General features: G+C 71.6%; 55 protein-coding genes (1 of these 55 only partly in view). 24 read left to right on the forward strand and 31 right to left on the reverse strand.

Annotated elements, in window-relative coordinates:
• Nucleotides 1-91: 91 nt before the first annotated feature.
• From AB0L37_RS34850 to AB0L37_RS34860, 3 genes are read right to left on the reverse strand one after another with little or no spacing between them, the layout of a single operon-like run.
• The gene (locus AB0L37_RS34850) at nt 92-1,045 is read right to left on the reverse strand and encodes an N-acetylneuraminate synthase family protein (protein ID WP_365514890.1); all 954 of its coding nucleotides are present in this window, start codon (nt 1,043-1,045) and stop codon (nt 92-94) included.
• Nucleotides 1,046-1,059: 14 nt separating this feature from the next.
• Entirely contained in the window at nt 1,060-2,364 is a 1,305-nt protein-coding gene (locus AB0L37_RS34855) for an N-acylneuraminate cytidylyltransferase (RefSeq protein WP_365514893.1), read from the reverse strand.
• Nucleotides 2,365-2,417: 53 nt separating this feature from the next.
• Nucleotides 2,418-3,719, reverse strand: coding sequence for a DUF6716 putative glycosyltransferase (locus AB0L37_RS34860; protein ID WP_365514895.1), 1,302 nt, complete (start codon nt 3,717-3,719; stop codon nt 2,418-2,420).
• A 198-nt stretch (nt 3,720-3,917) separates the two neighbouring features.
• Between AB0L37_RS34860 and AB0L37_RS34865 the strand changes: the two genes are divergently transcribed.
• The 3 genes from AB0L37_RS34865 to AB0L37_RS34875 all read left to right on the forward strand — a co-directional run bounded on the left by AB0L37_RS34865 (nt 3,918) and on the right by AB0L37_RS34875 (nt 7,611).
• Complete coding sequence (locus AB0L37_RS34865) at nt 3,918-4,895, forward strand: glycosyltransferase family 2 protein (protein WP_365514898.1); 978 nt, start codon at nt 3,918-3,920, stop codon at nt 4,893-4,895.
• Nucleotides 4,892-6,229 (forward strand): polysialyltransferase family glycosyltransferase, encoded by a 1,338-nt coding sequence (locus tag AB0L37_RS34870; RefSeq protein ID WP_365514901.1) that lies wholly within the window; start codon nt 4,892-4,894, stop codon nt 6,227-6,229. The genes AB0L37_RS34865 and AB0L37_RS34870 overlap by 4 nt, the downstream gene beginning before the upstream one ends.
• Nucleotides 6,230-6,498: 269 nt before the next feature.
• Nucleotides 6,499-7,611 (forward strand): acyltransferase, encoded by a 1,113-nt coding sequence (locus tag AB0L37_RS34875; protein ID WP_365515039.1) that lies wholly within the window; start codon nt 6,499-6,501, stop codon nt 7,609-7,611.
• A 38-nt stretch (nt 7,612-7,649) separates the two neighbouring features.
• Here AB0L37_RS34875 and AB0L37_RS34880 read toward each other — a convergent pair whose 3' ends face one another.
• Nucleotides 7,650-8,393 carry a TetR/AcrR family transcriptional regulator C-terminal domain-containing protein gene (locus tag AB0L37_RS34880; RefSeq protein ID WP_365514903.1) on the reverse strand — a complete coding sequence of 248 codons (744 nt, stop codon included), beginning with the start codon at nt 8,391-8,393 and terminating at the stop codon, nt 7,650-7,652.
• Between the two features lie 72 nt (nt 8,394-8,465).
• On the opposite strand from AB0L37_RS34880, the gene AB0L37_RS34885 reads away from it, so the two are divergent.
• Entirely contained in the window at nt 8,466-9,932 is a 1,467-nt protein-coding gene (locus tag AB0L37_RS34885; protein WP_365514907.1) for an FAD-dependent monooxygenase, read from the forward strand.
• Nucleotides 9,933-10,099: 167 nt separating this feature from the next.
• Here the strand turns inward: AB0L37_RS34885 and leuE are convergent, their stop codons facing one another.
• Both leuE and AB0L37_RS34895 read right to left on the reverse strand, forming a co-directional pair.
• Nucleotides 10,100-10,765 carry a leucine efflux protein LeuE gene (gene leuE / locus AB0L37_RS34890; protein ID WP_365514910.1) on the reverse strand — a complete coding sequence of 222 codons (666 nt, stop codon included), beginning with the start codon at nt 10,763-10,765 and terminating at the stop codon, nt 10,100-10,102.
• 99 nt (nt 10,766-10,864) lie between these two features.
• Nucleotides 10,865-12,445, reverse strand: coding sequence for a methylmalonyl-CoA mutase family protein (locus AB0L37_RS34895; RefSeq protein WP_365514912.1), 1,581 nt, complete (start codon nt 12,443-12,445; stop codon nt 10,865-10,867).
• Nucleotides 12,446-12,678: 233 nt separating this feature from the next.
• Here AB0L37_RS34895 and AB0L37_RS34900 point away from each other — a divergent pair, with 233 nt between their 5' ends.
• Nucleotides 12,679-13,533: a L,D-transpeptidase family protein gene (locus tag AB0L37_RS34900; RefSeq protein WP_365514915.1), complete on the forward strand. Its 855-nt coding sequence runs from the start codon at nt 12,679-12,681 to the stop codon at nt 13,531-13,533.
• Nucleotides 13,534-13,756: 223 nt separating this feature from the next.
• On the opposite strand, the gene AB0L37_RS34905 is transcribed toward AB0L37_RS34900, so the two are convergent.
• The 6 genes from AB0L37_RS34905 to AB0L37_RS34930 all read right to left on the reverse strand — a co-directional run bounded on the left by AB0L37_RS34905 (nt 13,757) and on the right by AB0L37_RS34930 (nt 18,552).
• On the reverse strand, nt 13,757-14,908 hold the full coding sequence (locus tag AB0L37_RS34905; RefSeq protein ID WP_365514918.1) for a hypothetical protein: 1,152 nt from the start codon (nt 14,906-14,908) through the stop codon (nt 13,757-13,759).
• Nucleotides 14,908-15,606 carry an RNA polymerase sigma factor gene (locus tag AB0L37_RS34910; protein WP_365514921.1) on the reverse strand — a complete coding sequence of 233 codons (699 nt, stop codon included), beginning with the start codon at nt 15,604-15,606 and terminating at the stop codon, nt 14,908-14,910. The genes AB0L37_RS34905 and AB0L37_RS34910 overlap by 1 nt, the downstream gene beginning before the upstream one ends.
• A 286-nt stretch (nt 15,607-15,892) precedes the next feature.
• Nucleotides 15,893-16,552, reverse strand: coding sequence for a hypothetical protein (locus AB0L37_RS34915; protein WP_365514923.1), 660 nt, complete (start codon nt 16,550-16,552; stop codon nt 15,893-15,895).
• 34 nt (nt 16,553-16,586) lie between these two features.
• Nucleotides 16,587-17,207, reverse strand: coding sequence for an RNA polymerase sigma factor (locus AB0L37_RS34920; protein ID WP_365514926.1), 621 nt, complete (start codon nt 17,205-17,207; stop codon nt 16,587-16,589).
• Nucleotides 17,208-17,314: 107 nt separating this feature from the next.
• Nucleotides 17,315-18,175, reverse strand: a complete 861-nt coding sequence (locus tag AB0L37_RS34925; protein WP_365514929.1) for a hypothetical protein — start codon at nt 18,173-18,175, stop codon at nt 17,315-17,317.
• Complete coding sequence (locus AB0L37_RS34930) at nt 18,160-18,552, reverse strand: hypothetical protein (RefSeq protein WP_365514932.1); 393 nt, start codon at nt 18,550-18,552, stop codon at nt 18,160-18,162. Before AB0L37_RS34930 ends, AB0L37_RS34925 begins: the two co-directional genes overlap by 16 nt.
• Nucleotides 18,553-18,796: 244 nt before the next feature.
• On the opposite strand from AB0L37_RS34930, the gene AB0L37_RS34935 reads away from it, so the two are divergent.
• Complete coding sequence (locus AB0L37_RS34935) at nt 18,797-19,060, forward strand: hypothetical protein (protein WP_365514935.1); 264 nt, start codon at nt 18,797-18,799, stop codon at nt 19,058-19,060.
• Here the strand turns inward: AB0L37_RS34935 and AB0L37_RS34940 are convergent.
• A complete protein-coding gene (locus tag AB0L37_RS34940; RefSeq protein WP_365515042.1) occupies nt 19,053-21,182 on the reverse strand; it encodes a peptidoglycan recognition protein in 2,130 nt (709 codons plus the stop codon). The genes AB0L37_RS34935 and AB0L37_RS34940 overlap by 8 nt on opposite strands.
• A gap of 234 nt (nt 21,183-21,416) precedes the next feature.
• The gene (locus AB0L37_RS34945; RefSeq protein WP_365514937.1) at nt 21,417-21,767 is read right to left on the reverse strand and encodes a helix-turn-helix domain-containing protein; all 351 of its coding nucleotides are present in this window, start codon (nt 21,765-21,767) and stop codon (nt 21,417-21,419) included.
• An 89-nt stretch (nt 21,768-21,856) separates the two neighbouring features.
• On the opposite strand from AB0L37_RS34945, the gene AB0L37_RS34950 reads away from it, so the two are divergent.
• A complete protein-coding gene (locus tag AB0L37_RS34950) occupies nt 21,857-22,540 on the forward strand; it encodes an NAD(P)-binding domain-containing protein (RefSeq protein WP_365514940.1) in 684 nt (227 codons plus the stop codon).
• Here the strand turns inward: AB0L37_RS34950 and AB0L37_RS34955 are convergent.
• Entirely contained in the window at nt 22,537-22,944 is a 408-nt protein-coding gene (locus AB0L37_RS34955; RefSeq protein WP_365514943.1) for a hypothetical protein, read from the reverse strand. The genes AB0L37_RS34950 and AB0L37_RS34955 overlap by 4 nt on opposite strands.
• Nucleotides 22,945-23,300: 356 nt before the next feature.
• On the opposite strand from AB0L37_RS34955, the gene AB0L37_RS34960 reads away from it, so the two are divergent.
• Nucleotides 23,301-26,066, forward strand: a complete 2,766-nt coding sequence (locus tag AB0L37_RS34960) for an FG-GAP-like repeat-containing protein (RefSeq protein WP_365514946.1) — start codon at nt 23,301-23,303, stop codon at nt 26,064-26,066.
• A gap of 438 nt (nt 26,067-26,504) precedes the next feature.
• On the opposite strand, the gene AB0L37_RS34965 is transcribed toward AB0L37_RS34960, so the two are convergent.
• The 5 genes from AB0L37_RS34965 to AB0L37_RS34985 all read right to left on the reverse strand — a co-directional run bounded on the left by AB0L37_RS34965 (nt 26,505) and on the right by AB0L37_RS34985 (nt 30,928).
• Nucleotides 26,505-27,191 (reverse strand): hypothetical protein, encoded by a 687-nt coding sequence (locus tag AB0L37_RS34965; protein ID WP_365514948.1) that lies wholly within the window; start codon nt 27,189-27,191, stop codon nt 26,505-26,507.
• On the reverse strand, nt 27,188-27,745 hold the full coding sequence (locus AB0L37_RS34970; RefSeq protein WP_365514951.1) for a hypothetical protein: 558 nt from the start codon (nt 27,743-27,745) through the stop codon (nt 27,188-27,190). The genes AB0L37_RS34965 and AB0L37_RS34970 overlap by 4 nt, the downstream gene beginning before the upstream one ends.
• Nucleotides 27,746-27,838: 93 nt before the next feature.
• On the reverse strand, nt 27,839-28,351 hold the full coding sequence (locus AB0L37_RS34975; RefSeq protein WP_365514953.1) for a hypothetical protein: 513 nt from the start codon (nt 28,349-28,351) through the stop codon (nt 27,839-27,841).
• Nucleotides 28,352-28,443: 92 nt separating this feature from the next.
• Entirely contained in the window at nt 28,444-29,193 is a 750-nt protein-coding gene (locus tag AB0L37_RS34980) for a DUF4328 domain-containing protein (protein ID WP_365514956.1), read from the reverse strand.
• A 139-nt stretch (nt 29,194-29,332) separates the two neighbouring features.
• Nucleotides 29,333-30,928: a glycoside hydrolase family 20 protein gene (locus AB0L37_RS34985; protein WP_365514958.1), complete on the reverse strand. Its 1,596-nt coding sequence runs from the start codon at nt 30,926-30,928 to the stop codon at nt 29,333-29,335.
• 291 nt (nt 30,929-31,219) lie between these two features.
• Between AB0L37_RS34985 and AB0L37_RS34990 the strand changes: the two genes are divergently transcribed.
• The 5 genes from AB0L37_RS34990 (at nt 31,220) to AB0L37_RS35010 (ending at nt 35,360) form a co-directional block, all read left to right on the forward strand.
• Complete coding sequence (locus AB0L37_RS34990) at nt 31,220-31,777, forward strand: 2-oxo-4-hydroxy-4-carboxy-5-ureidoimidazoline decarboxylase (protein ID WP_365515045.1); 558 nt, start codon at nt 31,220-31,222, stop codon at nt 31,775-31,777.
• A 149-nt stretch (nt 31,778-31,926) separates the two neighbouring features.
• Nucleotides 31,927-32,307, forward strand: a complete 381-nt coding sequence (sdhC, locus tag AB0L37_RS34995) for a succinate dehydrogenase, cytochrome b556 subunit (RefSeq protein ID WP_365514961.1) — start codon at nt 31,927-31,929, stop codon at nt 32,305-32,307.
• 8 nt (nt 32,308-32,315) lie between these two features.
• Nucleotides 32,316-32,810, forward strand: coding sequence for a succinate dehydrogenase hydrophobic membrane anchor subunit (locus AB0L37_RS35000; protein WP_365514964.1), 495 nt, complete (start codon nt 32,316-32,318; stop codon nt 32,808-32,810).
• A 19-nt stretch (nt 32,811-32,829) separates the two neighbouring features.
• Nucleotides 32,830-34,584, forward strand: coding sequence for a succinate dehydrogenase flavoprotein subunit (gene sdhA, locus AB0L37_RS35005; RefSeq protein WP_365514967.1), 1,755 nt, complete (start codon nt 32,830-32,832; stop codon nt 34,582-34,584).
• Nucleotides 34,584-35,360, forward strand: coding sequence for a succinate dehydrogenase iron-sulfur subunit (locus AB0L37_RS35010; RefSeq protein ID WP_365514970.1), 777 nt, complete (start codon nt 34,584-34,586; stop codon nt 35,358-35,360). The genes sdhA and AB0L37_RS35010 overlap by 1 nt, the downstream gene beginning before the upstream one ends.
• Before the next feature lie 62 nt (nt 35,361-35,422).
• Here the strand turns inward: AB0L37_RS35010 and AB0L37_RS35015 are convergent, their stop codons facing one another.
• Nucleotides 35,423-35,869, reverse strand: a complete 447-nt coding sequence (locus AB0L37_RS35015; RefSeq protein ID WP_365515047.1) for an Lrp/AsnC family transcriptional regulator — start codon at nt 35,867-35,869, stop codon at nt 35,423-35,425.
• A 90-nt stretch (nt 35,870-35,959) separates the two neighbouring features.
• Here AB0L37_RS35015 and AB0L37_RS35020 point away from each other — a divergent pair, with 90 nt between their 5' ends.
• The 6 genes from AB0L37_RS35020 (at nt 35,960) to AB0L37_RS35045 (ending at nt 40,360) form a co-directional block, all read left to right on the forward strand.
• Entirely contained in the window at nt 35,960-36,889 is a 930-nt protein-coding gene (locus AB0L37_RS35020) for an SMP-30/gluconolactonase/LRE family protein (RefSeq protein ID WP_365514973.1), read from the forward strand.
• A 40-nt stretch (nt 36,890-36,929) separates the two neighbouring features.
• Entirely contained in the window at nt 36,930-37,340 is a 411-nt protein-coding gene (locus tag AB0L37_RS35025; protein WP_365514976.1) for a VOC family protein, read from the forward strand.
• A 100-nt stretch (nt 37,341-37,440) separates the two neighbouring features.
• Nucleotides 37,441-37,848 (forward strand): hypothetical protein, encoded by a 408-nt coding sequence (locus AB0L37_RS35030; protein ID WP_255974653.1) that lies wholly within the window; start codon nt 37,441-37,443, stop codon nt 37,846-37,848.
• Between the two features lie 26 nt (nt 37,849-37,874).
• The gene (locus tag AB0L37_RS35035) at nt 37,875-38,390 is read left to right on the forward strand and encodes a DCC1-like thiol-disulfide oxidoreductase family protein (protein ID WP_365514980.1); all 516 of its coding nucleotides are present in this window, start codon (nt 37,875-37,877) and stop codon (nt 38,388-38,390) included.
• A gap of 91 nt (nt 38,391-38,481) precedes the next feature.
• Entirely contained in the window at nt 38,482-39,123 is a 642-nt protein-coding gene (locus tag AB0L37_RS35040) for a TetR family transcriptional regulator (protein WP_365515050.1), read from the forward strand.
• Between the two features lie 61 nt (nt 39,124-39,184).
• Nucleotides 39,185-40,360: a serine hydrolase gene (locus tag AB0L37_RS35045; protein WP_365514983.1), complete on the forward strand. Its 1,176-nt coding sequence runs from the start codon at nt 39,185-39,187 to the stop codon at nt 40,358-40,360.
• A gap of 235 nt (nt 40,361-40,595) precedes the next feature.
• Here the strand turns inward: AB0L37_RS35045 and AB0L37_RS35050 are convergent, their stop codons facing one another.
• Nucleotides 40,596-43,007 (reverse strand): MMPL family transporter, encoded by a 2,412-nt coding sequence (locus AB0L37_RS35050; RefSeq protein WP_365515053.1) that lies wholly within the window; start codon nt 43,005-43,007, stop codon nt 40,596-40,598.
• A 169-nt stretch (nt 43,008-43,176) separates the two neighbouring features.
• Between AB0L37_RS35050 and AB0L37_RS35055 the strand changes: the two genes are divergently transcribed.
• Both AB0L37_RS35055 and AB0L37_RS35060 read left to right on the forward strand, forming a co-directional pair.
• Nucleotides 43,177-43,899 carry a response regulator transcription factor gene (locus tag AB0L37_RS35055; RefSeq protein ID WP_365514985.1) on the forward strand — a complete coding sequence of 241 codons (723 nt, stop codon included), beginning with the start codon at nt 43,177-43,179 and terminating at the stop codon, nt 43,897-43,899.
• 11 nt (nt 43,900-43,910) lie between these two features.
• Nucleotides 43,911-45,383 carry a HAMP domain-containing sensor histidine kinase gene (locus AB0L37_RS35060; RefSeq protein WP_365514988.1) on the forward strand — a complete coding sequence of 491 codons (1,473 nt, stop codon included), beginning with the start codon at nt 43,911-43,913 and terminating at the stop codon, nt 45,381-45,383.
• On the opposite strand, the gene AB0L37_RS35065 is transcribed toward AB0L37_RS35060, so the two are convergent.
• From AB0L37_RS35065 to AB0L37_RS35080, 4 genes are all read right to left on the reverse strand, one after another.
• Nucleotides 45,347-45,745 (reverse strand): ATP-binding protein, encoded by a 399-nt coding sequence (locus tag AB0L37_RS35065; RefSeq protein ID WP_365514991.1) that lies wholly within the window; start codon nt 45,743-45,745, stop codon nt 45,347-45,349. The genes AB0L37_RS35060 and AB0L37_RS35065 overlap by 37 nt on opposite strands.
• 76 nt (nt 45,746-45,821) lie before the next feature.
• Nucleotides 45,822-47,375: an ABC transporter substrate-binding protein gene (locus tag AB0L37_RS35070; RefSeq protein ID WP_365514993.1), complete on the reverse strand. Its 1,554-nt coding sequence runs from the start codon at nt 47,373-47,375 to the stop codon at nt 45,822-45,824.
• Between the two features lie 134 nt (nt 47,376-47,509).
• The gene (locus AB0L37_RS35075; protein WP_365514996.1) at nt 47,510-48,718 is read right to left on the reverse strand and encodes a metallophosphoesterase; all 1,209 of its coding nucleotides are present in this window, start codon (nt 48,716-48,718) and stop codon (nt 47,510-47,512) included.
• 9 nt (nt 48,719-48,727) lie between these two features.
• Complete coding sequence (locus AB0L37_RS35080; protein ID WP_365514999.1) at nt 48,728-48,970, reverse strand: hypothetical protein; 243 nt, start codon at nt 48,968-48,970, stop codon at nt 48,728-48,730.
• 109 nt (nt 48,971-49,079) lie between these two features.
• Here AB0L37_RS35080 and AB0L37_RS35085 point away from each other — a divergent pair, with 109 nt between their 5' ends.
• On the forward strand, nt 49,080-50,321 hold the full coding sequence (locus AB0L37_RS35085) for a serine hydrolase (RefSeq protein ID WP_365515001.1): 1,242 nt from the start codon (nt 49,080-49,082) through the stop codon (nt 50,319-50,321).
• Between the two features lie 15 nt (nt 50,322-50,336).
• On the opposite strand, the gene AB0L37_RS35090 is transcribed toward AB0L37_RS35085, so the two are convergent.
• From AB0L37_RS35090 to AB0L37_RS35105, 4 genes are read right to left on the reverse strand one after another with little or no spacing between them, the layout of a single operon-like run.
• Entirely contained in the window at nt 50,337-51,251 is a 915-nt protein-coding gene (locus AB0L37_RS35090) for a YihY/virulence factor BrkB family protein (RefSeq protein WP_365515004.1), read from the reverse strand.
• The gene (locus AB0L37_RS35095; RefSeq protein ID WP_365515006.1) at nt 51,239-51,706 is read right to left on the reverse strand and encodes a GtrA family protein; all 468 of its coding nucleotides are present in this window, start codon (nt 51,704-51,706) and stop codon (nt 51,239-51,241) included. Before AB0L37_RS35095 ends, AB0L37_RS35090 begins: the two co-directional genes overlap by 13 nt.
• Entirely contained in the window at nt 51,703-52,632 is a 930-nt protein-coding gene (locus tag AB0L37_RS35100; RefSeq protein WP_365515056.1) for a decaprenyl-phosphate phosphoribosyltransferase, read from the reverse strand. Before AB0L37_RS35100 ends, AB0L37_RS35095 begins: the two co-directional genes overlap by 4 nt.
• Before the next feature lie 35 nt (nt 52,633-52,667).
• On the reverse strand, nt 52,668-53,186 hold the full coding sequence (locus tag AB0L37_RS35105; protein WP_365515009.1) for a phosphatase PAP2 family protein: 519 nt from the start codon (nt 53,184-53,186) through the stop codon (nt 52,668-52,670).
• Between the two features lie 132 nt (nt 53,187-53,318).
• On the opposite strand from AB0L37_RS35105, the gene AB0L37_RS35110 reads away from it, so the two are divergent.
• Nucleotides 53,319-54,689 carry an FAD-binding oxidoreductase gene (locus tag AB0L37_RS35110; protein ID WP_365515012.1) on the forward strand — a complete coding sequence of 457 codons (1,371 nt, stop codon included), beginning with the start codon at nt 53,319-53,321 and terminating at the stop codon, nt 54,687-54,689.
• A 29-nt stretch (nt 54,690-54,718) separates the two neighbouring features.
• Complete coding sequence (locus AB0L37_RS35115) at nt 54,719-55,474, forward strand: decaprenylphospho-beta-D-erythro-pentofuranosid-2-ulose 2-reductase (protein ID WP_365515014.1); 756 nt, start codon at nt 54,719-54,721, stop codon at nt 55,472-55,474.
• Between the two features lie 105 nt (nt 55,475-55,579).
• On the opposite strand, the gene AB0L37_RS35120 is transcribed toward AB0L37_RS35115, so the two are convergent.
• Nucleotides 55,580-55,953: the 3' portion of a 2'-5' RNA ligase family protein gene (locus tag AB0L37_RS35120; RefSeq protein WP_365515017.1), read on the reverse strand. 235 nt of this gene lie beyond the right edge of the window; only the last 374 of its 609 coding nucleotides appear in the window; the start codon falls outside the window, past its right edge — the gene reads right to left on this strand; its stop codon occupies nt 55,580-55,582.

Raw genomic sequence — 55,953 nt, forward strand, 5'->3', positions numbered from 1 at the left:
AATCGACTTGCCCGAATGCCGGCCGCCGTCGGGGGGGCGGGCGGGGCGGCCGGGGGCACCCAAGTGCCCCGGACCGCCCGCGAGTTGTGGATCAGACGCCGACCGGCTCACCGGCGGCGACGGCGATCTCCGACTCGGCGACGACGCCCGCGACGCGGCGCAGCTTCTTCATCGGGCCGAGCTCGGACTCGTACACCTTCTTGACGCCGTCACCGAGGGACGCCTCGATGGTGCGGATGTCGCGGACGAGGCGGGTCAGGCCCTGCGGCTCGACGGAGGCGGCCTGGTCCGAGCCCCACATGGCGCGGTCGAGGGTGATGTGGCGCTCGACGAACACGGCGCCGAGGGCCACCGCGGCGAGGGTCGTCTGGAGGCCGGTCTCGTGGCCGGAGTAGCCGATCGGGACGTTCGGGTACTCGGCCTGGAGGGTGTTGATGACGCGGAGGTTGAGCTCCTCGGCGACCGACGGGTACGTCGACGTCGCGTGGCACATCAGGATGTTGTCCGAGCCGAGGACCTCGACCGCGTGGCGGATCTGCTTCGGCGTCGACATGCCGGTGGAGAGGATGATCGTGCGGCCGGTCGCACGCAGGGCGCGCAGCAGCTCGTCGTCGGTCAGCGACGCGGAGGCGACCTTGTGGGCCGGGACGTCGAACTTCTCCAGGAAGGCGACGGCCTCGGTGTCCCACGGGGAGGCGAACCAGTCGATGCCGCGCTTCTTGCAGTGCGCGTCGATCTGGCGGTACTCGTCCTCGCCGAACTCGACGCGGTGGCGGTAGTCGATGTACGTCATCCGGCCCCAGGGAGTGTCCCGCTCGATGTCCCACTGGTCGCGGGGGGTGCAGATCTCGGGGGTGCGCTTCTGGAACTTGACGGCGTCGCAGCCGGCCTCGGCGGCGACGTCGATCAGCTTGAACGCGTTCTCCAGGTCACCGTTGTGGTTGATGCCGATCTCGCCGGTGATGTACACGGGCCGGCCAGGACCGGCGACGCGCTCGGAACCGAACGTGCGCAGACGGGAGTTGAGGGTGGGGACAGCAGACATGAGAGATGCGTTCCTTACGTGGTTTCGAGGGTGTCGAGAGAGGGGCCGAGGATCCAGCTGGCGATCTCTCGGATCGCGCCTTCGCCACCGGGGACGGTGGTGACGGCGCGTGCGGCGCCGCGCACGATGTCGTGGGCGCTGGCGACCGCCACGGGCCAGCCGACGAGGGCCATGCACGGGAGGTCGTTGACGTCGTTGCCGGCGTAGAGCACGCGCTCAGGCGCGATGCCCTGCTCCTCGCACCACTGCTTCAGTGCGAGGTCCTTGCGGTCGATGCCGTGCAGGACCGGGATCTTGAGCTTCCTGGCCCGGGCGGCGACGACCGGGTTCACCTCCGTGGACAGGATCAGCATCGACAGGCCGCTCTTGCGGAGGGCCGCGACGCCGAGGCCGTCACCGCGGTGCACGGTGACGAACTCCCGTCCTTCGGAGTCGATCAGCACCTTGTCGTCGGTCTGGGTGCCGTCGAAGTCGAGGACGACCGCGTCGATGTCCTCGCGGGTGGGGAAGGCCCCCGCGAGCGACGCGTCGAAGAGGGGGGCCAGCGCGCGGGCGCGGGCCAGGTCGTGCGGGTCGTCGATCTCCAGGACCCGCGCGGGGTCGGTGCGCACGGGTTCGGTGCGGCCGAAGAAGCGGTGCTCGTGGCGGCGGAAGCCAGTGGCCTCCATCGCGTAGACGGCGCCGGTCTCCAGGAGGTCCTGGGGGCGGTCCTGGCGCATCTGGCGGAACGACTTGTCGTGGTTGACGCCGTAGCCGCCGCCACCGGTCTCCCGCTCGGTCAGGACGGCGACGCCGCCGCCCTCGGCCGCGGTGCGCTCGGCCGTCACGGGCTTCGGCTCGTCGGCCGTGTCGCGCCAGATGAACCCGTGGAAGGGCGCGACGGTCAGGGCGCTGTCCGCGCCGTTCTCGACGACGGCGGCGACCACCCCGTCGATGTCGTCGCGGACCAGGAACGGGCTGGTGCACTGCACGAGCAGGACCACGTCCACGGCGGCGCCCTGGAGCGCCTCGTGGGCGTCCATGGCGTGCAGCACGGCGGCCTCCGAGGAGGACTTGTCGCCGGCGATGGCGGCAGGCCTGACGACGACCTCGGCGCCGGCCTCACGGGCCACCGCGGCGATCGCCGCGTCGTCCGTGGAGACCACGACGTCGGTGACGTACCGGGTGGCGAGGCACTCGCGCACCGCGCGGGCCACGAGGGGCACGCCGCCGACCGGGGCGAGGTTCTTGGCCGGCACTCCCTTGGAGCCGCCGCGGGCGGGGATCACGGCGAGGACGCGGCGGACCGGGGTCGCCTGTCCCGCTTCCGGGTCGGTCATGTGCGGTTCTCCTTCGGGCAGTTCAGGGTGTGCGGGGCTCGTGAGGGCAGGGCTCACAGCTCCCCCATCCGCCGGATCACGGGGGCGACGCGCTGCACGCCGTGCCGGTAGGCGCCGCGCGCGGCGCGGCGGACGATCTGCCGTACGGCGCCCGGGTCCTTGTCGGCGGCGGGCGCGCCGGGCAGCGGGGAGCCGTCGGGCGCGAGGTGGTGGCGGGCGAGGACGCGCGGCAGGTAGCCGGGGGCGGTGGTGCGGCTGTAGTACGGGGCGAGGGGCGCGCGCTCGTCCTCCAGCAGCTCCGCGACCTTGGCGCGGGCCCCGTCGAAGGCGTGCGCGTACGACCCGTCGGCGGCGACGCCCTGCCGTGCCACCCACGCCGGGTCGGGCTCGGGCACCTCGCCCGCGTCCAACTGGTCCCAGGACCGAAGGCAGTTGGACCCGGTGAAGTGGTGGTTGCCGAGGGCTTCGCGGACCCCGAGGTCGGTGAGCAGCGCGGTGGGGATGCGCCGGTGCAGCGCTTCGAGCGCGGCCGTGGAGCTGACCGTGACGAGCAGGTCCGTACGGTCGAGGACCTCGCCCATGTTCCCGTAGACGAGACGGAAGTTGCCCGGGGCGTCGAGCCGCTGCGCGAGCTTCTGGTACGGGGTCTCCTCGATGTGCGTCGTGTGCTCGCCGGGCTTGCTGCGCAGCTTGAGCAGCACCTCGCGCCCGGGGTGCGACTCGGCGTGCCGGACAAGGCGGTTGAGGAGGTACATCCGGTCGGCCGGCGTCTCCGGCACGGACGGCTGCGCCGCGAAGGTGACGGTGTACGGGTCGTGCGCGGCCTCGTAGGGAGCGCCGCCGAGGAACGGCAGCGCGCACTCCGTGACCGCCGAGGCGTCGGCGCCCACGCCCTCGTACACGGCACGGAAACGCTCCGCGTCGTAGGCCGAGTTGGCGAGGACGACGTCCGCGCCGTGGCGAAGGAGCAGCCCGTCGGCGAGCTTCTCGTAGACGACGCCGACATAGCCGGTGACGACCACGGGGCGGTCCTTCGCCTCGCCCCAGGTGTGGGCGAGTCCGTGCAGGACGGCCTGGACGGCGCCGCCCACGAGGGCGAGGACGACCACGTCGTACGTCTCGGACCTCAGGACGCGCAGGAACTCGACGGCGGTGACCTCGCGGAGGCTGTCCGCGCGGACGCCGACCTCCTGGAGCTGGCGCGGGGTCGGGGTGGCGCGGCCGCGCAGCAGGTAGCCGTCGAGGACCGCACCGTCGGGAAGGAGCCGGGCCGCGGTGAGCGACCCCCATTTCCACCGGGTGTCGGAGTCCGCGAGGACGGCGACGCGTTGCTGCTTTTCGTTCCTTGCTGGCACGTCGACGAAGTTAGGAAGGCATTTCGAGCCGCGGCCCAACCGGAGCGCAACAAACGGTTAACAGCACACCGCCGAATGGCGAATCGGCCTCGGAAAGGCATGCCGGAAGGGGCGGTTCACGGTCCCGCCACACGTCGTTCACCTGAGATCAAGTTCCCGGCCAAGACGAATGCCGGGCCGCCGCCTAACGTCACGGACGTGGTCAAGCTCTCCGTCATCGTGCCGTTCTACAACGTGCAGCAATACGCGCCCGACACTCTGCGAAGTCTTCGCGCCAACGCGCGGGAGGACTTCGAATTCATTCTCGTCGACGACTGCTCCAAGGACGAGACCCCGGACATTCTCGCGCGCGCCGAGCGCGAGCTGCCCGGCGCGGTCGTGGTCAGACACGAGCGGAACGGAGGACTCGCGACCGCGCGCAACACCGGCCTGGACAGGGCACGCGGCGAATACCTGACCTTCCTGGACGGGGACGACTGGCTCGCCCCCGGCTACTACCCGCAGCTCCTGGCCGCCATCGAGGACCTGAACTGCGACTTCGTCCGCACCGACCACGTGCAGTGCACGGGGCGCGCCCGCTCGCCGCACCGCGTGCCGCACGGGCTGCGCGGCGTCGTCATGAACCCGCGCGACGCGATCCTGCCCGCGGACCGCTCGACGTCCGTCGACTACGCGTACGCGTGGGCCGGCATCTACCACCGGCGCCTGGCCGACGCGGGCCTGCTGCACTTCACCGACGGGCTGCGCACGGCGGAGGACCGGCCGTGGATCTGGCGGCTGCACCGCGAGGCGTCGTCCTTCGCGACGGTGGGGCTCCTCGGGGTCTTCTACCGGCGCGGAGTGGCCTCGTCGCTCACTCAGATCGGCGACGTGCGCCAGCTCGATTTCATTCGCGCATTCGACCAAGTCGTACGGGAAACAGCACAGGACCGGGACGCGGATCTGCTCCTGCCGAAAGCGGTGCGCACGTACTGCGCCATCATTTCCCACCACTTGGGATCCATTGAAAGGTTCGAACCACCCGTGGCGCGCAAATTGAAGTACCTCAGCTCGGCTGCGCTCAAGCGCATGCCGCAGCAGGTCCTCGACGAGGCTCTCGACTCGATGGACCTGGGGCGGGCCACCCGGCTGCGCCGGCTGCGCCGCCGCCCGGTGAGTGCGGAGGCCGCCGCGTGACCACCCGCATTCTGCTCGCCTCCACGCTGTACGGGACGGCGACGCTCGCGGCGGCCCTCGACGCCGAGCAGTTCGCCCCCGCGGACCGCACCATCCTGCTCGTCGCCAACAACGCTGCGACGCCCGAGACAGCGCCCGCCGTCGACGAGATGCCCGGCTTCGAGCGGCTGCGCGGACGCTTCGACGACGTCCTGTCGTGGAACGCGGCGATCGCCCCGTTCCACCCCGGCGGCTGGGCGCCGCGAGCGGACGATGTCCCCTTGTGGGAGCGCTACTTGAGGCTGCTGTGGGATCTCGGTGACGACGACGTCGAGCTGGCCGTCGAGTCCATCCAGGTCAATCCGGCGATGGCCGTCGCGCAGATCTTCACGGGCGCACCCGTCGACGTGTACGCGGACGGCCTGATGAGCTACGGCCCGACCCGCAACAAGATCGACCCGCTGGTCGGCACGCGGATCCGGCGCCTGCTCCACCTGGACCTGGTGCCCGGCCTCACGCCGCTGCTGCTCACGGAGTTCGGCGTCGAGCCCGAGATCGTACCGACGGACCTCTTCGTCAAGGTCCTCGCCGACGTCGGTGGCGACGCGGCCGACCCGCCGCAGGTCGACGGCGAACCGGCCCTGCTTCTGGGCCAGTACCTCTCCGCGCTCGGCATCCTCACCGCCGAGGAGGAAGAGGATCTGCACGTACGGATGATGCGCGGCGCCGTCGAACTCGGCCACCACACCGTCGTGTTCAAGCCGCACCCGACCGCGCCGGCCCGCTGGTCCCGTGCCCTTGAGCGTGAGGCGGAGCGGCTCGGCGTGGACCTGACGGTCCTGGACACCCCGGTCCTCGCCGAGGTCCTCTACCAGCGGATGCACCCCGCCCTGGTCGTCGGCTGCTTCTCCACGGCTCTCCTGACCGCGTCCGCGCTGTACGGGATCCCGGTGGCCCGCGTCGGAACCGACATACTCCTCGACCGGCTCACCCCTTACCAGAACAGCAACCGTGTGCCGGTCACGATCGTCGACGCGCTGCTGCCCGAACTGACCGACGCGGCGGGCGTCGCGTCGCAGGAACAGGGCTTGTCCGTCGTCGAGTTGACGCAGCTCCTGCGCACCGTCGGCTTCGCGATGCAGGCGAAGATCTACCCGCAGCTGCGCCCCGAGGCCGAGCGCTACCTCGCCGCCCACCTGGACGACCGTACGTGGCGCTACTTCAAGCGACGACGCCTGACCTCCTTGGCCCTCCCCGGCGCACTCCCCCCGCAGTTGTCCTTCATCCCGCGCAACGCGACGGTGCGCAGCATCGCCCGCAGGGCGCGTACGTTGCAACGGGCCGTGCGCCGGTAACAGGCGTGCCCGCACGGCACGTTCCCGCCCGACAACATGCCGCGGTACGCGCGCGCAGCGCGCCGGACGGCGTCGAAAGCGACGCACAGGTGAACGCGTAACGGCGGCCCGGCGAAAGCTCGTGCGGTGGCACTCAACGGGCTGTGCGTTCGCCTTAACGTGCTTTTCGAATCCTGTGGTCCGTACGTCGAGGGGTACCCGTGAGCAACATTGCCGAGGGCGTGCGCGGGAACCCCGATCCGGTTCTCCGCGCCGCACTCCCCCAGGACATGGCGGTCCCGTCGCCGACCGGACCCGCGCCTGGGCCCGGGCGCGGGCCGTCGCGGCTGAGGGCCCTGGACGGGCTGCGGCTGATCGCCGCCCTGATGGTGGCCGCGTACCACTACGGCGGCCGCGACGGAGACGTCACCAAGGCCTGGGGCAGCTCGCCGAAGACCCAGTTCCCGACGCTGCACGAATGGTTCGCCTACGGGCCGCTCGGCGTGCAGATCTTCTTCGTGATCAGCGGCTTCGTGATCTGCATGAGCGGCTGGGGGCGGCCGCTGCGCTCCTTCTTCGCGTCCCGCGTCGCACGCCTCATGCCCGCGTACTGGGCGGCCGTCGTCCTCGTGACAGCGGTCTTCGCGCTGCCGGCGGTCGCCTACCACGCGGTGTCGCCGAGCGACGCGCTCGTGAACCTCACGATGCTTCAGCAGCCCGTCGGCGCGGACCGGGTCCTCGGGGTGTGCTGGACGCTCTGGGCGGAGCTGCGCTTCTACGCGCTGTTCGCGCTCTGCGTCGTCCTGCCGGGGGCGAACCGGCGCCGCGTGGTGCTGTTCTGCGCGGTGTGGACGATGGCGGCCGTCATCGCCGACGCGTCCGGCGAGCCGTTCCTCGACCTCGTCCTGATGCCGGAGTACGCGCCGTTCTTCATCGGCGGCATCGGCCTCTACCTCGTCCACCGCAACCGCCGCGACGTACTGGCCTGGGGCACCGTCGCGGTCGGCTGGGCGCTCGGCCAGCACTACGCGGTGGCCGGGATGTGGCACGCCCCGAACCCTGCCTTTTTCTCGTACCGTTCGTCGTTCGGGATCGTCCTCGTCGTGACGCTCGGCTTCGTGGCGGTCGCGGCCATCGCGTGCGGTCTGCTGCACCGGGTGAACTGGCGCTGGCTGACCACGGCGGGCGCGCTCACCTACCCCTTCTACCTGGTGCACGAGCACCTGGGGTGGGTGGCGATCGGCTTCCTCCACCGGCGCATGGGCCTCCCGTCGTCGGTCACGTTCACCGCGACGCTCGGCCTCATGCTGCTGCTCGCCTGGGCGCTGAACCGTTACGTGGAGAAGCGCCTGACCCCGCTGCTGCGCAGGGGCCTCGACCGGCCGGTCCCCGCGCTGAAGTAGCCCTGGCGCCGCCGGCCCGGGTCGCACCTCGCGAGCGCTCAGCCGACCCCGTACCGCGCCCCGATCCCCGCCACGATCAGCGCGAGCCCCTCCTCGAACCGCTCGTCGTACGCCGCGAAGAGCTGGTCGCCCGCGGCGGCGGCGAGCGGGTAGTCGGCCAGCCGCTCCGCCCGTTCCGCCACGTCGACGGGCTGGCTCCCGTCGCCGGCGGGCTGCCGCATGCTCTGCTCCTCCGTGACGAAGCCCAGCGTGTACATGTACGCCGTCGAGCTCGCCCAGGCCGCCTGCTCCGGGGTGAATCCGGCGTCGACGAGCAGGCGCAGGTTCGCCTCCAGCTCGGGGCCGTGATCGGTGCCGGTGAACCGTGATCCGCTGAAGACCTTCGCGCCGTCGCGGTAGCTCAGGAGCGCGGCGCGCAGGTGGCGGTTGCCCCGCACCAGCCACTCCTGCCAGCCGACGGAGGACTCGGGCTCGTAGCGGACCTCGCCGCCCACCTCCGTCATCCGCCGGAACATCACGGTCGCCATCTCGTCGAGCAGCGCCTGCTTGTTCTTGAAGTGCCAGTACAGGGCGGGCGCCTGCACGTTCAGCTCCTTGGCGATGGCGCGCAGCGTCAGACCTTCGAGGCCTACGTCGTTCAGCAGGTCGAGGGCGGTGTCGGCGACGTGCGTCTTGTCGAGCTTCGGCTTCGGCGCGCTCTGTTTCGTCACGCCCTGCTTCGTCACGCTCTGTTTCGGCGCGCTCCGCTTCGTCACGTCTTTCGGGTTCTTCTGGTCAGCCACGCTTGACAGTTTAACGCCGTTAAGGCCATGCTCGATCCAGGAGAACTTAACGACGTTAAGGAGAGGGTGACCATGGCGGCACATGCTGCGATGACGACGACGGACGTACTGGTGGTCGGCGCGGGCCCGACGGGCCTGGTGGCGGCGATCGACCTGGCGCGGCGCGGGGTGCCTGCGCTGCTGGTCGAGCGGACCGAGGCCCTGTTCCCGGGCTCGCGCGGCAAGGGGCTCCAGCCGCGCACGCAGGAGGTCCTGGACGACCTCGGGGTGCTGGACGCGATCCACGCGGCCGGCTCCCGGTACCCGAAGATGCGGGTCTGGGAGGGCGACGAGCCGGGCGAGGAGTGGGACATGATGGAGCGCTCCGAGCCGAGCGAGCAAGTCCCTTACTCGGAGGGGTGGTTGATACCGCAGGCCCGTACGCAGGAGGTGCTGTACGCGCGGCTGCGGGAGCTGGGCGGCGAGATCCGCTTCGGCGCCGCCCTGGCCGGCCTGGAGCAGGACGCGGACGGGGTGACGGCGACGTTCGAGGACGGCTCGCAGGTGCGGGCGCGGTACGCGGTGGCGGCGGACGGCGGGCGCTCCACGGTGCGGCGGGCGCTCGGCATCGGCATGACCGGCGAGACCGTCGACCCCAAGCCGATGCTGGTGGCGGACGTGCGGGTGACGCCGGACGCGCCGATCCCGGACACGCACTGGCACGTGTGGCCGAAGGCGGCGGACGGCGGGGTGGCGTTCTGCCCACTGCCGCTGGTCTCCGAGGAGGGGCGCGTCTACCAGCTGGCCGCGCAGTACGCGGACGAGACGGCGGTGCCTGACACGTCACCGGCGGCGGTCGCCGAGCTCCTGGCGACCCGCACCGTGCTGGAGGAGGAGCACATCGCACAGGTGCTGTGGGCCTCCGACTTCCGGGCGCGGGCGGCGATGGCGGACCGCTTCCGCGAGGGCCGGGTCTTCCTCGCGGGCGACGCGGCGCACGTCCACTCCCCCGCGGGCGGCCAGGGGCTGAACACGAGCGTGCAGGACGCGTACAACCTGAGCTGGAAGCTGGCGGCGGTCCTGTCCGGCGCTCCGGCCTCGCTCCTGGACACGTACGAGGAGGAGCGGATGCCGGTCGCGGCGGGCATCCTCGGCATCAGCACCCGCATCCACCGCGAGGGCGCGGCCGGCCGGAACACGCGGCGCGGTGAGGAGGTCAAGCAGCTCGGCATCGGCTACCGCGACGGAGCCCTCACCCGAGAGACCCGCACGGCCCTGCCCGACGACGCCCTGCACGCGGGCGACCGCGCCCCGGACGGCCACCGCGGCGGCCACCGCCTCTTCGACCTCTTCCAGGGCCCGCACTGGACGCTGCTCGCGGTGGACACGCACACCGAACTCCCGCGCTTCGACGACACCTTGATACGCACGGCCCACATCCCGGCGTACGAGGCCTACGGCACGGGAGTCTTCCTGGTCCGGCCGGACGGATACGTGGCGTGGGCCGGGGAGAGCGCGGAGGGGGTGGAGGCGTACGTGAAGGAGATCGGGGTCGTCTGAGAGGGCGGGCTTGGTCACGAGGTCGTTGGCCCCGTTCGAGGACGTCACTTCCATGACCGGCCGGAAGACATGAGGGGCGTGGCTCCCGCGTCGTGGACGCCACGATGAGCCAGGACGTCCCGTTGAGGATCTCCACCCGGTGCCCGGGCAGTTCCCCGCCGATCCCCCTACGCGCTGGCCAGCGTCAGTTTCACGGCGAAGCCGAGGAACAGGACACCGGCCGCCGAGGTCGCGCCGGCCGACAGCCGCTTGCGGCGCCGGAAGGCGGCCGCCAGCTTCGTGCCGCTGAAGATCAGGGCCGACAGGTACAGCACGCTGGCGAGCTGTGCGAAGAAGCCGAGGACCACGAAGGAGACGGCGGGATACGCGTACGTCGGGTCGACGAACTGCACGAAGAAGGCGATGAAGAACAGGATCGCCTTGGGGTTGAGGAGGCTGATCACGAAGGCCCGGCGGAAGGGCCGCTCCTGGGCCTCGACGGCCGCGGTGGCCGTGTCCGGCGCGGCCTCGGCGGCGAGGCGCTCGCGCCGGGTGCGCCACATCGACCACGCGGCGCGCAGCATCCCGATCGCGAGCCAGGTCAGATAGCCGGCGCCGGCGTACTTCACGATCCCGAAGAGGACGGCGTTGGCCTGGAGGAGGGAGGCGACACCGGCGGCGGACAGGGTCATCAGGACGGTGTCCCCGCACCACACACCCGCGGCGGCCTTGTAGCCGGTGCGTACGCCGCGGCGGGCGGCGACGGATATGACGTACAGCGAGTTCGGCCCCGGGAGGAGAACGATGAGGACGAGACCCGCGAGATAGGTCGGAAGATCGATGACACCCAGCATGTCGGGAGTGTCGCACGGGCCCCCGGAGCGTCGTCCAGAGGTCCGGATATCGGAAACCGGACCTCCGGACGACGAGGGCGATGAGGGCGCCGACGCGGGTCAGAACGCGTCGGACGGGACGTACGTGCCCCACACCTCGCGCAGCGCGTTGCAGACCTCGCCGACGGTGGCGCGGGCGCGCAGGGCGTCCTTCATGGGGTAGAGGACGTTGTCCTCGCCCTCGGCGGCCTTCTTCAGGGCGGCGAGTGCGGTGTCGACGGCCTCCTGGTCGCGCTCGGCACGGAGCTTGGCGAGGCGTTCGGCCTGCTGGGCCTCGATGGCGGGGTCGACGCGGAGCGGCTCGTAGGGCTCCTCGGTGTCGAGCTGGTAGCGGTTGACGCCGACCACGACGCGCTCGCCGGAGTCGGTCTCCTGCGCGATGCGGTAGGCGGAGCGCTCGATCTCGGACTTCTGGAAGCCGTGCTCGATCGCGTTGACCGCGCCGCCCAGGTCCTCGACCTTGCCCATGAGTTCGAGGGCGGCGGCCTCCACGTCGTCGGTCATCTTCTCGACGACGTAGGACCCGGCGAAGGGGTCGACGGTGGCGGTGACGTCGGTCTCGTAGGCGAGGACCTGCTGGGTGCGCAGCGCGAGGCGGGCGGACTTGTCCGTCGGCAGGGCGATGGCCTCGTCGAAGGAGTTGGTGTGCAGCGACTGGGTGCCGCCGAGGACGGCGCCGAGGCCCTGGATCGCGACGCGGACCAGGTTCACCTCGGGCTGCTGGGCGGTGAGCTGGACACCGGCGGTCTGGGTGTGGAAGCGGAGCATCAGCGACTTGGGGTTCTTCGCGCCGAACTCCTCCTTCATCACCCGCGCCCAGATCCGGCGCGCGGCACGGAACTTGGCGACCTCTTCGAGGATGGTGGTGCGCGCGACGAAGAAGAAGGACAGGCGGGGGGCGAAGTCGTCGACGTCCATGCCGGCGGCGACCGCGGTGCGGACGTACTCGATGCCGTCGGCGAGGGTGAAGGCGATCTCCTGCGCGGGAGAGGCCCCGGCCTCGGCCATGTGGTAGCCGGAGATCGAGATCGTGTTCCACTTCGGGATCTCGGCCTTGCAGTACTTGAAGATGTCCGCGATCAGCCGGAGGGAGGGCTTGGGCGGGAAGATGTAGGTGCCGCGGGCGATGTACTCCTTGAGCACGTCGTTCTGGATCGTGCCCGTCAGCTTGTCGGCGGCGACGCCCTGCTCCTCGCCGACCAGTTGGTACATCAGGAGCAGGAGGGCGGCCGGGGCGTTGATCGTCATCGACGTGGAGACCTTGTCCAGCGGGATCCCGCCGAACAGGACCCGCATGTCCTCGACCGAGTCGATGGCGACACCGACCTTGCCGACCTCGCCGGAGGCGATCGGGGCGTCGGAGTCGTGGCCCATCTGGGTCGGCAGGTCGAAGGCGACGGACAGGCCCATCGTGCCGTTGGCGATGAGCTGCTTGTAGCGGGCGTTGGACTCGGTGGCCGTACCGAAGCCGGCGTACTGGCGCATCGTCCACGGGCGCCCCGTGTACATGGAGGGGTAGACGCCGCGGGTGAACGGATACCCGCCCGGCTCGCCCAGCTTCTGATCCGGGTCCCAGCCCTCCAGAGCCGACGGGCCGTAGACCGGCTCGATGGGCAGTCCGGACTCGGATTCGCGCGCCATGGTTGTGCCTCCAGCGATGACTTGCCGATTGCTTGCCGATTACCTGTCAGTAATTGCCGACCCTCGCGACGGACTGTAGCGGCGGGCGTGCGGCCAGTGGAGAGGCCCACGCTGGGACCTTGCTCACAGACTTCCCGTGGTTTCCGGGCCGGTCACACCGGAGTTCGCAACCATCTCGGCGCGGGCAGCATCTGTGGTGACAGGAGAGAGCGGCGCGGCGGGCGGGGGAGCTCATGCGGACATCTGTCATACGGAGATCGGTTGCCGTCGTCGGGGCGCTCGTCCTCGCCGGCGGGTGCACGGCGCAGGCGGTGGAGGGCGGGAGCAGTCCGTCCCCGGCCTCAGCGCCGCCGTCGTCCTCATCCCCCTCGACGCCTTCGACGCCCTCGGCCCATCCCTCGGCATCGGCTGCCGACGACGCCAAGCCGTCCGGGCCGTCCGAACCGTCCACGCCGCCGAAGGTCCTGCTCGCCCCCGGTGACAAGGGCGAGCAGGTGCGTGAGTTGCAGGCGCGGCTGCGGCAGGTGGCGTGGCTGTTCGACGGGCCGACGGGGACGTACGGCGACTCGACCACCAAGGCGGTCAAGGGATTTCAGGGCAAGCGCGGGCTGCCGGGCACCGGGAGGACCGACACCGTCACCTGGCAGCGGCTGCTGAAGATGACGCACGAGCCGACCAGGTGGGAGCTGTACGCGTCCGGCGGGCAGCCCGCCGCGAAGCCGGATCCGCGCTGTATGACGGGCCGCGTCCTGTGCATCAGCAAGGACAGCCGGACGCTGACGTGGATGGTGGACGGCAAGCGGCTGATGACGGTGGACGTGCGGTTCGGGTCGCAGTACACGCCGACCCGCGAAGGCGTCTTCCAGGTGTACTTCAAGTCCCGCCACCACGTCTCGACGATCTACCACACGCCCATGCCGTACGCGATGTTCTTCAGCGGCGGCCAGGCGGTGCACTACTCGTCGGACTTCGCCGCGCGCGGTTACGCGGGTGCCTCGCACGGCTGTGTGAACGTACGGGACGAGGGGAAGATCGCGAGCCTGTTCGCGCAGGTGCGGAACGGCGACAAGGTCGTCATCTACTGGTGACCGGGATGAGCGGCGTGGGTGGGATCGGGGGAACGTATCCCACCCACGCCAGTGGCACGGAGCCGAAGGTACGGGGGGAACCCCGGCTCGTGCGCGGCCGATGACCAGTCGGCTCATTCAGTACTGCGTCACCGGCTCCAAAAACGTCACACCTGTCGGGCGACAGAAATCAGGGGTGGCGTCGAGGGTGACGTCGAGGGCCGCATCCGTGCAGGCCAGAGCCCTACGACGCAGAGGTCGAGGGGGAGGCGGACGGCGTGGCCGTCGGCAGCTCCGGGGAGGCGCTGTAGGAGCGCGTGGGGGTGGGGGCGGCGGGGCGGACCAGGCCGAAGCCGACGTTCTGGTCGGAGCGGCCGCCGCCTCGGCCGTTGTCGTCGTCCTCGTCGCCGTCCTGCCCGCCGGTCTTGCCGCCGGAGCCGGAGCCCGAGTCGCCGCCCTTCGAGTCCGGGCTCGCCTCCGACCCGGAGTCGGACTGGCCGAGGGTGCGGTCGCAGAACCGGTCGAGGTCGGCGGTGCTCCGGCCGGCCTTGTTCGCCGAGTCCTGGAGGCGGCGGCGCTCGTCCGAACTGAGGTTGCCGCCCCGGTACTTGAGGCACGCCTCGACCAGCCGGCGGCGCAGCGGCGCCGCGCCGGTGTCGCCCTCGCTCGCCCGGGGGTCGGCGGAGGCCGAGGGCCCGCTGCCGTGCGCGTCGTCGCCGCCGCCTCCGCCACCGCCCGCGTCCGGGGAGCCCGAGGCGTCGTCGGGGCGCTCGGAGCCGTCGGTCTCGGGCTTGTCGCCGCCGGTCGCGCCCGGCGAGGGCGAGGCGAGGGGCTGGTCGGGGCTGGCGGCGGACACGGACGTGGCGGGCGCGGGTTCGTCCCGCCCGCCGAACGGCGAGGGCAGTACCCCGGTCCCCGCGGCGACGGCCACGCCGCCCACCATGCACGCGGCGACGACGGCGGCGAGCCCGAACCGGACGGGGCGGCCCCAGCGCGGCCCGCGGGCGGGTGCGGCGGGAGCGCCCGCCCGGTGACGCCGGTGCCGTCCGGAGCCGGCCGCGCCGTCGACCGTTCCTCCGACCGCGCCGTCGACGGCGGACACCGCCCGCGCGTCGCGGAATGCCTTCAACGCGGCGTCCTCGCCGGGGAGTTCACCGTCGGCGCCGGCCCGCAGCGCCGTGAGCGAGTCGAGAGCGGCGACGAGCCGCTCGGCCTCCCGCAGGTCTTCGTCGGCGTACCGGGAACCGGCGGATGCGGAATCCGCGGCGGCGGAATGCGCTGAAGCGGAGGCGGGTTCGGCGTGCGCGGCGTTCTCGACGACGGCCTTCAGGGGCTCCCCACGCAGCAGACGCTCCGCCGCCTCTCGGTCCAGCCACTTGTAGTGCTCGTCGGCCATCACATGTCCTTCTGCGTCCGCGCACGCGAATGCGTCACACCGGCGGACGTCACCGTACGGGTGTCCGGCTGTCTCGGGTGCGGTACGGCACCGAGCGAACCGGAGGTGTTCGAGGGGGTCGCGGAACCCGCGGACGAGGTCCCGGAGGGGTCCGCGCCGAGCAGTTCGGCGAGCCGCTTGAGGCCGCGGTGCGCGGCCGTGCGCACGGCGCCGGGCCGCTTGCCGAGGGTCAGCGCGGCGCTCTTCGCGTCGAGCCCGACGACCACGCGCAGCACGACGGCCTCGGCCTGGTCCTGCGGGAGCTGGGCGATGAGCGCCATGGTGTCGCCGGTGGCGAGGGACTCCATCGCCTCGCCGGCGGTGTCGGACAGGGCGGGTTTGCCGGTGAGTTCGGTCTCGTCTCCGCCTATGGCGGGCCGGCGTCCCCGCATGCGTATGTGGTCGAGGGCGCGGTTGCGGGCGATCCGGGCGGCCCAGCCGCGGAAGCGGTCCGCGTCGCCCTCGAACCGGTCGAGGTCGCGGGCGATCTGCAGCCACGCCTCCGACGCGACGTCCTCGGCATCGGGCTCGCCGACGAGTGTGCGTACGTATCCGAGCAACCGCGGGTGCACGGCGCGGTACACAGTACGGAACGCGGTCTCGTCCCCGTCCTGCGCCGCAAGCACCGCGGCGGTCAGCTCCGCGTCGTCCCCCAGCACTTCCCGTCCCTGCCGTCCCTGCCCTGTCGGCGTTGTGCGCCCCCGGCGCGAATCAGCACGCTACGGCCTGAATCGCCCCTCGTCCATGTTTGTACAACGGGCAACAACAGGGTGACACAGCGCGGTGTGACAGAAAACGCACCCGCGGCGCTGAAGAGAGTACGGGCCGCTCGCGACCCGTACGCGCGGCGGCCGGGGTCTCTCCTGTGGGGGGTGGCGACCTCGGCCGTCCCGCTTTTCAGGGCCTCAAGTCTCAGACCCGCAGGGCCGGTCCGGCGCCCGGGCCTCAGTTGCGGCCGTGCCCCTCGCCGGCACTGCCCGCGCCCTGCGCGCCCGCCGCACCGCCCGCGCCGGCCGCGCCGTCCGCCGCCCGCGACCGCTGAGCCCCGGGCGAACTCGCCACGCCGGCCGCCGCGCAAGCTGAAGCGGCCCGCTCCGCCCGGCTCAGGCCGCGTCCGTCCTCGTACGACGCGCACCGCGCCTCCTCGTCCCCGGCCTGCTCCTCGTCCCCGGCCTGCTCCGGGTGGCCGGGCGCGACGCTGCCGCGCAGCACGGCCGGGGCCGTCGGGTCCGAGGTGGGCGACGGGCTCACGCTCCGGCTCGGCCGGGGCTTCTCGGGCTCGTCGACGGAGGAGAGACCGCTGCCGATGCCCGCGACGGCGACGCCGCCCACGGTGACGCTCGCCACCAGCGTGCCCGCGGCCGTCCGCAGCGACCAGCGCGCCCGGCGCCGGTGCGGCCGCCAGTCGTCGCGGCGCCGGGTCGGCGCGCGCAGGGCGCCGGTGTCGCGCGCGGCACGGAACGCGGCGAGGGCCTGCCGTTCACCGTCACCGAAGCCCCCGGGCCGGCCCTGCGTGCCTGCTGAGCGGACGGCAGCGGCGAGCAGTTCGCCGATGTCCGGGTCGACGGGGGCAGGGTCGACCGGCGGCGAGGGGTTGTCAGTCATCTCGAGTCCCCCAGCGTTCGCAGCCCGCTATCCGTCACACCGGGCCCTGTTCCGGGCCCTCTTCCGCACCGTCGCCGGGACGCTCGACGTCGAGCTGCCGGGCGAGCCGCTTCAGCCCCCGGTGCGCGGCCGTGCGCACGGCGCCGGGCCGCTTGCCGAGGACGCGTGCGGCGCTCGGCCCGTCGAGTCCGACGACGACGCGCAGCAGTACGGCCTCGCCCTGGTCGCGCGGGAGTTCGGCGATGAGGGCGAGGGCCCGCCGGGTGGAGAGGGTCTCGAAGGCCTGCTCGGCGGTGTTGTGCGCGGCGGGCAGTTCGAGGACGTCCTGTTCCAGTACGGCCGGGCGCGGGCGCACTTTCTGACGGCGCAGCAGATCGAGCGCGCGGTGCCGTGCGATGGTCGCCGTCCAGCCCCGGAACCCGGCGCCGTCGCCCCGGAAACGCCCCAGGTCACGGGCGATCTCCAGCCATGCGTCGGCGGCGACGTCCTCGGCCTCGTCGCCGACGAGCCCGCGCAGATAGCCGAGCAGCCCCGGCTGGACGAGCCGGTACGCCACGGCGAAGGCGGCCTCGTCGCCCTCCTGGGCCCGCGCCACGGCTGCGCCCAGCTCCTCGTCGTACGCCTGCGTACGACGAGGTTCCCCTCCCTGGCCCAACCGCTTTCCTCTTCAGTGCGTTTCAGTTCGCCTTCGGCGTGCCCCCATGGTGATCAGCGCCGGCCTCCACAGAAACGTCACAGGGGCCGCGCCGGACGGCGGGCGCCTCAGACCTCGAACACCGAGCCGTCGCCCCGCGGGACCTCGACGACCTGCGACGGATCGGGCCGACGGACCGTCAGCGGTGCGTCGTACGCGGAGAAGTCGATGTCGATGCGCATGGTGCCGGACGTCCCGTTCAGGGAGCGCAGATACGGGTCGCCGTCGGCCTCGACGTACGCGGTGCCGGTCCCGTCGTCGGCGCCGTCCTTCGGCGGCAGCAGCGGCACCATCCGCGTCCCGTCGCGGCGTACGACGGGCCGGGCGCGGGTGCCCTCGGCCTCCCCGGTCATGCCCTGGGCGAGGGTCCTGCCGAGGGTGCACTGCTTGCCGACGGCCTGCGCGCCCTTCGGACCGTCGGGGGCCTTCACGTACTTGCCGCGGATCCGAACCACGAACTCCCGCATGCGCGCGGCGACTTCGGGCCCGCGGGCCTCGGCCTTGACCTGGAGTGCGGCGAGGGCGGAGTCCGGGTACTTCAGATACGCGTCGCCCTCGCCCTCTTCCTTGTCCGCTACGAGATAGATGACATCGGCGGTCACGCCCGCGCCGTCGTCGACGGTGCCGGCGCAATTGCCGTCGTGGTCCATCCGGATGTCGGTACGTACGTGCTTCGCGCCCTGCCGGACCTCCGCCTTCATCCGTACGGATTCGGCGTCCGCGAGGAGCGCGCCGGCCTTCTTCAACAGCCGTTCTCCGCGCACCTGGTCGGCCGGTTTCGGCGCCGCGTCGTCGGCGACGGGCCGCGCGCTCTCGGCGGCCGGTGCGGCAAGCGCCCGTATCTCCGGCGCGGGTTCGACCGGCCGGAAGGCGGCGCCCCCGGCGGCGAGAGCGACGACGAGGACGCCGGTGATCACAGGGCGGCGCATGCGCGGCTCCGCCTTCCCGGCAGCGTCAGATAGAAGGTCTGAAGCGACTCCTCGGAGCCGACCTCGTAGCGGTTGACGACCTTCCCGAGCGGGCTCCACACCCGCCCGTCCGGCATCCGTACGCCGACCTCCTGCCCGAAGTACGCGCGCTGCGACTCGTCCAGGTCCACCCACTCGGCGCCGGCCCGCCGGGCGAGCACCTCCCCCACGTACGCGCCGAGCCCGAACAGCACGGCGTCGACGCGCGCCCGCTCCGCACCGCCCTTGCGCAGTCCGTCGACGAGGAAGTCAACGACGCGGAGGCTCGCGACGGAGTAGTCCAGCGGCAGCCGGGCCGACGCGACCCGCGCGACGAAGCCCGCCGCGTGTCCTCGCATGTCAGCGGCCCGTTTCTCACCCTCACGCATGGTGTTGCACCCCTTGGTCCGGTCACGGGGAAGCCCGGTCCCGGTTTCTTCCCGCACTCCCCCAGCGGGCGCGTCACCTCAACCGTCACGGGTTGCGCACATGTCGCTTCTCACACGAGTAAACGCCGTCGGCCGTACAACCATCGGCCGCTCTCGACTGTCGGCACGACCTGGCCGATGCCCGGCCCCGGCCTCTCGCCTACGATCCGCATCCATGCCGGAGCACGAGCAGAACCGAGGTCGGACCGTCATCGAGGTCGCGTACGGCACAGGCTACGACGCGCGCCGCGGAGCCGTGCGCGGAGCCATGTCCCGCGAGGCGGCGTCAGCGCTGGATGCCGCCGGTGACCCGTACGCCGTGGTGCTGCGTGAACCGGGCCGGCCGGAGGCGGTCGTCGTGCATGTCGCCCGCGCCGCCCACTTCGTGGGGATCTGGGCGTACGACGCGCACCGCCGCCGGTTGGCGCGGCCTACTTGATGTAGACGAGGCCGTCCGTGGTGACCGTCGGGCGGCCGCTGGTGCCGACCACGACGATCTTCACCTTGTGCGTGGCGCTGCTCGACCAGGTCTTGGTCCAGATCGCCTGCCGGTACAGGGTCGTCGACGACTTCAGGTCGACGGTGCCGACCTTCACGCCGTCCACGTAGACGTACGCCTGCCCGGAGCTCGACGCCCGCGAGACGACCCAGGACGCGGAGCGCCCGGTGAAGGTCCAGGTGAGGCTCGCGCCCTTGGAGCCGCTGGAGTAGGACCTGCCGCCGAGGTAGCTGGAGCTCGAACGGGCCGTCCAGCCACCGGACTTGACCGCCGACGTCTCCTGCTGGATCACGGGGGTGAAGGCGGGGGACGACGTGCGGTAGTTGCCCGCGAAGTCGTAGGCGCGCATCGACCAGGTGGTGGCCGTGCCGGAGGCCGCCGTGCGATTCGAGCCGGTGGTCGTCGGGCCGAACGTGGCCGTGGTGGGCGCGAGGAGCTTCACCTCGCGCAGCGCCTTGTCGTCGGCGGCCTTCCAGCCGAGCGTGACGGGCACGGCGGTGGCGTTCACCGTGCCGGTGCGCAGGGAGATCCTCGGGGTGGTGGAGAAGGTCGGCGCGGTCGTCTCCGCGACGACGTTCAGCGCGGCCGTGGTCGTCGCCTTGCCCGACTGGTGCACGGCCCGCACGGCGACGGTGTGGCTGCCGAGCGCGAGGGTGGCGGCGGCGGACGTGGCGCTGCCGGAGGCGGTGGCGGCGACGCTGCCGTCGACGAGAAGCTCGTACTTCGAGATCAGGGACGCCGGGGTGGTCGCCGACCAGTGCACGGTGACGGCGCCCTTGGTGTAGTACGTCGTCCCGGACTTGCCGGCGCCGTCGACGGTGGTCGTCTTCAGGCCCTGCACGGGACCTGCGGCCCAGGCGCGGACGGTCGGGAGCTGGGAATAGAGGGAGCTGCCCGGGCACTGCGTGTTGAAGCCGTCGCGGTGGGCGGAGATCCGGTCGAAGGTGTACTTCGTGCCGGCGGTGAAGCTCTTGCCGAAGTAGTTGGTCTGGGTCGCGCCCGCGTTCAGCTCGACGGTGCCGGATGGGTCGGCGCCGTACTGGCCGAGCTTCCAGGCGGCGACGCGGGCGATCGAGGTGAGCGCGGCGTTCGTCGCGCTGTTGGAGACGTAGTTGCCGAGGACGGCGATCCCGGCGGACTCCCGGTTCCAGCCGTACGTGTGAGCGCCGAGCACCGGCAGGTCGGTGCCGCCCTTGCGGCCCTCGAAGACGGTGCCGCACTTGTCGACGAGGAAGTTGTAGCCGATGTCGTTCCAGCCCTCGACCTGTACGTGGTACGCGTAGATGCCGCGCACGATCGACGCCGAGTCGGCGCACGAGTAGTCGTTGGCGCCGTCGGTGTGGTGGACGAAGACGGCCTTGACGTCCGCGTTGTACTCCGGCGGATCCTGGACCAGGGACTCGTCGGCGCCCCATCCGGCGCGGGAGGTGATGGGCGGCTCGGGGGCGGTGGAGGCGGGGGCGGTCGGCACGGTGGCGGTGGCCGAGAGGGTCGGGGTGGGGGTCTCGTCGACGGTGAACGCGGCGGCGTCCATGCCTTCGGACGCCTCGGCCGAGGGGGCGGGCCGCCGCGCCTCTGCGTCGGTCACGACACCCGGGTCGACGAGGTTGACCTCAAGTCCCTTGGGCAGGGCGGCAGTTGTCCCGTCCGCGTGGGCGACCTGAACCTGCACTCCGTCGGAGGGCCCCACGTACAGCGGCTCGGACGCGCCGCGCGCGCCCTGCTCCGGCTTCTCCAGCGGATCGGTGTCGAGCTCCAGGTCGTGCCAGGCGCTCCACTCCCCCGTCTCCAGGCTGTGCGTGCGCACCTGCGCGGTGCCGTCGAGCTGCTTGCTCGCCCCGGTCCAGGAGACGCCGAGCAGCGAGAACTCCTTGGTGTCCTTGCGCGGCAGCTCGCGGCGCCCGCTCGTGATGACCGGCAGCGTGAGGTCGTAGACCTTCACGGGCCGCTTGTCCTGGAGGGCCGCGGCGGCGTCGTGGGAGGGGTTCGCGACGGCGTAGGCGGTCACGCCGCCCCCGCCGAGGACCACGGCCCCGAGGGTGATCCACGCCCTCCGCCGCAGGCTCATCGATCTGTACGCATGGGACACACGAGGACTCACGTTGTCGTCACTCACTCCGGGTTCGGGCCCAACGGGCTATGGCGCACCGCCACTTGTAGCTCACCCGTCGCACGGATAGCCACTTGGATCAGCGCACGCGACCCCGGAATCGTCACCGTCAAGCGGGGGCAAACCGGATGTTCGCCTCGCCGCAATCCGTGATTCACGCAAGCACCGCCCGCGCCCGGCGCACCCTCAATCGGCTTCCTGCTCCTGGGCGGCCATGAGCTCGTCCCCGTACGCGAAGGCCCACGCTCCGACAGCGTCGATCGGAGCGAGCAACGTCCGCCCCAGGGGAGTGAGTCGGTACTCGACGCGCGGCGGCGCACCCGGATGCGCCTGCCGCTCCACCAGCCCGTTGGACTGGAGGCGCCGCAGCGTCTCGGTGAGGACCTTGGAGCTGATCCCCCCGATCCGCGACCGCAGTTCGACAGGCCGCATGGGCCCGTCGCGCAGGGCCCAGAGCACGACGGCGTTCCAGGTGTTGGACAACAGATCGAAGGCCAGGCGGGCGCGGCAGTCGGCGAGGAAGGCGTCGGTCGTCACGTACCAAATGGTGCCCGACGGGCCCTCTAGCGTCGTTGCGAACGGTCCGGACACCTCCGGTCCGGACACGTCCTGGGAGGGATCGCGTGATGAGAATCGGCGTACTGGGCACGGGCAACATGGCGGACGCGCTCGCCACCCACTGGGTGCGGGCCGGGAACGAGGTTGTCGTCGGAGGGCGGGACACGGGCAAGGCGGAGGCGCTGGCGAAGCGCCTGGGCGGCGGCGCGAAGGCTGCCGCCCTGCGCGAGGCGGCCGAGTTCGGTCAAGTGGTCCTTGCCGCCCTGCCGTTCGGCGTGGGGGCGGCCCTGGCGCGGGAACTACGGGAGGCCCTCGCCGGCAAGGCGCTGATCGACTGCTCCAACCCCGTCGGCCCGGGCTTCCGGCTCCTGACGCAGAACGGGCCCTCCGCCGCACAGCAACTGGCAGCAGCAGCCCCGGAATCCCACGTGATCAAGGCGTTCAACCTCTGCCACGAGGACGTGTGGCGCATGACGCCACCCGTCTTCGACGGACGGCCCCTCGCGGTCCCGGTCTGCGGAGACGACGAGACGGCCCTCGCGCTCGTCCACGAACTGGTGCGACAGACCGGCTGCGAGCCGGTGCCCGGCGGCGGCCTCGACCGAGCCGGCCTCCTGGAGGCGACCGCCGCGCTCTTCATCGGCCTCTGGGTCGGCGAGGGCGCCGACGCCCAGGCGATCGCGCCCCCGCTGGCTTTCGCCACGGGCCCGGGCCCCGGGGAGTCGGCGGAGACCGGTCGGGCCCTTCGCTAGAAGTTCACGGCACCGGCCACGAGGACCGTCCATTCATTGGGCAGCCCTGCCGTACGCCAGTGGAACTCGTCCCCGTCTATCGAGCTGCCCCACCTCAGCAGCCCTCCCGGTTCCGGGAACACGGGGTAGCCGCCGAGCATGTCGTCCTGCGCCATGTCCCCGGCACTGGAGAGATCCGCTCTCTCCCTCTCGACGAATATCGCTTCGCGTCCTGGGGCCGGCGACGTCACACAGAGGAACTGCCCGATCTCCAGCCGCGGACAGTATTCCGCCAAAGTGACGTAGTCGTCGGGCAGTTCAGCCCCCAACCCGTCGAAGACCACGCGCCAGTCGATCCGCCGCGGAACCTCGATCCGCCGCGCACCCAGCCCCGGCAGCACGGCCTCCAGGGCCTGGATACTCAACAGCCGCCGCCACCGCGAGCCCGTCGGCGGCACGCTCGGCGCCCACATCGAAGCGGCGGAGGCCCGCCACAACACCCACTGCACGGAGTGGTGCGCGCTGCCCGCAGTGCACGACGGGCACGACGATGCCGTACGCGTCCCGTTACGACTGCCACTCACGCGGCGGCGATCAGGGCTGTCGGGAGGCGCTGATCCGCGAGGAGCGCCTCCACCCCAGAACGCCCCGAGACTTCAGTGACGTACGGCACATCTGTGCAACCAGTGACGTTCTTCGATGGTCCTTCGCTGAATAGAACATCTATGTCTGCCCGCGATACACGCGGGGTTTTTGTGAACTTCATCAAGGGGTGGGGCATTTGAGCCCGCGACACTCGCGTGGCAAGGGGCAGGACGCGCCCGTTTCGCACGCGTACAAGCCGCTGAGTCTCAAGCGGAGAGCATGGATCACGGTCGGCGCCGTCGTCCTCGGCGGTGCCGGTGTGACGGCGTACGCCATGGCGGGCGAGGAGACGCCCGCGGCGGACGCGCCCGTGCAGGCGCGCGGCTCCGAGGTGCACTCGGTGGAGCTGTCCGCGGCCGGAACCGGCAAGCGCGCGCTGTCGCAGCGGTCGACCGACGACTTCTCCCTGGTCGGTCTGACCTGGGACAAGCAGACCGCGGAGCTGGACGGCACGGCGCAGGTGCGGGTCCGCAGCAGTGAGACCGGCGCCTGGTCCGGCTGGCAGACGGTCGAGGCCGAGTCGCACCTGCCCGACCCGGGCACCGCCGACGCCAAGAGCGATGTCGTCGGCATGTCCGAGTCCCGCTGGGTCGGCCCGTCGGACGGTGTCGAGGCGCGCGTGGTCGCGGCCGACGGCTCCGCGTCCGCGCTGCCCAAGGGGCTCAGCCTGACGATGGTCGACCCGGGTGTCACGAAGAAGGAGGCCGCGCAGCAGAACGCCGCGCAGGACTACACCTCCCAGATATCCGCGCAGAACGCCGCGTTCAGCATCGACGAGTCGCCGTCCGCGAGCGCGAGTCCCACCGCCTCCGCGAGCGCGAGTGCGACCGCCACGGCGTCGGCCTCCGCGTCCGACACCGCGAGCCCGACCGGCTCCGCCACGTCGACCGCCGCCCCGACGCCGAGCGACTCCGCGACCGTGAAGCCCCCGGCCCCCGCGTCGACCGTCGCCAAGCCGCCGATGATCATGCGCTCGGAGTGGAAGCCGGACACGTCGAAGGCGGTCAACTACAGCCCGCCGGAGTACATCGACAAGATCCAGGCCGCGTTCGTCCACCACACGGTGGACACGAACAACTACAGCTGCTCGCAGTCGGCGGCCATCGTCAGGGCCGACTACCTGTACCACGTGACCCCCCGGCCGGCGGAGCACTACGACGGCTGGAAGGACATCGGCTACAACTTCCTCGTCGACAAGTGCGGCCAGATCTTCGAGGGCCGTGAGGGCGGCGTCGACGAGCCGGTGCTCGGCGCCCACACGTACGGCTTCAACTCGTACTCGACGGGCATCGCGATCCTCGGCAACTACGTGGACAACAAGCCGTCGCGCGCGGCCCTGGAGTCCGTGGCCCGCGTCGCCGCCTACAAGCTCGGCCAGTACGGCGTCAGCCCGACCGGCTCCGTGACCCTGGTCGCCAAGGCCGACACCGGCAAGTACACCAACGGCCAGAGCGCCACGCTCAAGACGATCGCCGGTCACCTGGACGCCTTCGCGACGGAGTGCCCCGGCACCCAGGTCGAGGACCGTCTCGGCACCATCCGCACGTACGCCGCGGGCGCGGGTGCCAGTTCCGCGATCCCGTCCTCGGACGTGAACAAGGACGGCCTCGGCGACGTCGTGTCCGGCATGCCGAAGGGTTCCAGCGGCGGTCAGATCGTGGTCGTGCCGGGCGGTACGGCCGGTCCCGACTCCGCGAAGAAGAAGCTGATCTCGCAGTCGAGCACCGGCGTCCCGGGCGCGGGCGAGAGCGGCGACGAGTTCGGCGCGGCCACCGCGACCGGCGACATCAACGGTGACGGCTACGCCGACATCGTCGTCGGCCAGCCCGGCGAGGACGACACGTCCGGACACACGGACCGCGGCGCGTACACGATTCTGTACGGCCCGAACTTCACCACCGGCGAGGGCGTGAACCTCGACGGCAGCTACGACCTGACGAACGCCCGCTTCGGCTCGGCCGTGGCCGTCGGCGACTTCAACGCGGACGGCAAGGCCGACGTGTTCGCCGCCTCCTCCGGCCTCGGCGGCACGTGGAGCGCCCGCTACGGCGACGGCTGGGACACCGACTCGATGATCACCACCGGTGAGTCCACCCTGGCCTACGAGGACGCCACGTCCGGCGACTTCAACGACGACGGCTACGCGGACGTCGCCCTCAACTACCGCGACGGCACCGGCGTCGGCCGCGTGGTCTGGTACAAGGGCGGCGAGGGCGGCCTGCGCAAGGCGGCCACGCTCGCGGTCAAGGGCGGCCGCTCCATCGCCGCCGGCGACATCAACGGCAACGGCGTCGACGACATCGTCATCGGCCAGCCCTACACCGCCGAGTCCGGCGCCCACTCCGGCGGCCAGGTCACCGCGGTCTACGGCGTCGCCGGCACGGGCCTGTCGACCGGTGTCTCGACCATCAGCCAGTCCACGTCGGGCGTGCCCGGCGCCTCCGAGTCCGGCGACGCGATGGGCTCGTCCGTCGCGATCGGCGACTACAACGCCGACGGCTACGGGGATGTCCTCACGGGCGCCCCGAACGAGGACATCACCCGCACCTCGAACCGCTCCAACGCCGGTACGTCACTGCTCCTCAAGGGCACCTCGGCCGGCCTGACCGGCACCGGCGCCCTCGCGGTCTCGCAGGACGAGGCCGGTGTCCCCGGCTCGACCGAGACCAACGACAACCTCGGTTCGGCGGCGGCTCTCGTCGACGTCCAGGGCTTCGGGCGGGCGAGCCTCGTGCTCGGCGTCGCCGGTGAGGACGCGGGCAACGGCACGCTCCTGTACGTCCCGACGTCGGACCCGGCGACCGGCGCGTACAAGTGGAGCCTGTCGCTCTCCAAGTACTACGGCCTGACCCAGTTCGGCACGAAGACGGGCGCCCGCCTCGGCACCAACCTGGCGCCGTAGCACGCTCATTGCGACCAGCAGGGGCCGTGGGGGCCGCTCAGTCCCCCACGGCCCCTTCGCGTTGCCGGACGTCCTGCAATCCGAGGTTCACATCAGCTGCGCGAGCGCGATGACGACGAGCGCCCACCAGCGGCGCGGATCGGGTTCGCCACCCGAAGGCTCGCCCCCGAAGGCTCGCCACTTGAAAGCCCGCCACCCGAAGGACTGTCGTCTGCGGCATGCGTGTCGGCCTGGTGATCGGCCATGCGATCGGCCTCCTCGAAGGGCCGCGGCGCGGCCGGGTCCCTCACATCGCTTCCCCACTGCTCCCGTACGCCCCATTTGCGCCGCCGCTTGCGCCGCCGCCCCCGCGTGGGTTACTCACTACACCCCACGGGCCCCCGGCCCCGACCGCAGGAGGGGGCGGCCGGGTCCGGGCCCGTGGCCGGCCCGAAGCACCTACACGGCCAGGCCGTTCGGCTCGCTCGGCTCGTACGAGACGGCCACCGCGCCGCCGCCGGGCAGCCCGTCGGCGCTGAGCGCGAGGCGGACGACCGGGCAGTCCTCCGCCTGGTTGGTCCGCCGCGGCTCGCAGTCGTTCAGGGTGCTGCGGCTCTCGCCGGGGCAGGCGGCGCTCTCCGGGACGTCGATCGCCAGGTACAGGTCGCCGTCGTGCGTGAAGCGGTACGTGCCGTCGGCGGCCGGCTCGGCGGGCTTCGCGTCGGGGCCGGTCACGACCCGCACCGCGAGGGCCGTGGCGTGCGCCCTGCGGCCCTTGCCGTGCGGCCCGTACACATCGACGGCGGCGCGCAGCGCACTCAGTTCGAGGGGCGTGCGGCCCGGGTCGAAGGCCGCGGAGACGGTGAAGCGCTCCGGTTCCCGGGTGCGCGGGCCGGGCCCGAAGTAGCCGTACGCGCTGATGACGAGCCGCGGCGTCTTCCCCGGGCCCGGCGCCGAACGGCCCGGCGCCCCCTCGCCGCACCCGTCCGGCACAGGGCGGCCCTCGGCGCGCAACAGCGGTGCCCAGTAAGCCGGTTGAGGACCGAAAGGTTCCGCGGGCCGGGCAAGGCCCAGCGCCACGGCCGCCGCGCAGAGCCCCACCGCGGTCCAGGCCCGCCACGACGGCCGACCCGTCGCGTACGTCATCCTCTGCTCCTGGCCCGCCGCGACACGACGGCGCGCAGCACCCGGCGCCCTTCCGTCGACACGTCGAGAGCGCGCCGCAGACCGCCCGCGCCGCCACCCGCGAGCAGCTCCAACACCCTTGTCTGGCGCCGGAGTTCGGCCGCGACGAGGGGCGACATGGCGTCCGTACGGCCTTCCCGGCGCGCGGCGACACCGGACGCGCCGTCCTCGACCGTGTCCAGCATCCGGTGCACCTGGAGCGCGGCCACCGAGCACGCGTCGGCCCAGCTGCGCCACTCCTCGGCGGGGGCGCGGTCGGGTGCGGCGCCCAGCATCCGGCGTACCAGCTCGGCGGCCTCGCCGTCGCCCGCGGCGCCTTCGAGGGTGCCCCGGGCCGCGGCGAGCCGCTCGGCCCACGCGGCACCGTCCTCGGCGAGGCTCGTCCACAGCGGGCGCAGCACCTCGTCGTCGGCGGCGTCTGCCCCGAGCAACGGCACGCACCGGTCGAGGCAGCCGAGCCCGCTCGCGGCGAGCACCCGTTCGTCGGCCTGCGCGATCAGTTCCACCAGGCTCATTGGACGTACGCCTCCCGGACCCGGACCCGACAATTCCCCTTGGGGACTCCGGGACTTACAGCGCCGCGGCCGCCGGGAACGTCACAGACGCCGTCACCGGGAGGCGACGCCGAGCCGGTCGAGGAACCGGAAGAACAGCTCCTCCGCCGACGGCTGCGCGTCCGCCCCGAGCACGTCGAGGATCGGCTGCCGCGCCACCGTGAGACCGCCCTCCGCCGCCCAGGAGACGGCGTGCTCCGCCGCGTCGTCGGGCGGCAGGAAGTAGTCCTCCAGGGAGAGTTCGTCCCCGCCGATGTACTGGGCCATCGCGGCCCGCCCCAGGCACGTCGTCCACGCGCCGCTCTGCGGCGCCGCCGCCTCGACGACGGCGCACCGGCTGTCCATGACGTACGCGAAGAGCGCGGGCGCACCGGTCTCCCCGGCCAGGGAGTTCATGCTCCCGACGTCCGGCGTCGGCTCACCGCCGCCACCCGGGCACTCCCACACCTGCCAGTCGCCGGCCCGCTCCTCCAGGAGCGCCATCTCGTCCCTGACCCCGCCCAGCGACTCGAGTTCCTTCAGCGGACGTCCGCTTCTGGCCACCACGTAATAACCCCAGTAGCCCATGCCCGTGCCCCCGTCCCCTGTACTGCACTGTTCGATGCGACTCGAGCCGAATACACCACAGGCATACGGGACTTCGCCACCGGAAACGCAAACTAGGCGTCGCCTGCACGCATCGTGGGACGGCCCAGGACCCGCAGGTTCTGGAGGCGGGTCATCGCCCGCACGAACAGGATCGCGGCGACGGCGCTCAGGATGTCGACGGTGTCGCTGAAGATCAGCGTGCCCGTCGCCGTCTTGATCTCGCCGATGGCCTCGGCACTGTCGTAATTTCTGTTCGCCGACCAGCGCAGGAGCAGGTTGAGCAGCCACAGGAACCACCACAGGTCGATCGTCCCGACCCGCGCCTCCTTGCGGGAGAAATCGAACCCGTCGGCGCTCGCCCGCCAGATGTCGTGCGCGATCCGGCGCGGGAACCAGAGGTTCACCACCGGCACCAGGAACCCGAAGATCGCCCAGGGCCGCGCCAAGCGCTGCCCGAGCGGCTCGATGACCTGCGCGTTGTCCCGCACCCGCAGGAACCAGGCGATGAAGCCGATCGCCGCGGCGACCACCGTCAGCAGCTGGGCGCGCCCCGCGAGCGTGTACAGGTCGTCGATCCGCTCCATGTCGGATTCGCTGAACCCGGAGAAGTCACCGGCCGCCAGATCCGCCGCGAACCGGTACTCGCCGATGCCCGTCACCACCGCGGCCAGATCGGCCACGATCACCAGGCACAGCAGCACGACCGCGGCGGTCGCGAACCCGTTCGGCGACCGCAGCGCCGAGAACCGGGCCGCCGGATCGTACGACGACGACGCATGCGCCTGCGCGCACCCCGCGCACAGGCCGCCTGCGGCCTGCACCTGATTCTTCCCGCATGTTCCGCACAGCACAGCTGCGCCCCTCCCCAGGGAAACACCGCGGACGTTCCGGCCCCCCGGCCGCGCGGCCTGCGGAACATAAGGCTCCACAGGCCGTGCTGTCCACCCCCGTATCCGCAGGTCAGCCGCTCAACTTCGCCGCCAGCTCCACGAACTGCCCCCACGTCAGCTCCGGCTTGTCCGGATCCCACAGCTTCTGCACCGTCGCCCGCAGCGGCATCCGGATGCCCTGCGCGACCTGTGCCTGGGTCTGGGCCTGCGCCAGATCGCACCAGACGGCGAAGGTCCCGCCGAGGATCTGGCCGTCGTACTTCGCGGGCACGGGCGTGGTCCCGCGCACGACGAGCGGCGTCCAGTTCTCGTAGATCCGCTGCCCGGTCGGGTAGACGAAGGTGTTCGGCTGGCCGAGCACGTAGTACAGGTACTCGTCGTTGTAGTTCGTCAGCTTCCGCCCGGCGCTCAGATACGAGACGGGCTCCCTGGCCCCGATCTCCTTGCCGGTCCAGTACGCGACCTCGATGTCCTTGTCCGCCTCGACGACACCGCCGGTGAAGAACCCGTCGTTCCAGGCCTTCAGCTTCCGGTCGTACGGGGCCATGGTCTTCGCCCGGTCGTTCAGCCACCCCTCGGCGAGGTCCTTCACCCGTGCGTTCGCCCCGTACTTCGCCCGCGCCGCGGCGGCGAGCTGCGGGTACGACGCCTCCGGGTTCGTCTTCATCAGCGCCCGGTACTCGTCGGCGCCCAGATGCCAGTACGCGCCCTTGAACAGCTGCGCGTACTCCTTCAGCAGATCGTCGACGATCTTCGCGGCCCCCGGCTTCGAGATGTCGACGGCCCCCCGCGCGGGCACCCCGCCCGCGTCGCGCAGCTGAAGGTCCGGGTGGGCCTGGATGACGGCGCCGAGGTGCCCGGGGGAGTCGATCTCCGGCACGACGGTGACATGCCGCTCCGCGGCCAGCGACAGGATCTCCCGCACCTGCGCCTTGCTGAGGTGCTCGGGCGACACGATCTCCGGATGCGTGTCGGAGGCGATGCGGAACGCCTGGTCGTCGGAGAAGTGCAGCCCGATCTGGTTGAACTTCAGGTCCCCGATCTCCCGGATCCGGTCCTTGATCCAGCCGGCCGTGAAGTGCTTGCGGGCGATGTCGAGGTTGAACCCGCGCTGCGCCTTGGCCGGTTCGTCGTCGACCACGCCCTCGGGTGCGGTCGCCCCGCCGTGCACCTCCTGCTTGAGCGTGCGCGTCCCGTAGAAGACCCCGGCGTCGCTCGGCCCGACGATCCGCACCCGCCCGCCCCGCACGGTCATCCGGTACGACTCCGCGCCCCCGGACCCGCCCAGCGCCAGCTCCACGTCCCCGGGCCCGGCGTCCGCGCCCTCCCCCTCGTATGTCAGCCCCAACTCGTCGGCGACCAGCCGCCCCTCCTCGGCCAGCGCCGCGTCCCGCACGACGACCTTCCCCCCGTCCGGCTTCCAGCCGGGCCCGCGCGCCGGGGTGAAGTCCCGTACGGACGGGATCGTGCGCGGGCGCGAGGACAGCGGATACGACCGGGTCGGCGACGGCGCGGCCGACGACGCCGTCGACTTCCCGTCGGACGGCGCCTGCCCGGCGGACCCGCCACCGTCGTCGGGCCACAACGCGGCAGTGAGCACCACGGCCCCGGCGGCCACGACGGCAGCAGCACCGAGCAGAACCTTCCGCTCCTTCTCCACCTGCACATCAACTCCCTAAAGGGGCGCGAGGCTGTATCAATCTGCGGCTCCGCCGCGGGGCGCGAGCAACAACAACGAGCCCGCACCCGCCCACGAAACAACACCCGCAACGGCGAGAACGCGAACCGTCCACGCGGCGCCGCCAAACTCTCCCGTCCGAGTGAAATTCGCGCATCCGTCGGACACCCGCAATCACCCCTCGCTAGCGTTACGGCCAACATCCCTCATCCCGCCCCGCCGCCGGAGGCACCCCTGCGCGCGCCGCACCGCCCCCCTCACGTACCCGGCCGCCTGCCCATACCGGCGCAGGCCACACCGCACGGGGGCCTCATCCACTTCAACGCGCTGCCGCAGGACACCGCCGAGGACGCCCTGCTGAGCTGCTGCGGCAGCCGCGCCTGGGCGCACCGGCTCGCCGCGCACCGCCCCTACCCGGATCTCGACGCGCTGCTCGCCGCGGCCGACGAGGCGGCGTACGACCTGGGCCCCGGCGATGTCACCCAGGCCCTGGCCTGCGAAGAACTCCCGCTGCCGCAGGGCGCGGCCGCCTACACGGCCGCCCACACCGCGCTGGCCGCGGCCCACTCCGCGTACGAGGACCGCTTCGGGCACGCCTTTGTGATCTGCCTCGACGCCGTCGCCCCCGGCGAGGCCCTCGACCACCTGCTCGCGGGGCTGCGCGACCGCCTCGGCAACGACAGGGAAGAGGAGCGGATCGTCGCCGCGGAGGAACTGCGGCGACTCGCCCGGGGCCGGATCGCGCGACTTGTCCGCAATCTCCCGAACGCCCGGACCGGGAGCCCGGACACGACAGGGCAGCAAAGCGCCACCAATAGCCCGTACGTGCCTGTTTGATTGCCTGTTTGATCACACCGGAGGCCCCCGGGCAAGCGAGCCGACAACTCGTCGATACGATGACGAGCGGCCGGTGGACCGTACCCGGCCGGGCCCGACCGACACCGAAGCCGGCGCGGCCCTAGTCCCCGCTCCCGGAGGGTTCTTCCGTGCCGGCTGGAACGCTGTACCGCGGCCGGGAAGGCATGTGGTCGTGGGTGGCTCATCGAGTCACCGGTGTCCTCATCTTCTTCTTCCTGTTCGTACACGTGCTGGACACCGCTCTCGTCCGCGTCTCCCCGGAGACGTACGACGAGGTCATCGCCACCTACAAGACGCCGATCGTCGCGCTCCTGGAATACGGCCTCGTCGCCGCCATCCTCTTCCACGCGCTCAACGGCCTGCGTGTCATCGCCGTCGACTTCTGGTCGAAGGGCCCGCGCTACCAGAAGCAGATGCTCTGGACCGTCGTGGGCATCTGGGTCGTCCTGATGGTCGGGGCCCTGTACCCCGTCCTCGGCCACGCCGTCCGTGAACTCTTCGGGAGCTGAGGCCAGACATGTCTGACACCACCCTCACCAAGGACTCCGGCTCCTCCGGCGTCGGCCCCGTCGAGGGCGCCCCGCTCTACGACGTCGACAACCCGGCCCCGTACATCGAGGCGCCGCGCAAGCGGACCTCGAAGACCGGCAAGGGCAGCCGCGGCAACTTCGAGATGGCCGCGTGGCTCTTCATGCGCCTGTCCGGTGTCGTCCTGGTCGTTCTCGTCCTCGGCCACCTGCTGATCCAGCTCGTCCTCGACGGCGGCGTCTCCAAGATCGGCTTCGCGTTCGTCGCGGGCCGCTGGGCGTCCCCGTTCTGGCAGGGCTGGGACCTGCTGATGCTGTGGCTCGCGATGCTGCACGGCTCCAACGGCCTGCGCACGGTCATCAACGACTACGCAGAGCGCCCCCAGACCCGCCTGTGGCTGAAGGGCCTGCTGTACGCCGCGACGGTCTTCACCGTCCTGCTGGGCACGCTGGTGATCTTCACCTTCGACCCGAACATCCGTTAAAGCCGAGGCGAGCGAACCCGTGAAGATTCACAAGTACGACACCGTCATCGTCGGCGCCGGCGGCGCGGGCATGCGCGCGGCCATCGAGTCGACCAAGCGCAGCCGCACCGCGGTGCTGACCAAGCTCTACCCCACCCGCTCCCACACGGGCGCCGCGCAGGGCGGCATGGCCGCCGCGCTGGCCAACGTGGAAGAGGACAACTGGGAGTGGCACACCTTCGACACGATCAAGGGCGGCGACTACCTGGTCGACCAGGACGCCGCCGAGATCCTGGCGAAGGAGGCCATCGACTCGGTCCTCGACCTGGAGAAGATGGGCCTGCCGTTCAACCGCACCCCGGACGGCACCATCGACCAGCGCCGCTTCGGCGGTCACTCCCGTAACCACGGCGAGGCCCCGGTCCGCCGGTCCTGCTACGCCGCGGACCGCACCGGCCACATGATCCTCCAGACGCTGTACCAGAACTGCGTCAAGGAGGGCGTGGAGTTCTTCAACGAGTTCTACGTCCTCGACCAGCTCATCGTCGAGGAGGACGGCGTCAAGAAGTCGGCGGGCGTCGTCGCGTACGAGCTCGCGACCGGCGAGATCCACGTCTTCCAGGCGAAGTCGGTCATCTACGCGTCCGGCGGCACCGGCAAGTTCTTCAAGGTGACGTCGAACGCGCACACCCTGACCGGCGACGGCCAGGCCGCCTGCTACCGGCGCGGGATCCCGCTGGAGGACATGGAGTTCTTCCAGTTCCACCCGACCGGCATCTGGCGCATGGGCATCCTCCTGACGGAGGGCGCCCGCGGTGAGGGCGGCATCCTCCGCAACAAGGACGGCGAGCGCTTCATGGAGAAGTACGCGCCGGTCATGAAGGACCTCGCGTCCCGTGACGTCGTGTCCCGCTCCATCTACACGGAGATCCGTGAGGGCCGCGGCTGCGGTCCCGAGGGCGACCACGTCTACCTCGACCTCACGCACCTGCCGCCGGAGCAGCTCGACGCCAAGCTCCCGGACATCACCGAGTTCGCGCGGACGTACCTCGGCATCGAGCCCTACACGGACCCGATCCCGATCCAGCCGACCGCGCACTACGCCATGGGCGGCATCCCGACGAACGTCGAGGGTGAGGTCCTGGCGGACAACACCACCGTCGTCCCCGGCCTGTACGCCGCCGGTGAGGTCGCGTGCGTGTCCGTGCACGGCGCCAACCGCCTCGGCACCAACTCGCTGCTCGACATCAACGTCTTCGGCAAGCGCGCCGGCATCGCCGCCGCGGAGTACTCCCACAAGGCCGACTTCGTCGAGCTGCCGGAGAACCCCGCGTCGCTGGTCGAGGAGACCGTCGAGCGCCTGCGGAACTCGACGGGCACGGAGCGCGTCGCGGTCCTGCGCAACGAGTTGCAGGAGTGCATGGACGCCAACGTGATGGTGTTCCGCACCGAGCAGACGATCAAGACGGCCGTCGAGAAGATCGCCGAACTGCGCGAGCGCTACAAGAACGTGTCCATCCAGGACAAGGGCAAGCGCTTCAACACCGACCTCCTCGAGGCCATCGAGCTGGGCAACCTGCTCGACCTCGCCGAGGTCATGGCGACCTCGGCGCTGGCCCGCAAGGAGTCGCGCGGCGGTCACTACCGCGAGGACTTCCCGAACCGCGACGACGTCAACTTCATGCGCCACACCATGGCGTACCGCGAGGTCGGCGACGACGGCAGCGAGTCCATCCGTCTCGACTACAAGCCGGTCGTCCAGACCCGCTACCAGCCGATGGAGCGTAAGTACTGATGGCAACCCCGATCATGGACAAGGCGGAGGCGGCCGGCAAGGCCGAGCCCGGGTTCGCCGACTCCCCGTACATCACCGTCACCTTCCGGATCCGCCGGTTCAACCCGGAGGTCTCCGCGGACGCGGTCTGGGAAGACTTCCAGCTGGAGATCGACCCGAAGGAGCGTGTCCTCGACGCCCTTCACAAGATCAAGTGGGACCAGGACGGTTCGCTGACCTTCCGCCGTTCCTGCGCGCACGGCATCTGCGGGTCCGACGCGATGCGCATCAACGGCAAGAACCGCCTTGCTTGCAAGACGCTCATCAAGGACATCAACCCGGAGAAGCCGATCACGGTCGAGGCCATCAAGGGCCTGACGGTCCTGAAGGACCTGGTCGTGGACATGGACCCGTTCTTCCAGGCCTACCGGGACGTCATGCCGTTCCTGGTGACCAAGGGGAACGAGCCGACGCGCGAGCGTCTCCAGTCCGCCGAGGACCGCGAGCGCTTCGACGACACGACGAAGTGCATCCTCTGCGCGGCCTGCACCTCCTCCTGCCCGGTGTTCTGGAACGACGGCCAGTACTTCGGTCCGGCCGCCATCGTGAACGCCCACCGCTTCATCTTCGACTCGCGCGACGAGGCCGGGGAGCAGCGCCTGGAGATCCTCAACGACCGTGACGGCGTGTGGCGTTGCCGCACGACCTTCAACTGCACGGACGCCTGCCCGCGCGGCATCGAGGTCACGAAGGCGATCCAGGAAGTGAAGCGCGCGCTCATCACGCGCCGCTACTGACCCTCCCGGTCACGCCCTGTGCGCGGGCCCCGCTCCTTCCCGGGAGCGGGGCCCGCGCCTTTTCACCGGCCGTCGACGACCGACACCCCCCGCTCGAAGAACGTCTCCAGAGCCACCGTCGCCTGTGTCCCGCTCACTCCCTCGATGGCGTACAAGCGGCGCAGCACGTCCTGGAGTTGCTGGGTCGTGGCTGTGCGGACCTTGACCAGGACCGAGGCGCTGCCCGCGATGACGTGGGCCTCCACGAGTTCGGGGATGGCCGCGAAGTGCTGTGCGGACTCGCCCATCCAGGACGACGACTCGACCATCACGTACGCCAGTACGCCCTGGCCGAGGGCCGCCGGGTCGACGTCGATCGTCGTGCGGCGGATGACGCCCCGTTCGCGCAGTTTCCGTACGCGCTCGTGGGCGGCGCCCGCCGAGAGGCCGACCTCCTTGCCGAGCGCCGCGTACGCGGTCGTCGCGTCGCGTTGCAGTGCCGCGATCAGCTTCCGGTCGATGTCATCCACGATCTCCATGGCATAACCGTATCTTGTTCTGTCATAGTCGTTGGCGACAGGATGAGATTCGGTTCCGCACCAAGACCGTGGGGGTTGATCGTGTCCACAGATACCGTTCCCGTCTCGTACGACATCCTCGATGAGCGCTTCCGCACCGGGCGCTGCGCCAACGGCGACCACTTCTTCCAGGTCCTGCACACCGGCGGGCGCTGGGTCGAGGGGCCCGTCTACCTGCCCGCCTGGCGTCAGGTGATCTGGAGCGACATCCCGAACGACCGGCTGCTGCGCTGGGACGAGACCAGCGGCGCGGTGAGCGTCTTCCGCTCCCCCGCGGGCCACATCAACTGCAACACCGTCGACCGGGAGGGCCGGCTGATCCACTGCGAGCAGGGCAACCGGCGCGTGACGCGGACCGAGCCCGACGGCTCCCTGACCGTGCTCGCGGACCGGTGGGAGGGGAAGCGGTTCAACAGTCCGAACGACGCCGTGGTGCGCTCCGACGGGTCGATCTGGTTCTCCGACCCGGACTTCGGGATCACCAGCGACTACGAGGGCTTCCGCGCCGAGTCCGAGATCGGCGCCAACAACGTGTACCGAATTGATCCCGATGGACGTCAAGTGACGCTTGCTGCCGATGGGTTCGGGGCTCCGAACGGGCTCGTCTTCTCGCCCGACGAGAGCGAGCTGTACGTCTCCGACACGCGCGGCGGCGTGATCCGCGTCTTCGACGTACGGGACGACGGGACGCTCTCCGACGGCAAGGTGTTCGCCGAGATGAAGGACGGGCTCGGGCGGTTCGACAATCTGCGGTTCGACGACGAGGGGCGGTTGTGGGCGGCGGCGATGAGCGGCGGCGTGCACTGTTACGACCCCGACGGCACGCTGATCGGGCGGCTGCTCACGCCGGAGCCGGTCGCCAACATCGCGTTCGGCGGGCCCAAGAACAACATCATGTTCCTCGCCGCGTCGACCTCCCTGTACTGCCTGATGACGGCCGTCACGGGGGCGCCACGCATTCGCCGTCGATGACATGAAGGGCGTTCGCCCGATGCATGGCTAATCTGACGGTATGTCACCTGAGACGCCCGAACTCGAGATCCTCGGCTTCGACAACACCCTGCTGCCGGTCGGCGACCTGCCCGAGGCCGTCGCCTTCTACGAGCGCGCCGGGTTCCCCGTGAAGTTCCGGCTCGATGAGGCCGGGATCGCCCTGCTCGGCGTCGGCAAGGAGACGCCGGGGCTGCTGCTGCGCGCCGAGGAGGGGTTCGGGCACCGGCCGCCGGGCTGGCCCGCGGCGCGGCTGTGGCTGGAGGTCCCGGACGCGCGGGCCGCCGCCGACCGGCTGCGCGCCGCGGGCATCGAGCCGCTCGACGCCCCCTTCTCCACCTCCACCGGGTACGTGGTCGAGTTCGCCGACCCGTGGGGCAACGTCGTCGGGTTCACCGACTACCTCAAGCGCCCGGAGCTGGCCCGGAGTTGAGACCCCCGTCACGTAGGACGACTCTCGCTTGAACGCGTTCAAAAACAGGTCTACATTCATGCCTGTCAGCGTTTTTGAACGCGTTCAAGGAGGGTGGGGCATGGACCTCACAGTCGTCGCATACGTCGTCTACCTCGTCGTCAGCATCGGTCTGACCATCTGGGTGGCGCGCACCCTGAGCCGTAACGGCCGGATCTTCCTGGCCGACGTGCTGCACGGGAACGAGAAGCTCGCCGACGCCGTGAACCACCTTCTGGTGGTGGGCTTCTACCTGGTCAACCTCGGGTTCGTCGCCCTCTACCTGAGCGGGGACGAGGACATCGCGACCACCCGCGAGGTCTTCGAGGCCCTGTCGACCAAGCTCGGCGTCGTCCTCCTCGTCCTCGGCGTGATGCACCTGGGCAACGTCTATGTCCTCAACAAGATCCGGCGGCGCGGCGTCATGGAGCGCGAGCAGCAGCCGCCGGTCCCGCCGCAGGGGTGGGCCGCTCCGGTCGCCGGGGCGTGAGTGCGGTGGGGAGCACGGGGGAGGCAGTGGACCGGGGCGCCCGGGGGGACGCCCCGGTCCGCCGGCTGACCGTGCTGTACGACGCGGAGTGCCCGATGTGCACGTTCGCCCGGAACTGGCTCGTGAAGCAGCGGCAGTTGGTGCCGCTCGACCTGGTGCCGGCCGGGCAGTCCCGGGCCCGGGAGCTCTTCCCCGGCCTCGATCACGCCGCGACCCTCAGCGACATCACGGTGATCGCGGACGGGGGTCAGGTCTACCGAGGGCCCGCCGCGTGGATCGTCTGCATGTGGGCGCTGCGGGCGCACCGGGCCACGGCCCACCGCCTCGCGACGCCCGCCGGGATGAAGGTCGCCAAGCGGGTCGTCCTCACCGCGGCCAAGTACCGCGCGGCGCGCTGGGAGGACCACGCCTGGAGCGAGGGCCCGTACCGGCGGGCCGACGGATGGACGTACGACCCGAAGGACGGCTGGTTCTACGAGGCCTACGGGTATCAGGACGAGCCTGGGCCCGCCTGTGACAGCGGCTGTCGCGCGGCCGATTAGGCTCGGGGCCGTGGCAGCAGAGAAGGACGGGAAGACCGAGGGCAAGGGCGCGAAGAGCGAGCAGACGCGCGCGCTGATCCTGGAGACCGCGATGCGGCTGTTCCGGGAGCGGGGCTACGACAGGACCACCATGCGGGCCATCGCCCAGGAGGCGGGGGTCTCGGTCGGCAACGCGTACTACTACTTCGCGGGCAAGGAACACCTCATCCAGGGGTTCTACGACCGGATCACCGCCGAGCACCTGGCGGCGGTCCGGTCCGTGCTCGACACGGAGACCGATCTGGAGAAGCGGCTCGCCGGGGTCCTCACGGCGTGGCTGGAGATCGCGGAGCCGTACCACGAGTTCGCGGCGCAGTTCTTCAAGAACGCGGCCGACCCGGACTCGCCGCTCAGCCCGTTCTCGCAGGAGTCCGAGGGCGCCCGCGAGGTCGCGATCGGACTGCACCGCGAGGTGCTCGCCGGGTCGAAGGCGAAGGTCCCGGCCGAACTGGCCGAGATCCTCCCCGAGTTGATGTGGCTCTCGCAGATGGGGCTCGTCCTGTACTGGGTCTTCGACTCGTCCGAGGGGCGCGAGCGCAGCCGGCGGCTCGCCGAGCGGGGGGCCCGGCTGACGACGCGGGGCGTGGCGCTCGCCCGGTTCCGGGTGCTGCGGCCGCTCGTCATGGAGGTGCACGAGCTGTTCATCGACTTCCTGCCGGGGATGACGCAGCGGGTGGCCGGGGCGAAGGGCTGAGCGGGGCGCACGGGCCGACCCCTCTTACCTTTACCTCAGCTTTGAACGGTACGTTCGCCTGATGCCCGGCACATCCCACTCCTCCGCGTACCCGCAGCTCAGCCGCCGTACCGCCCTCGGCATCGGCCTCGGCCTCGGTTCGGCCGCCGCCCTCGCCCTGCCCGCGCAGTCGGCGTCGGCGGCCTCCGCCGTCGGGGGGTCGCGGCTCGCCGCCTCCGGGGTGCAGGTCCGGCGCGCGGCGGGGGCGCCGAAGCTGCCGAAGCTCGCCGCGAAGGCCTGGCTCGTCGCCGACAACGACACCGGCGAGGTGCTCGCCGCCTACAACGCGCACCGGCCACTGCCGCCCGCCTCGACGCTGAAGATGCTGTTCGCGGACACGGTCCTGCCGGAGTTCGACCGTGACCTGGAGCACAAGGTGACGGCCGCGGACCTGGCCGGGATCCCGTACGGCTCCAGCCTCGTCGGCATCCAGGCCGGCACCACGTACACGGTCCACCAGCTGTGGCAGGGCGTGTTCCTGCGGTCGGGGAACGACGCGGTGCACGTGCTCGCCTCGATGTACGGCGGCGTCGACAAGACGGTCGCCGCGATGCAGGCCCGTGCCGCGGACCTCCGGGCCGGGGACACGCATGTCGTCAGCCCCGACGGGTTCGACCACAAGGGGCAGGTCTCGTCCGCGTACGACCTCACGCTCTTCGCCCGCGCCGGCCTCAAGAACAGCGACTTCCGCGGCTACTGCGGCACCGAGGTCGCCGACTTCCCCGCGGGCGGCGGCAAGACCTTCCAGATCCAGAACACGGACCGACTGCTCACCGGGCAGGGCGTCTCCGCGTACCGGGGGCTCATCGGCGTCAAGAACGGCTACACCTCGCACGCCGGGAACACCTTCACCGGGGCCGCGACGCGCGACGGCCGCACGCTTCTCGTCACCGTGATGCATCCGAAGTCCGGCTACGAGGCGGTGTACGAGGAGACTGCGGCGCTGCTCGACTGGGCGTTCTCGGCGGGCCGCTCGGCGCGGGCGGTCGGGGAACTGGTGACGCCGCTGAGCGAGCGGCCTGCGGCGTCTCCCTCGGATTCGGCGTCCCCCGCGGCGGGGGCTCCGGCGGCGGTGTCGTCCTCCGGGGGTGGGGACGGGTGGGCGTTCGGGGGGTCCGCGGCGGTGGCGGCGGTCGCGGGTGGGGGGTTGTGGGCGCTGCGGCGCAGGGTTCGGCCTACTGGGCGGCGGCGGGCTTAGCGTCTGCCATCGGCGGTTGGGTTGCCGGGTGCGGCGTTCGTCGTGGCTGGTCGCGCAGTTCCCCGCGCCCCTGAGATGCGCACCTTCGGTGCGGCATCTCATCGGGCGCGATCGCGTCGGGGAAATGCGACGCGAAGCGTCGGCATTTCAGGGGCGCGGGGCTGTGTCATTAGCGGCTCCGCCGCGGGGCGCGACCAGCCCCCACCGGCCGGCAGTCGCTCACGTACCGGCGAACCTACGGCGAAACGTCCACGTCGTCCGACAGCTCCACGTCAAAGACCAGCGGCGTCTCCCCCACCGTCACATGCCGTGCCACCGGCGCCGACCGACGGGCCGTGACGGCCAGGACGTACGCCCCGGGCTCCGGCACCGCCACGATGTACGAGCCGTCGGCCAGGGACTCGACGCGGTCGAGCTGGCGGCCGGCGCGGGAGATCAGGGTGACGACGGCGTCGCCGAGCGGCGCACCGTCGGGCCCCCGCAGGAACCCGTGGACCACCGTGGCCCCGGCCCCCGACACGGCGGCCTCCGGCGCCGGAGGCGCTTCGCGGGGCTCCACCGCCAGGTGCGGCAGGCGGCGCTCCAGGCCCGCGGGCAGCCACCAGTTGGAGCGGCCGAGCAGATGCATCGCCGCCGGCACCAGCGCCGTACGGAGGATGAACGCGTCGAGGGCGACCGCCGCCGCGAGCCCGATGCCGGCCATCGCGCCTTCCATGTCGCCGCTGAGGACGAACGCGGAGAAGACGCAGACCATGATCAGCGCCGCGCAGTTGATGACGCGGCTGGTCTCGGCGAGGCCGACGCGGACGGCGCGGGCGTTGTCCTTGGTGTGCACCCACTCCTCGTGCATCCGGCTGACCAGGAACACCTGGTAGTCCATGGAGAGGCCGAAGAGGAGGCTGAGCATGATGACCGGGAGGAAGGCCGTGATCGGCCCCTCCTTGCCGATGCCGAGGGCCTCCGCGCCCCAGCCCCACTGGAAGATCGCGACGAGGACGCCGAAGGAGGCCGCGGCCGCGATCAGGTTCATCAGGGCCGCCGTCAGCGGCACGACGAGCGAGCGGAACGCGACGAGGAGCAGCAGGAAGCCGAGCGCGATGATCGTGCCGACGAAGTAGGGCAGCCGGTCGCCGGTCACCGCCGCGAAGTCCTTGAAGATGGCCGTCACACCGCCGACATGCGCCTCGACGCCGGAGTCCGGGATGACGTCGTCGCGCAGCCGGTCGATGAGTTCGTCGGTCTTCACCGACTGCGGTGAGGTCGTCGGGACCACCTGGATGACGGAGACGCCGTTCGCGGGCGGCACGGCCGCGACCTGGGCGACGCCCTCGGTCGTACGGATCCTCGCGACGAGGTCGGTGGCGTCGGCGCCGCCGGGGACGACGACCTGGAGCGGGCCGTTGAAGCCGGGCCCGAACCCCTCCGCGAGGAGGTCGTAGGCCTGGCGGGTGGTCGTCGACTCCTTGTGGTTGCCCTGGTCGGTGGCGCCCAGGCGCAGCGAGAGCACCGGGATCGCGAGGGCCAGCATGACGACGAGGGCCGCCGCGCCGATCGCCCGCGGGCGCTTTTGGACGTACGTCGACCAGCGCGCCGCGAGACCGCTCGCCTCGGCCGACTCCGGCCCGTCCGCGGCGAGGCGGCGGCGCTGGCGGCGGCTGAGGACGCGCGGGCCGAGCAGGCCGAGGAGGGCGGGCAGCAGGGTGACCGCGGCGAGGACGGAGAGGACGACGGTCAGGGACGTGGCGATGACGACGCCGTCCAGGAACCGCATGTCCATCACGAGCATCCCGGCGAGGGCGATGCACACGGTGCCGCCCGCGAACAGGACGGCGCGCCCCGAGGTGTTGAGGGCCTGGACCGCCGACTCCTCGGGTTCCATGCCGCGCTGGATCCCGCGGCGGTGCCGGGTCACGATGAACAGGGCGTAGTCGATGCCGACGCCGAGTCCGATCAACGAGCCGAGCAGTGGGGCGACTTCGGGTACGTCGGTGACGTGGCTGAGCAGGGTCGTGGCCATGGCGCCGGTGCCGACGCCCATCACGGCGATGACGATCGGCAGCGCCATCGCGAACAGCGAGCCGAACGCCAGGAAGAGGACGACGGCGGCGGCCGCGATGCCGACGAGTTCGGACAGGCCCTGCGGCGGCTCCTGGACGCGGGTGATGGCCTGGCCGCCCAACTCGACCTGGAGTCCGCCTCGTTCGGCCTTCTGCGCGCGGTCGACGACGTCCTGGACGAGGTCCTTGGGCACCGAGTTCGCCTGCTCGGCGAAGGTCACCTGGGCGTAGGCGATGGTGCCGTCCTTGCTGATCTGTGCCGCGCCCCGCTCGCCCGCGTACGGGCTCGCGACCTCGCCGACGCCCTTCATCGCGGCGATGTCCTTGAGCGCGGGCTCGATCCGGGCGCGTACGTCCCGGTCCCGTACCGTTCCGTCCGCGACCTTCCAGACGACGGTGTCCGTGTCGCCGGAGCGTTCCGGGAACGCCTTCGTCATCTCGTCGTAGGCCGTCGTGGAGTCGGTGTCGGGCAGGGAGAAGACGTTCGAGTAGTTGGTCCCCGCCGCGCTTCCCGCGGCCCCGAGGCCGAACAGTGCCCCCAGCCACAGCACAAGGACCACGAGCCGGTGCCGATAGCACCACCGTGCCAATGCCGTCACGTGCTCACTCCTGTCGATGCGTCGTTCGTCGGCCGTCCCCCGGGCCTGCGCCACAGCATCGACCGCCGGGCCCGCCGATTCCCGCGCCGCGCCATGACTCTCAAGGAACTCCAAGGTCCGTACGCGGCACGGGCATTCGGGGTTCGCCGATACTGAGCCCATGACGGTCAACGGGACGGACCAGGGCCAGGACACCCCCGCGACGGTGCTCGTCGTCGAGGACGAGCCGAGCATCGCCGACGTCCTCGCCATCGCCCTGCGCTACCACCGCTTCGACGTGATGACCGCGGGCACCGTGCGCCAGGCCCTCACCCTCGCCGAACGCACCCGGCCCGACGCGGCGCTCCTCGACATCATGCTGCCGGACGGGGACGGGCGGGCGCTCGGTCAGGAACTGCGCGTACGGCAGCCCGAGTTGGCACTCGTCTTCCTCACCGCGCGGGACGCCCCCGCCGAGGTCGTCGGCGCGCTCGGCTTCGGCGACGACTACATCACCAAGCCCTTCAACATCGACGAGGTCGTCGCCCGGCTGCGCGCCGTGCTGCGCCGCACCCGCCCGGCCGACGTCCTGCCGCAGCGGCCCCCGCTGACGTACGGGGAACTGGAGCTGGACGAGGCGACGTACACCGCCCACCGGGCCGGCCGCAGCGTGCAGTTGACGCCGACCGAGTACGCACTTCTTCGCTTCCTCGTGCGCAACGGCGGCCGGATCGTGCCCAAGGAGCAACTGCTGCGCCACGTCTGGCAGTTCGAGCACGCGGCGACGGCCGAGTCCACCGTCGTCGAGACCTACGTCAGCTATCTGCGCCGCAAACTCGACACCCTGGGGCCGCCGTTGATCACGACCCGGCGCGGTGTCGGTTACGGGCTGGCGGCCCTGTGACCCGCAGGGGCATGCACTCGCTGCGCGCCAAGCTGACGCTCGCCAGCGTGGCGCTGCTCGCTCTCGGCATCGTCGCGGCCACCGCGGTCAGCCTGATGGCGATGAAGCACTACCTCCTCGACACCATCGACGAGGAGCTGCGGTCGTCGCGCGCGTCCGTCCAGCACACCGGGATCACCCTGCGCCAGATGGACGCCCTGGCCCAGCTGGGGATCGCCCTCGACAACATGGCGGACGGCGAGGTCGGCCCGTCGGGCTCCCTCGTGCACACCAACTCACTGTTCGTCGCCGTCGACGCCCACGGCGACCCCGTCGCCATCGGCGACTTCCGGCCGACACCCCGGCAGCGCACCTTCGCCGCCGCCGTCGACGACCCGGCCGCCGCCGCCCGCGACGGCTCGGTGCGGGACGTGACCCTGGACGGCGACCCGTACCGGATGACCGCCGCGTCCCTCACCGACGGCGCGACCGTCCTGATGGCGACCTCCACCGCCGATCTGCACTCCGGGATCAAGAAGGTGCTGCGGCTCGATCTGGCCTTCGGCGTCTTCCTGTTGGTCCTCCTCTGCGTCCTCACGATGATCGGCGCGCACCGCCGGCTGCGCCCCCTGGAGGACATGGTGGAGACGGCGTCCGCCATCGCCGAGGGGGATCTGACCCGGCGGGTGCCGCAGCGCCGCGACCCCGTCCAGGAGACCGAGCAGCTGCGCCTCGCCCTCAACTCCATGCTCCACCAGGTCGAGTCGGCCTTCGAGACGCGCGAGCGCAGCGCCTCCCAGCTGCGCCGGTTCGTCGCCGACGCCTCCCACGAACTGCGCACGCCCCTGTCCGCGATCCGCGGCTACCTCCAGCTCTACGACAAGGGCATGCTCCGCGACCCGCAGGAACGGGCCCGCGCCTGGCGCCGGGTCAACGCCGAGGCCGACCGGATGCAGCGCCTCGTCGACGAGCTCCTCACCCTGGCCCGCCTCGACCAGCAGCCCGAACTGCGCTTCAGGAACGTCGACCTGAGCCGTCTCGTACGGGACGCGGCGGACGATCTGCGGGTGCAGCAGCCGGAGCGCCCGGTGACGGTGACCGCCGAGGGCGCGGTCCTCGTACGGGCCGACGAGTCGGGGCTGCGCCAGGTCCTCGGCAATCTGCTCGGCAACGTACGCGTGCACACGCCCGTGGACGCGGCGGTCGCGCTGTGCGTGACGCGGGAGGACGGGGTGGTGCGGCTCGCCGTCGCCGACGAGGGGCCCGGGCTCGCGGAGCAGGACGCGGCACGGGTCTTCGACCGGTTCTTCCGGGCCGGCGGGGCCGCGGGCAGCGGGCTCGGGATGGCGATCGTGCAGGGCGTCGTCGCGGCCCACGGGGGCACGGTGGCGGTACGGTCGCGGGAGGCCGCGGGGACGGGTCTCACGGTGACGGTGTCGCTGCCCGCCGGCACCGGGACGGGCAGCGGTCAGGAGCGGACCAGCGCCCAGACCGTCTTGCCGTAGCGGCCCCGGTGCCACACGCCCCACGCCTCGGCGAGCGCCTCGACGATGTACAGGCCGCGCCCGTGCTCGTCGTACGGGGACTGCGGCCGGCGCGGCTCGGGGTGCGCGCCGGACTCGTCGGAGACCTCGATGAAGCAGGAGCCGTCCGCGAGGACCGTCACCGCGACCTCGAACTCCCGCTCCCGCGCGGGCCCGTGGCGGATCGCGTTCGTCACCAGCTCCGAGACGAGCAGGACGGTCGCGTCGAGACCGTCGGCCGGTCCCGTGTGTCCCCACACGGCCAGATGGTCGCGCACCCGCATCCGCGCCACCCCCACCGAGGCCGGGTGGCGCGGCAGGCTGAACGCACTGCGCCGCAACACACGCAGCCACCTCCCCTTCGCCCACATGATGCACACGACGAACACGGATTCGCCACACCGCGCAGGGCCGGAGAGGTCAGATCCAGTCGAGGCTCCACAGCCGGAACACGCCGGTCCCGTCGGAGAGGTACTGGCCGCCGGTGATGTCCTCCGTGCTGAGCACGTACTCCTTGCGCTGCCACAGCGGGATCAGCGGCACGTCCCGCGCGACCTCTTCCTGGAGCAGGCGCAGGTCCTTGAGGGTGCGGCTGCGGTCCTCGTACTGCTGGCTCGACACGATCAGGTCGTCGACCCGCTTGCTGCTGTACCCGTTGTGCATGCCGGAGCCGGTGCGCACGAGCTGCGCCGTGAACGTGTCCGGATCGGGGAAGTCCGGCAGCCAGCCGACCGCGAACGCGTCGAGCTTGCCCCCGGTGTAGCGGGTCTGGAACTCCGCCCAGTCGTAGTACTTCGTCGTCACCGAGAACAGCTTCGTGGACTCCAACTGCCGCTTGATCTCCGCGGCTTCGGCCTTGGAGGCGGCGCCGCGCGAGTACGCGTACTCGAAGCGGAGCGGTGTCGACACCCCCGCCTCGCGCAGCAGCTCGCGCGCCCGCGCCACATCGCGCTTGGGGTACGTGTCGAAGAACGACGTGGTGTGGCCGGTGATGCCGCGCGGCACCAGGGAGAAGAGCGAGTCGACGGTGCCCTGGTACACCGACTCGACCAGCTCGTCCCGGTCGATGACCGCGGCGAGCGCCTGGCGCACCCGGCGGTCGTGCAGCGGCCTGCCCTTGCGCACGTTCAGGACGAGGTTGCGGGTCTCGGCGCTGTCCACCTCGATGAGCCGCTGCTGCGGGTCGCTCGTCGACAGCTTCGAGAGCAGCTCCGGCGGCAGCTGGCGCGCCGCGACGTCGACGGCCTTCTTCTCCCAGGCGGACTGGAGCGCCGCCGAGGTCTTGTAGTAGCGCAGCACGGTGGAGTGCGCGGGGACCTTGGCGGGGCCCTGGTAGCGGGAGTTGGGGGCGAGCACGGCCTTGCTGCCCGGCGTGTACGACTTGAGCGTGTACGGGCCCGTGCCGTCGACGGTGTCGCCGCTGCGCAGCGCGTTCGCCGGGTACACGTTCCGGTCGACGAGCGATCCGGCGCCCGTGGCGACCTTGAACGGGAAGGTGGCGTCGGGCGAGGACAGACGGAAGGTGACCGTGCGCCCGCTCGCCTCCACGGAGCCGAGCGTGTCGAAGAGCGACGCGGGGCCGACCTTCGCGTTGATCTTCCTGACCCGGTCGAAGGAGAACTTCACGTCGCGCGCGGTCATCAGGCGGCCGCTCGGGAAGCGCACGTCGTCGCGGAGCGTGCAGCGGTACGTGCGCAGGCCGCCACCGGCGAACTCGCAGTGCTCGGCCGCGTCGGGCACCGGTGCGGTGCCGCCCGCCTCGAAGGTCAGAAGTGTCTGGAACACGTTGCTGAACAGCGCCCACGACCCCGCGTCGTACGCGCCCGCCGGGTCGAGCGAGGTGACGGCGTCGGTCGTCCCGACGGTGATCGTCCGCCCCTTGTCGCCCTGGTCCGGCAGCAGCTGCCAGGCGCCCACCCCTGCCGCGACGAGCACCATCAGCGTCGCGATGATCCGCATGCGAACCCTGCGCATGACACACCCTCCCCAGGCCACTCCCCAGTGGCCGAGGTCACTGAACCACAGGTGTTTGAGCTGTGGGAAGAGGGGTCGGTGAGGTATTCGATCTGTGAGACGGACGTCCTCGCGCGGCGCCCCGCAACCAGGATTCAGGCCTGTTTCGAGGCGAGTTCGACGACCGTGATGTCGGAGGGCCCGCCGACCCGCACCGGCGGGCCCCAGGCGCCCGCGCCCCGGCTGACGTAGAGCTGGGTGTCGCCGTAGCGCTCCAGGCCGGCGAGGGTCGGGTTGGCCGCGTCCGCGATGAAGTTGCCGGGCCACAGCTGGCCGCCGTGGGTGTGCCCGGACAGCTGGAGGTCGACGCCGTGCTTCACCGCCTCGTGGATCATCACCGGCTGGTGGGCGAGGAGGACGGCGGCGCGGGAACGGTCGCGGTCGCCGAGCGCCTTGCCGTAGTCGGGGCCCTCGTCGTAGTTCTCGCCGGTGATGTCGTTGACACCGGCGAGGTCGAAGGCGCCCAGCTCGACACGCGCGTTCTCCAGCGGCCGCAGCCCCAGTTCGCGCACGTGCTCCACCCAGGGGTCGGCGCCGGAGAAGTACTCGTGGTTGCCGGTGACGAAGAACGTGCCGTGCCGGGCCCTCAGCCGGGCGAGCGGCGCGACGGCCGGCGCGAGGTCCTCCACGGTCCCGTCCACGAGGTCGCCGACGACCGCGATCAGGTCGGGCTGCGTCGCGTTGATCGTGTCGACGACGCGCTCGGCGAACCCGCGGCCGAGCACGGGCCCGAGGTGGATGTCGCTGACCACGGCGATCCTGAACCCGTGGGCGGAGCGCGGCAGTTTCGCCAGCGGCACGGTCACACGCTTGACCTTGGGCCCGCGCAGCACGCCGTACGCGCCGTTGCCCACGACCCCGACGGCGGCGACGGTCGCGGCGGCGCCGACGGTACGGGCGAGGACGAGGCGGCGCGTGGGGGCGGGAGCGGGGGCGGAGGCCTCCGGAGCCTCGGCGGGCTCCGCGACGGGCACGGCTTCCGCCGTGCGCTCCATCACGCGCCGCAGCAAGGGCCGTACGACCTCACCGACGAGCAGCGCGATCACCAGATAGATGGAGAACGCCATCCACAGGAACCCGGGCCATGCGAGGACCTGCTGAAGCGGGAACGGTGCCTCGGCCCGCTCGGCCGCCACCGCCGCGAACATCAGCACGGGCCCGGCCACGAACACCACGGCCCCGAGACGTCTGGGCCACCCGGGCCCCGCCGTCGTGTCGCGCACAAGGCGCCGCCAGGCGTAATGGTGCAGCCCGGCGAAGGCGGCGAGCGCGGCGACAGCGATCAGTACGTAGACGACGATCACTGCGCTCCCCTATGCCGTACGACGCAGTGCGCGCACTCCGCGCAACCCGATGCCCCCGACGATCGTCCCCAAGACAAAGGAGACGACGGCCAGCGTCAGGTGCACCCAGAAGTACGCGGTCGGATCCCCGGCGTCGTCGAAGGCGAGGCCGCTGCCGTCCTTCCACAGGTTCTTGACGAAAGTGATCCAGATGAACCAGCTCCACACCCCGAAGGCGAGCAGGAACCAGGAGACGGGGCGGCTGAGCTTCATACGTTCAGTATCGCCAGCGGGCCGCGCGCACCGCCGCCGGGGTGGGGGCAAGGAGACACAGAACACCTCGACGGAGACATACGGGCCGGGTACATGTACGTTCACGTCCGTGCCTGCCACCCATGCGTCGTATTTTTTGAAGAAGTCCGCGGTCACCGCCACCGCGGCCGTGCTCGCCGCGTCCGGTCTCGCCCTCACGGCGACGGCTCCCGCGTCGGCGGCCGACAAGCCTCCGGCGCGGATGTCCACGGTCGGCGGGGAGTTGCTCGGCAAGCCGGGGACTCAGGTGAATCTGGGCTCGGGTGCGCCGGTGCTGCCCAAGGAGCTGACGGCGAAGTCGTGGATCGTGTCCGACGCCGAGTCGGGTGAGGTGCTCGCCGCGCACAACGCGCACTGGCGGCTGCCCCCGGCGAGCACCCTGAAGATGCTGTTCGCGGACACGGTCCTGCCGAAGTTCCCGAGGACGCAGAGGCACAAGGTGGAGCTGTCGGACCTCCAGGGCGTCGGCGCGGGCTCCAGCGTCGCGGGCATCAAGGAGGGCTACACGTACACCGTCCGCGACCTGTGGCTCGGTGTGTTCCTGCGCTCCGGGAACGACGCGGTGCACGTGCTGTCCGCGCTGAACGGCGGTGTCCCGCAGACCGTCAAGGAGATGCAGGCCCGCGCCGCCGAGCTGGGCGCCAAGGACACGCACGTGGTCACGCCCGACGGCTACGACGAGAAGGGCCAGTACTCGTCCGCGTACGACCTCTCCCTCTTCGCCCGCTACGGCTTGCAGCGCGACGACTTCCGCGAGTACTGCGCCACGGTCACGGCGAAGCTGCCCCTGAAGCAGAAGAAGGGGAAGACGACCAAGACCTTCGAGATCCAGAACACCAACCGGCTGTTCACCGGCGAGGGCGACCTGTCCCCGTACAAGGGGATCGCGGGCGTGAAGAACGGCAACACGACGAACGCGGGCGCCACGTTCACGGGTGTCGCCCAGCGCGGCGGCAAGATCCTGCTCGTGACGGTGATGACCCCGCAGAACAGCAAGGAGGCGCACGCCGTCTACAAGGAGACCGCGCGGCTGCTCGACTGGGGCTTCCAGGCGGCCGGCAAGGTCACTCCGGTGGGCCGGCTCGTCGGGCCCGCGGAGTCCGACGCGCCGGCGGCCGGGGCGTCGAGCACGACGGACCCGAAGGGCGACGCGGGTCCCGGCGCGAAGCAGGCGGCGCACGCCGCGGTGTCGACGTCGGGTGGTTCCAGCGGCATCGGGATCGCGCTCGCGATCACCGGCGGTGTGCTGGTGGTCCTCGCGGGCGCGGTGTTCGCGGTCCGCAAGAAGTGGCCGCTGCGCACGAACGACTGAGGCGGTGCGGCGCCGTCAGCCGGTGGCCGGCGCCGCGTCCCCGGTCTCCGCGTCCCCGGTCTCCGCGGCCTCGGCCTGCGGCTTCTTCCTGTGCGTGGCCGTCCAGGCCGCACAGAAGAGCACGAGCTTCGCGGTGAAGTTGATCCACAGGAGCAGGGCGACGGGGGTGCCGAAGGCGCCGTACATGCTCTTGCCCGCGACGCCCTTCATGTAGCCGCCGAGCAGCAGCTTCAGGAGTTCGAATCCGGCCGCGCCCATCAGTGCCGCGACGACCAGATCGCGTCGCGGCGGGTGCACGCCGGGCAGCAGGGTGAGGACGTACGTCAGGACCAGGAAGTCGGCGAGCACGGCGATGGCGAACGCCGCGATCTGGAGGAGTACGCCGCCCCAGCCGTCCTTGTCGATGCCGAGCTGGTCGGCGGTCCAGCCGACGGCCGTGGACGCGGAGGTGGAGGCGGCCACGGAGGCGAGCCCGGCGGCGCCGAGCCCGACGAGGACCCCGGCGTCCTTGAGCTTGCGCAGGAACGGGTTCTCCTCGCTGTCGGGCATCTCCCACACGTCGCGCAGGCAGTCCCGCATGGAGCCGACCCAGCCGATGCCGGTGAACAGCAGCAGCGCGCCGGCGACGAGGCCGATCGTGCCGGCGTTGTCGACGAGCGCGCCGATGTCCAGCTGGTCGGAGATGCCCGGCACCTGGTCGCTGAGCTTGTCCTCCAGGCTCTTCTGCTGGGCCGTGCTGAGCGTGCCGGCGGCGATCGCGGCGGCCACGGTGAGCAGCGGGAACAGGGCGAGGAAGCTGATGAAGGTCATGGCGGCGGCGAGCCTCGACCACTTCACCTCGTCCAGGCGCTCGTACGCCTGCCAGGCGTGGGTCCGCATCAGGCGGACGACGAGCGGCCCGATGACGGGGAGATTCTTCAGCCAGTCCATGACTCAACCCTGCGTTCCGTACGGGGTCCTGCGCGAAAGACCAGGGTCCGGGTACCCCAGAACCGCAGGACCGTGGCCAGCGCCATGCCGACGCCCGCACCGGAGACCGTGTCGGCCCGCTGCGAGGTGAGCCCGAGCCCGTAGTGCGAGACGGCGATGCACAGCAACTGCACGAGCGCTCCTGCCACGTTCACCGCGAAAAACACTCCGTACTGGCGCAGCCGTGACACCTGGGCGGTCTTCGTGCGGTACGTGCCGAGCGCGTTGCCCGCGTACGCGACCGAGCAACCGGCGACGAACGAGAGCGACTTGGCGGTGATCGGGTCGAGGCCGACGGGCCCGCGCAGCCAGACGAAGAGCCCCAGATCGGCGGCGTAGGCACAGATTCCGGCGGCGGCGAACCCGAGCAGCTCGGGACCCAGCTCCCTTGCCTTCTGCCCTGCTCGGAGCCTCACCAGTCCGCGACCGCGAGTCCGTACATGGCGATCCAGACGAGTCCGATCACGGCGAGGGCCCGGTCGCGCAGCACGACGTCCTCGGGTTCACCGGCGGTGCCCCGGTCGGCGAAGACGGCGTAGCGCAGGACGGCGAGGACGAACGCCACCACCGACAGCTGCCGCCACGGCAGCAGGCTGCTGCGCGCGACGCCGCCCTCCTCCATGGCCCACAGGCAGTACGCGAGGACGGCGACACCGGCCGCCAACTGCCAGACGAAGCGGAGGTATCCGGTGGTGTACTCGGTGAGCAGGGCGCGCGTGGCGCCTTCCTTGCCGGCCATCTGCACGGCTTCGGAGTACCGCTTGGCGGAGACCATGAACAGGGCGCCGAACCCGGTGGTGATGAGGAACCAGCGGGACAGCGGGATGCCGAGGGCGAGTCCGCCGATCATCGCGCGCATCAGGAACCCGGTGGTCACGACGACGAGGTCGACGACCAGGACGTGCTTGAGGCTGACGCAGTAGGCGAGTTGCATGACGACGTACGCCGTCAGGAGCGCGGCCGTCGCCGGGTTGCACAGGGCGGCCGCGGCGACCGGGGCGAGGAGCGCGAGGGCTCCCCCGACGGCGTACGCGACGGGTACGGGGACCTGTCCGGCGGCGACCGGGCGGTTCCGCTTCACGGGGTGGGCCCGGTCGGCGTCGGCGTCGCGCGCGTCGTTGACGAGATAGACGGCGGAGGCGGCGGCCGTGAACAGGGCGAAGACGAGGGCGACTTGGAGCAGGGCGTGCCGGGAGAACAGCTCGCCCGCGGCGGCGGGCGCGGCGACGACCAGGACGTTCTTCACCCATTGGCGGGGGCGGGCCGTGCGCAGCAGTCCGGCGGGCAGCCCGAGCGGAGTCACCTTGTGCGCGAGCCGCTCGGCCTCGCGCGGTCTTTCCAGTACGGCGAGTTGCTCGGCCCGCTCCGTGCGCTCGGTCACCGGGCCGCCCCCTGGGTCATCCAGCGGGCGCCGAGCCGTGCGGTGAGCGCGCCGAGGGCGGCGCCCGCCGCGACGTCGGACGGGTAGTGCACGCCGACGACCATGCGGGACACGCACATGGCGGCGGCCAGCGGCGGCACGACATGGGCGCCGACCGGGCGCAGCGCCCCGTAGGCGACGGCCGCGGCGGCGGCGGAGGTGGCGTGCGAGCTGGGGAACGAGTGCCGCCCCGCCGTCTTCACCAACGGCTCGACGCCGATGCCCGCTTCGGGGCGCGGCCTGCGCACGACGCGCTTGACGCCCATGCTCGCCAGGTGCGCCCCCGCGGTGAGCGCCGTGCCGCGCAGCCAGGCGGAGCGCCGCTCGCGGTCGGCGGCGGCGCCCACGAGCCCGGCCGCCAGCCAGAGCGCCCCGTGTTCGCCTGCCCAGGACAGGGCGCGCGCGGCGGCCGCAACGCGCCGGTCGGTGCCGCAGTCGCGTAGTGCCGACAGCAATCGGCGGTCCATGTCGTCCATGTGGCCCACTGTGGTGCCCAAATCGCCCACAGCACGGGCAATTTAGGCTGACACCCGTTCAATCACCCATTTCGGTGAGGGGTGGGGAGGTTTCGATCAAAGCTCCCTTGTGCGGACGATACGGTCGCGGGTATGGCTGCCGACCCTGCTTCCGCCACCGTGCCCGTGACCGGCTGGGGCCGTACCGCCCCCACCTCCGCGCGCCTGGTGCGTCCCCGCTCCTACGAAGAGGCCGTGACCGCCGTACGCGAGTGCGCCGCGCCCGGACATCGCGGCGGCATCGCCCGCGGGCTCGGCCGGGCCTACGGCGACGCGGCGCAGAACGCGGGCGGCGCGGTCCTCGACATGACCGGCCTCGACCGGATCCACGCCATCGACGCGGCCGGCGGCACGGTCCTGTGCGACGCGGGTGTCTCGCTGCACCGCCTCATGGAAGTCCTGCTGCCGCTCGGCTGGTTCGTGCCCGTGACACCCGGGACCCGCTACGTGACGGTCGGCGGCGCGATCGGCGCCGACATCCACGGCAAGAACCACCACGTCTCCGGCTCCTTCGCCCGGCACGTCCTCGCCCTCGAACTCCTCACGGCCGACGGCGAGATCCGGGTCGTCGAGCGCGGCACCGAGCTGTTCGACGCGACGGCGGGCGGCATGGGCCTGACCGGGATCATCCTCACGGCGACGGTCCAACTCCAGCGCGTCGAGACGTCGTTGATGTCGGTCGACACCGAACGGGCCGCCGACCTCGACGACTTGATGGCCCGCCTGACCGCCACCGACCACCGCTACCGCTACTCCGTCGCCTGGATCGACCTGCTGGCCCGCGGCGGCGCGATGGGCCGCTCCGTCCTGACCCGCGGCGACCACGCCCCGCTGGACGCGCTGCCCGCCCGCGCCCGCCGCACGCCGCTCGCCTTCCGCCCCGGCCAACTCCCGGCCGCGCCCGCGTTCCTGCCCGAGGGGCTGCTCGGCCGGACGACCGTCGGCCTGTTCAACGAGCTCTGGTACCGCAAGGCACCGAAGGCCCGCACCGGCGAGCTCCAGAAGCTGTCCACGTTCTTCCACCCCCTCGACGGCGTCCCGCACTGGAACCGCATCTACGGGCGCAGCGGCTTCGTCCAGTACCAGTTCGTCGTCGGGTACGGCCAGGAGGACGCCCTGCGCCGTATCGTCCGGCGGATCTCGGAGCGCGGCTGCCCGTCCTTCCTCGCCGTGCTCAAGCGGTTCGGCGACGGCGACGCGGGCTGGCTGTCCTTCCCGATGCCGGGGTGGACCCTCGCCCTGGACATCCCGGCGAACCTGCCCGGGCTCGGCGCGTTCCTCGACGAGCTCGACGAGGAGGTCGCCGCCGCCGACGGGCGCATCTACCTCGCCAAGGACTCCCGGCTCCGCCCCGAGCTGCTCACCGCGATGTACCCGCGCCTCGCCGACTTCCGGTCGCTGCGCGCGCGGCTCGACCCGGACGGGGTGTTCCGCTCGGACCTCTCGCGCCGCCTCGGCCTGTAACCCCGTAACTCCCCTCCCTGGAGCTCCTGTTGAAAGACGCCTTCGGCACCCCTCAGTCCCTGCTGATCCTCGGCGGCACGTCCGAGATCGCGCTCGCGACGGCCCGCCGCCTCGTCGCCCGCCGCACCCGCACCGTGTGGCTCGCGGGCCGTCCGTCACCGGCGCTCGACAGCGCGGCCGCGCAGCTGCGCGACATGGGGGCCGACGCACGTACGGTCGCCTTCGACGCGCTCGACTCGGCGTCCCACGAGGAGGCGCTCGGCAAGGTCTTCGCGGAGGGCGACATCGACATGGTGCTGCTCGCCTTCGGCATCCTCGGCGACCAGGCGCGCGACGAGGACGAGCCGATGGAGGCGGTCCGCGTCGCGCAGACCAACTACACCGGGGCGGTCTCGGCGGGCCTGGTGTGCGCGCGGTCCCTCCAGGCGCAGGGGCACGGTTCGCTGGTGGTGCTCTCGTCGGTCGCGGGCGAGCGGGCGCGCCGCGCCAACTTCATCTACGGGTCCAGCAAGGCGGGCCTCGACGCGTTCGCGCAGGGGCTCGGGGACGCACTGCACGGCACGGGGGTGCACGTGATGGTGGTGCGGCCCGGGTTCGTGCGGTCGAAGATGACGGCCGGGATGGAGGAGGCTCCGCTGGCCACGACGCCGGAGGCGGTCGCCCTGGCCATCGAGACGGGGTTGCGCCGCAGGTCGGAGACGGTGTGGGTGCCGGGGGCGCTCCGCCTGGTCATGTCGGGCCTGCGCCACGTCCCCCGCCCGCTGTTCCGCAGGCTTCCGGTGTAGCGCCGCGCCGCCTTGGGCAATCTGCCGCGTGGGGCGGCAGGGTGGGCAAGGCGGCACCCCGGCGCGGGTCGAGCGCTGCAGACCGGCAGCGGGCTCGACTCGGCTTCAGCTGTGCCGGGTGCGGCTCTCGTCGGGGCTGGTCGCGCCGTTTCCCGCGCCCCTGGCGGGGCGGCCCTGCCCCGGCAGTCCGGAGACGCCGAACGCGAAGTCGCGCAGTCGGCGCCAGACTCCGTCCGTGCCCTGTTCGTAGAGGGCGAAGCCGGTGCAGGCCCAGGCCGCCTCGTACTCCGCGAGTTCCGCGAAGGCACGGTCCATCGCCTCCTCGGCGATGCCGTGCGCCACGGTGACGTGCGGGTGGTACGGGAACTGGAGCTCGCGGGCGACGGGCCCTGACGCGTCGCGCACCTGCTTCTGGAGCCAGGTGCAGACCTCGGCGCCCTCGACGACCTGGACGAAGACGACGGGTGACAGGGGGCGGA

The organism is Streptomyces sp. NPDC052225 (genome assembly GCF_040679615.1).
Taxonomy (GTDB): domain Bacteria; phylum Actinomycetota; class Actinomycetes; order Streptomycetales; family Streptomycetaceae; genus Streptomyces.

Bases quoted from the DNA above. Each gene is read 5' to 3' on its own strand.
- AB0L37_RS34850 (WP_365514890.1), bottom strand. From the start codon at position 1,045: ATGTCTGCTGTCCCCACCCTCAACTCCCGTCTGCGCACGTTCGGTTCC.
- AB0L37_RS34855 (WP_365514893.1), bottom strand. From the start codon at position 2,364: ATGACCGACCCGGAAGCGGGACAGGCGACCCCGGTCCGCCGCGTCCTC.
- AB0L37_RS34875 (WP_365515039.1), top strand. From the start codon at position 6,499: ATGGCGGTCCCGTCGCCGACCGGACCCGCGCCTGGGCCCGGGCGCGGG.
- AB0L37_RS34885 (WP_365514907.1), top strand. From the start codon at position 8,466: ATGGCGGCACATGCTGCGATGACGACGACGGACGTACTGGTGGTCGGC.
- leuE (WP_365514910.1), bottom strand. From the start codon at position 10,765: ATGCTGGGTGTCATCGATCTTCCGACCTATCTCGCGGGTCTCGTCCTC.
- AB0L37_RS34895 (WP_365514912.1), bottom strand. From the start codon at position 12,445: ATGGCGCGCGAATCCGAGTCCGGACTGCCCATCGAGCCGGTCTACGGC.
- AB0L37_RS34900 (WP_365514915.1), top strand. From the start codon at position 12,679: ATGCGGACATCTGTCATACGGAGATCGGTTGCCGTCGTCGGGGCGCTC.
- AB0L37_RS34905 (WP_365514918.1), bottom strand. From the start codon at position 14,908: ATGGCCGACGAGCACTACAAGTGGCTGGACCGAGAGGCGGCGGAGCGT.
- AB0L37_RS34915 (WP_365514923.1), bottom strand. From the start codon at position 16,552: ATGACTGACAACCCCTCGCCGCCGGTCGACCCTGCCCCCGTCGACCCG.
- AB0L37_RS34925 (WP_365514929.1), bottom strand. From the start codon at position 18,175: ATGCGCCGCCCTGTGATCACCGGCGTCCTCGTCGTCGCTCTCGCCGCC.
- AB0L37_RS34930 (WP_365514932.1), bottom strand. From the start codon at position 18,552: ATGCGAGGACACGCGGCGGGCTTCGTCGCGCGGGTCGCGTCGGCCCGG.
- AB0L37_RS34935 (WP_365514935.1), top strand. From the start codon at position 18,797: ATGCCGGAGCACGAGCAGAACCGAGGTCGGACCGTCATCGAGGTCGCG.
- AB0L37_RS34950 (WP_365514940.1), top strand. From the start codon at position 21,857: ATGAGAATCGGCGTACTGGGCACGGGCAACATGGCGGACGCGCTCGCC.
- AB0L37_RS34965 (WP_365514948.1), bottom strand. From the start codon at position 27,191: ATGACGTACGCGACGGGTCGGCCGTCGTGGCGGGCCTGGACCGCGGTG.
- AB0L37_RS34970 (WP_365514951.1), bottom strand. From the start codon at position 27,745: ATGAGCCTGGTGGAACTGATCGCGCAGGCCGACGAACGGGTGCTCGCC.
- AB0L37_RS34975 (WP_365514953.1), bottom strand. From the start codon at position 28,351: ATGGGCTACTGGGGTTATTACGTGGTGGCCAGAAGCGGACGTCCGCTG.
- AB0L37_RS35000 (WP_365514964.1), top strand. From the start codon at position 32,316: ATGTCTGACACCACCCTCACCAAGGACTCCGGCTCCTCCGGCGTCGGC.
- AB0L37_RS35010 (WP_365514970.1), top strand. From the start codon at position 34,584: ATGGCAACCCCGATCATGGACAAGGCGGAGGCGGCCGGCAAGGCCGAG.
- AB0L37_RS35025 (WP_365514976.1), top strand. From the start codon at position 36,930: ATGTCACCTGAGACGCCCGAACTCGAGATCCTCGGCTTCGACAACACC.
- AB0L37_RS35030 (WP_255974653.1), top strand. From the start codon at position 37,441: ATGGACCTCACAGTCGTCGCATACGTCGTCTACCTCGTCGTCAGCATC.
- AB0L37_RS35040 (WP_365515050.1), top strand. From the start codon at position 38,482: ATGCGGCTGTTCCGGGAGCGGGGCTACGACAGGACCACCATGCGGGCC.
- AB0L37_RS35045 (WP_365514983.1), top strand. From the start codon at position 39,185: ATGCCCGGCACATCCCACTCCTCCGCGTACCCGCAGCTCAGCCGCCGT.
- AB0L37_RS35055 (WP_365514985.1), top strand. From the start codon at position 43,177: ATGACGGTCAACGGGACGGACCAGGGCCAGGACACCCCCGCGACGGTG.
- AB0L37_RS35060 (WP_365514988.1), top strand. From the start codon at position 43,911: ATGCACTCGCTGCGCGCCAAGCTGACGCTCGCCAGCGTGGCGCTGCTC.
- AB0L37_RS35070 (WP_365514993.1), bottom strand. From the start codon at position 47,375: ATGCGCAGGGTTCGCATGCGGATCATCGCGACGCTGATGGTGCTCGTC.
- AB0L37_RS35080 (WP_365514999.1), bottom strand. From the start codon at position 48,970: ATGAAGCTCAGCCGCCCCGTCTCCTGGTTCCTGCTCGCCTTCGGGGTG.
- AB0L37_RS35090 (WP_365515004.1), bottom strand. From the start codon at position 51,251: ATGGACTGGCTGAAGAATCTCCCCGTCATCGGGCCGCTCGTCGTCCGC.
- AB0L37_RS35105 (WP_365515009.1), bottom strand. From the start codon at position 53,186: ATGGACGACATGGACCGCCGATTGCTGTCGGCACTACGCGACTGCGGC.
- AB0L37_RS35110 (WP_365515012.1), top strand. From the start codon at position 53,319: ATGGCTGCCGACCCTGCTTCCGCCACCGTGCCCGTGACCGGCTGGGGC.